At 67.4% G+C, this 57,671-nt stretch carries 46 protein-coding genes, 3 pseudogenes and 1 riboswitch (1 of these 50 running past the window's edge); of the genes and pseudogenes, 26 read left to right on the top strand and 23 right to left on the bottom strand.

All coding sequences use genetic code 11. The features are described 5' to 3' along the window. Positions 1–410, top strand: partial view of a phosphomannomutase gene (locus tag QMZ16_RS12610; protein ID WP_282603542.1) — the end only. Its footprint begins 979 nt before the window's first position; the window shows 410 of its 1,389 coding nt (coding positions 980–1,389); its start codon lies off the left edge, out of view; it ends in the stop codon at positions 408–410. 89 nt (positions 411–499) lie between these two features. On the opposite strand, the gene QMZ16_RS12605 is transcribed toward QMZ16_RS12610, so the two are convergent. From QMZ16_RS12605 to cysQ, 8 genes are all read right to left on the bottom strand, one after another. After that, a complete protein-coding gene (locus tag QMZ16_RS12605; protein WP_282603541.1) occupies positions 500–1,903 on the bottom strand; it encodes a hypothetical protein in 1,404 nt (467 codons plus the stop codon). Then, positions 1,900–3,600, bottom strand: a complete 1,701-nt coding sequence (locus QMZ16_RS12600; protein WP_282603540.1) for a beta-1,6-N-acetylglucosaminyltransferase — start codon at positions 3,598–3,600, stop codon at positions 1,900–1,902. The genes QMZ16_RS12605 and QMZ16_RS12600 overlap by 4 nt, the downstream gene beginning before the upstream one ends. Continuing rightward, positions 3,597–4,625, bottom strand: coding sequence for a glycosyltransferase family 2 protein (locus QMZ16_RS12595; RefSeq protein WP_282603539.1), 1,029 nt, complete (start codon positions 4,623–4,625; stop codon positions 3,597–3,599). Before QMZ16_RS12595 ends, QMZ16_RS12600 begins: the two co-directional genes overlap by 4 nt. An 83-nt stretch (positions 4,626–4,708) precedes the next feature. Beyond that, a complete protein-coding gene (locus QMZ16_RS12590; RefSeq protein WP_282603538.1) occupies positions 4,709–5,746 on the bottom strand; it encodes a glycosyltransferase family 2 protein in 1,038 nt (345 codons plus the stop codon). Then, entirely contained in the window at positions 5,743–6,729 is a 987-nt protein-coding gene (gene galE, locus QMZ16_RS12585) for a UDP-glucose 4-epimerase GalE (protein ID WP_282603537.1), read from the bottom strand. The genes QMZ16_RS12590 and galE overlap by 4 nt, the downstream gene beginning before the upstream one ends. A 4-nt stretch (positions 6,730–6,733) precedes the next feature. Continuing rightward, entirely contained in the window at positions 6,734–7,630 is an 897-nt protein-coding gene (locus tag QMZ16_RS12580) for a UTP--glucose-1-phosphate uridylyltransferase (protein WP_022707948.1), read from the bottom strand. 192 nt (positions 7,631–7,822) lie between these two features. After that, a complete protein-coding gene (locus QMZ16_RS12575) occupies positions 7,823–8,623 on the bottom strand; it encodes a manno-octulosonate cytidylyltransferase (RefSeq protein WP_282603536.1) in 801 nt (266 codons plus the stop codon). A 3-nt stretch (positions 8,624–8,626) separates the two neighbouring features. Beyond that, positions 8,627–9,424: a 3'(2'),5'-bisphosphate nucleotidase CysQ gene (gene cysQ / locus QMZ16_RS12570; protein ID WP_282603535.1), complete on the bottom strand. Its 798-nt coding sequence runs from the start codon at positions 9,422–9,424 to the stop codon at positions 8,627–8,629. A 74-nt stretch (positions 9,425–9,498) separates the two neighbouring features. On the opposite strand from cysQ, the gene QMZ16_RS12565 reads away from it, so the two are divergent. The 9 genes and pseudogenes from QMZ16_RS12565 to QMZ16_RS12525 all read left to right on the top strand — a co-directional run bounded on the left by QMZ16_RS12565 (position 9,499) and on the right by QMZ16_RS12525 (position 20,175). Continuing rightward, positions 9,499–10,407, top strand: a complete 909-nt coding sequence (locus QMZ16_RS12565; RefSeq protein ID WP_282603534.1) for an ABC transporter — start codon at positions 9,499–9,501, stop codon at positions 10,405–10,407. A 60-nt stretch (positions 10,408–10,467) separates the two neighbouring features. Continuing rightward, positions 10,468–11,647 (top strand): annotated as a pseudogene (locus tag QMZ16_RS12560) (IS3 family transposase). Between the two features lie 215 nt (positions 11,648–11,862). Then, positions 11,863–13,785: a molecular chaperone DnaK gene (gene dnaK / locus QMZ16_RS12555; RefSeq protein ID WP_022708458.1), complete on the top strand. Its 1,923-nt coding sequence runs from the start codon at positions 11,863–11,865 to the stop codon at positions 13,783–13,785. An 84-nt stretch (positions 13,786–13,869) separates the two neighbouring features. Beyond that, on the top strand, positions 13,870–15,033 hold the full coding sequence (gene dnaJ, locus QMZ16_RS12550) for a molecular chaperone DnaJ (protein WP_022708457.1): 1,164 nt from the start codon (positions 13,870–13,872) through the stop codon (positions 15,031–15,033). Between the two features lie 44 nt (positions 15,034–15,077). Next, complete coding sequence (gene radC, locus QMZ16_RS12545; RefSeq protein WP_282603533.1) at positions 15,078–15,854, top strand: DNA repair protein RadC; 777 nt, start codon at positions 15,078–15,080, stop codon at positions 15,852–15,854. 156 nt (positions 15,855–16,010) lie between these two features. Then, complete coding sequence (gene petA, locus QMZ16_RS12540; protein ID WP_022708455.1) at positions 16,011–16,574, top strand: ubiquinol-cytochrome c reductase iron-sulfur subunit; 564 nt, start codon at positions 16,011–16,013, stop codon at positions 16,572–16,574. Positions 16,575–16,585: 11 nt separating this feature from the next. After that, positions 16,586–17,908 carry a cytochrome b gene (gene petB / locus QMZ16_RS12535; RefSeq protein ID WP_022708454.1) on the top strand — a complete coding sequence of 441 codons (1,323 nt, stop codon included), beginning with the start codon at positions 16,586–16,588 and terminating at the stop codon, positions 17,906–17,908. A 569-nt stretch (positions 17,909–18,477) separates the two neighbouring features. Continuing rightward, a pseudogene (locus QMZ16_RS16305) lies at positions 18,478–19,191 on the top strand (cytochrome c1); the annotation flags it as partial. Between the two features lie 114 nt (positions 19,192–19,305). After that, complete coding sequence (locus tag QMZ16_RS12525; protein WP_282603531.1) at positions 19,306–20,175, top strand: ribokinase; 870 nt, start codon at positions 19,306–19,308, stop codon at positions 20,173–20,175. On the opposite strand, the gene aroC is transcribed toward QMZ16_RS12525, so the two are convergent. Both aroC and mutS read right to left on the bottom strand, forming a co-directional pair. Then, entirely contained in the window at positions 20,172–21,272 is a 1,101-nt protein-coding gene (gene aroC, locus QMZ16_RS12520; RefSeq protein WP_282603530.1) for a chorismate synthase, read from the bottom strand. The two genes, QMZ16_RS12525 and aroC, sit on opposite strands and share 4 nt — an antisense overlap. Continuing rightward, positions 21,269–23,902 (bottom strand): DNA mismatch repair protein MutS, encoded by a 2,634-nt coding sequence (gene mutS, locus QMZ16_RS12515; RefSeq protein WP_282603529.1) that lies wholly within the window; start codon positions 23,900–23,902, stop codon positions 21,269–21,271. Before mutS ends, aroC begins: the two co-directional genes overlap by 4 nt. Positions 23,903–23,970: 68 nt before the next feature. After that, a riboswitch (TPP riboswitch) is annotated at positions 23,971–24,073 on the top strand. Between the two features lie 30 nt (positions 24,074–24,103). Between mutS and QMZ16_RS12510 the strand changes: the two genes are divergently transcribed. The 3 genes from QMZ16_RS12510 to QMZ16_RS12500 are packed head-to-tail and all read left to right on the top strand — an operon-like array spanning position 24,104 to position 27,295. Next, the gene (locus tag QMZ16_RS12510) at positions 24,104–25,087 is read left to right on the top strand and encodes a thiamine ABC transporter substrate binding subunit (RefSeq protein ID WP_022708449.1); all 984 of its coding nucleotides are present in this window, start codon (positions 24,104–24,106) and stop codon (positions 25,085–25,087) included. Further along, a complete protein-coding gene (locus QMZ16_RS12505) occupies positions 25,063–26,598 on the top strand; it encodes a thiamine/thiamine pyrophosphate ABC transporter permease ThiP (protein ID WP_282603528.1) in 1,536 nt (511 codons plus the stop codon). Before QMZ16_RS12510 ends, QMZ16_RS12505 begins: the two co-directional genes overlap by 25 nt. Positions 26,599–26,608: 10 nt before the next feature. Continuing rightward, positions 26,609–27,295, top strand: a complete 687-nt coding sequence (locus QMZ16_RS12500) for an ATP-binding cassette domain-containing protein (protein ID WP_282603560.1) — start codon at positions 26,609–26,611, stop codon at positions 27,293–27,295. 13 nt (positions 27,296–27,308) lie between these two features. On the opposite strand, the gene QMZ16_RS12495 is transcribed toward QMZ16_RS12500, so the two are convergent. Then, entirely contained in the window at positions 27,309–28,556 is a 1,248-nt protein-coding gene (locus QMZ16_RS12495; protein ID WP_282603527.1) for a CAP domain-containing protein, read from the bottom strand. Positions 28,557–28,688: 132 nt separating this feature from the next. Here QMZ16_RS12495 and QMZ16_RS12490 point away from each other — a divergent pair, with 132 nt between their 5' ends. From QMZ16_RS12490 to QMZ16_RS12480, 3 genes are read left to right on the top strand one after another with little or no spacing between them, the layout of a single operon-like run. Then, positions 28,689–29,642, top strand: a complete 954-nt coding sequence (locus QMZ16_RS12490) for a TAXI family TRAP transporter solute-binding subunit (RefSeq protein WP_022708445.1) — start codon at positions 28,689–28,691, stop codon at positions 29,640–29,642. Positions 29,643–29,695: 53 nt separating this feature from the next. Beyond that, a complete protein-coding gene (locus QMZ16_RS12485; RefSeq protein ID WP_282603526.1) occupies positions 29,696–31,792 on the top strand; it encodes a TRAP transporter permease in 2,097 nt (698 codons plus the stop codon). Further along, positions 31,789–32,157, top strand: coding sequence for a DUF1850 domain-containing protein (locus QMZ16_RS12480; RefSeq protein WP_282603525.1), 369 nt, complete (start codon positions 31,789–31,791; stop codon positions 32,155–32,157). The genes QMZ16_RS12485 and QMZ16_RS12480 overlap by 4 nt, the downstream gene beginning before the upstream one ends. Before the next feature lie 54 nt (positions 32,158–32,211). Here QMZ16_RS12480 and QMZ16_RS12475 read toward each other — a convergent pair whose 3' ends face one another. After that, the gene (locus QMZ16_RS12475) at positions 32,212–34,113 is read right to left on the bottom strand and encodes a PhoX family phosphatase (protein WP_282603524.1); all 1,902 of its coding nucleotides are present in this window, start codon (positions 34,111–34,113) and stop codon (positions 32,212–32,214) included. 274 nt (positions 34,114–34,387) lie between these two features. Here QMZ16_RS12475 and QMZ16_RS12470 point away from each other — a divergent pair, with 274 nt between their 5' ends. Further along, on the top strand, positions 34,388–35,134 hold the full coding sequence (locus QMZ16_RS12470; RefSeq protein WP_282603523.1) for an outer membrane beta-barrel protein: 747 nt from the start codon (positions 34,388–34,390) through the stop codon (positions 35,132–35,134). Between the two features lie 56 nt (positions 35,135–35,190). Here the strand turns inward: QMZ16_RS12470 and pdeM are convergent, their stop codons facing one another. From pdeM to QMZ16_RS12445, 5 genes are read right to left on the bottom strand one after another with little or no spacing between them, the layout of a single operon-like run. Next, entirely contained in the window at positions 35,191–35,853 is a 663-nt protein-coding gene (gene pdeM / locus QMZ16_RS12465) for a ligase-associated DNA damage response endonuclease PdeM (protein WP_282603522.1), read from the bottom strand. Then, positions 35,850–38,225 carry a ligase-associated DNA damage response DEXH box helicase gene (locus QMZ16_RS12460; protein ID WP_282603521.1) on the bottom strand — a complete coding sequence of 792 codons (2,376 nt, stop codon included), beginning with the start codon at positions 38,223–38,225 and terminating at the stop codon, positions 35,850–35,852. The genes pdeM and QMZ16_RS12460 overlap by 4 nt, the downstream gene beginning before the upstream one ends. Then, on the bottom strand, positions 38,222–39,772 hold the full coding sequence (locus QMZ16_RS12455) for a cisplatin damage response ATP-dependent DNA ligase (RefSeq protein WP_282603520.1): 1,551 nt from the start codon (positions 39,770–39,772) through the stop codon (positions 38,222–38,224). The genes QMZ16_RS12460 and QMZ16_RS12455 overlap by 4 nt, the downstream gene beginning before the upstream one ends. After that, positions 39,769–40,761: a ligase-associated DNA damage response exonuclease gene (locus QMZ16_RS12450; RefSeq protein ID WP_282603519.1), complete on the bottom strand. Its 993-nt coding sequence runs from the start codon at positions 40,759–40,761 to the stop codon at positions 39,769–39,771. Before QMZ16_RS12450 ends, QMZ16_RS12455 begins: the two co-directional genes overlap by 4 nt. A 31-nt stretch (positions 40,762–40,792) precedes the next feature. Continuing rightward, positions 40,793–41,269 carry an Lrp/AsnC family transcriptional regulator gene (locus QMZ16_RS12445; RefSeq protein WP_022708436.1) on the bottom strand — a complete coding sequence of 159 codons (477 nt, stop codon included), beginning with the start codon at positions 41,267–41,269 and terminating at the stop codon, positions 40,793–40,795. Between the two features lie 96 nt (positions 41,270–41,365). Here QMZ16_RS12445 and QMZ16_RS12440 point away from each other — a divergent pair, with 96 nt between their 5' ends. Then, the gene (locus QMZ16_RS12440) at positions 41,366–42,736 is read left to right on the top strand and encodes an aminotransferase class V-fold PLP-dependent enzyme (protein ID WP_282603518.1); all 1,371 of its coding nucleotides are present in this window, start codon (positions 41,366–41,368) and stop codon (positions 42,734–42,736) included. Here the strand turns inward: QMZ16_RS12440 and QMZ16_RS12435 are convergent. The 3 genes from QMZ16_RS12435 to QMZ16_RS12425 all read right to left on the bottom strand — a co-directional run bounded on the left by QMZ16_RS12435 (position 42,733) and on the right by QMZ16_RS12425 (position 45,693). Next, positions 42,733–43,629 carry a DMT family transporter gene (locus QMZ16_RS12435; protein WP_282603517.1) on the bottom strand — a complete coding sequence of 299 codons (897 nt, stop codon included), beginning with the start codon at positions 43,627–43,629 and terminating at the stop codon, positions 42,733–42,735. The genes QMZ16_RS12440 and QMZ16_RS12435 overlap by 4 nt on opposite strands. Before the next feature lie 127 nt (positions 43,630–43,756). Beyond that, on the bottom strand, positions 43,757–44,056 hold the full coding sequence (locus QMZ16_RS12430) for an HU family DNA-binding protein (RefSeq protein WP_028726023.1): 300 nt from the start codon (positions 44,054–44,056) through the stop codon (positions 43,757–43,759). Positions 44,057–44,205: 149 nt separating this feature from the next. After that, the gene (locus QMZ16_RS12425; RefSeq protein ID WP_282603516.1) at positions 44,206–45,693 is read right to left on the bottom strand and encodes an AMP nucleosidase; all 1,488 of its coding nucleotides are present in this window, start codon (positions 45,691–45,693) and stop codon (positions 44,206–44,208) included. Positions 45,694–45,786: 93 nt separating this feature from the next. On the opposite strand from QMZ16_RS12425, the gene QMZ16_RS12420 reads away from it, so the two are divergent. The 3 genes from QMZ16_RS12420 to QMZ16_RS12410 all read left to right on the top strand — a co-directional run bounded on the left by QMZ16_RS12420 (position 45,787) and on the right by QMZ16_RS12410 (position 48,896). Continuing rightward, positions 45,787–46,644, top strand: coding sequence for an SDR family oxidoreductase (locus tag QMZ16_RS12420; RefSeq protein ID WP_282603515.1), 858 nt, complete (start codon positions 45,787–45,789; stop codon positions 46,642–46,644). A 50-nt stretch (positions 46,645–46,694) separates the two neighbouring features. Continuing rightward, a complete protein-coding gene (locus QMZ16_RS12415) occupies positions 46,695–47,915 on the top strand; it encodes a UbiH/UbiF/VisC/COQ6 family ubiquinone biosynthesis hydroxylase (RefSeq protein WP_282603514.1) in 1,221 nt (406 codons plus the stop codon). Positions 47,916–47,978: 63 nt separating this feature from the next. After that, positions 47,979–48,896: a glutaminase gene (locus QMZ16_RS12410; protein WP_282603513.1), complete on the top strand. Its 918-nt coding sequence runs from the start codon at positions 47,979–47,981 to the stop codon at positions 48,894–48,896. Between the two features lie 18 nt (positions 48,897–48,914). Here QMZ16_RS12410 and QMZ16_RS12405 read toward each other — a convergent pair whose 3' ends face one another. Then, positions 48,915–50,339, bottom strand: coding sequence for a UdgX family uracil-DNA binding protein (locus QMZ16_RS12405; RefSeq protein WP_282603512.1), 1,425 nt, complete (start codon positions 50,337–50,339; stop codon positions 48,915–48,917). Continuing rightward, on the bottom strand, positions 50,339–51,571 hold the full coding sequence (locus tag QMZ16_RS12400) for a putative DNA modification/repair radical SAM protein (RefSeq protein WP_282603511.1): 1,233 nt from the start codon (positions 51,569–51,571) through the stop codon (positions 50,339–50,341). Before QMZ16_RS12400 ends, QMZ16_RS12405 begins: the two co-directional genes overlap by 1 nt. Before the next feature lie 150 nt (positions 51,572–51,721). Here QMZ16_RS12400 and QMZ16_RS12395 point away from each other — a divergent pair, with 150 nt between their 5' ends. From QMZ16_RS12395 to glf, 5 genes are all read left to right on the top strand, one after another. Next, on the top strand, positions 51,722–52,312 hold the full coding sequence (locus QMZ16_RS12395) for an outer membrane lipoprotein carrier protein LolA (protein ID WP_022708426.1): 591 nt from the start codon (positions 51,722–51,724) through the stop codon (positions 52,310–52,312). Positions 52,313–52,392: 80 nt separating this feature from the next. Then, positions 52,393–53,634: an MFS transporter gene (locus QMZ16_RS12390; protein ID WP_282603510.1), complete on the top strand. Its 1,242-nt coding sequence runs from the start codon at positions 52,393–52,395 to the stop codon at positions 53,632–53,634. Between the two features lie 17 nt (positions 53,635–53,651). Further along, positions 53,652–54,323 carry an HAD family acid phosphatase gene (locus QMZ16_RS12385; protein ID WP_282603509.1) on the top strand — a complete coding sequence of 224 codons (672 nt, stop codon included), beginning with the start codon at positions 53,652–53,654 and terminating at the stop codon, positions 54,321–54,323. Positions 54,324–54,419: 96 nt separating this feature from the next. Then, positions 54,420–55,424, top strand: a complete 1,005-nt coding sequence (locus QMZ16_RS12380; protein ID WP_282603508.1) for a glycosyltransferase — start codon at positions 54,420–54,422, stop codon at positions 55,422–55,424. Continuing rightward, complete coding sequence (gene glf, locus QMZ16_RS12375; RefSeq protein ID WP_282603507.1) at positions 55,421–56,557, top strand: UDP-galactopyranose mutase; 1,137 nt, start codon at positions 55,421–55,423, stop codon at positions 56,555–56,557. Before QMZ16_RS12380 ends, glf begins: the two co-directional genes overlap by 4 nt. 140 nt (positions 56,558–56,697) lie before the next feature. Here the strand turns inward: glf and QMZ16_RS12370 are convergent. Continuing rightward, positions 56,698–57,167 (bottom strand): annotated as a pseudogene (locus QMZ16_RS12370) (integrase core domain-containing protein); the annotation flags it as partial. Positions 57,168–57,671 lie beyond the last annotated feature (504 nt).

Raw genomic sequence — 57,671 nt, 5'->3', positions numbered from 1 at the left:
TGGGCGCGGTCTATGGCGGCGAGATGTCGGCCCACCACTATTTCCGCGACTTCTATTTCTGCGACAGCGGCATGATCCCCTGGCTGCTGATGATCGAGCTTCTGTCGCGCAAGGGCCAGACCCTGGCCGAGCTGCTGGAAGAGCGGATGAGCCTCTATCCGTCCTCGGGCGAGACGAATTATCACATCGAGGACCCGGACGCGGCCATCGCGCGCCTGATCGACGCCTATGAATCCAAGGCCGAAAGCCGCGACGACCTGGACGGCGTGTCGCTGAACTTCGGCAGTTGGCGCTTCAACCTGCGCAAGTCGAATACCGAGCCGGTCGTGCGCCTGAACGTCGAGGCCGATGGCGATGCCGATCTGGTCCGCGCCAAGCAGGCCGAGCTGGCGGCCCTGCTGAAGGGCTGACCCGACCTTCTCGACAAACGAAAGGGCCGCGCATCATCGCGCGGCCCCTTTTGCGTTTTGCGGATTTTTTATCGCTTCACGTGAAACACTTATGACGATTCGGGGTCGTCGAAGCCGAAGGCCGCGTAATCGCGTACATAGGCGCTGCGCGCGGCCTTGATCAGCGCCTTGTCGCGCAGGTGGTCCGGCAGCGGCGCGGGTGCCAGCGCGGCGGCGTCCACGCCCTGCAGCCCGACCGTGCGCGCCAGCAGGTCCATGTCCTCGGGCAGGCGTTCCTCGCGGATCAGCATGTCGGGCGAGGTGAAGCGCGCGAAGCCCGCGATCACCTCGGACTGGCTGGCCCATGTGGGATGGGTCGGCAGCGTGGTCTGGCCGTTCAGGTTGCGCTTGAGGAAGCCCAGGAACTGCCCGAACAGGCGGACCTGCTCATCCGCGTCCAAGACATCGGGGGCGACGGGTTCGGGCAGGTCGACCCTGTGCAGGCGTCGCAGCGTGTCGCGCAGGTCGGCGGGCGCATCCGACAGGACCTGCCCGAAGGCCGTCCAGGCGCGGTGCAGCGGGTGGCGCAGCACCGAGAAGCTGCGATGCCCCGGATGGCCGCGCTTCCACTGGCGCAGGCTGGTCTGGGTGAAATCGCCCGAAACGGCCCCCAGCCCGGCCATCCAGTCGCGCACCGCGACGCCCGCGCCGCCGCGCACGGGCATGAACAGCAGCCCCCTGCCCGCCTCGACCGCGCTGAAGCTGGGGACCGAGGGCCCGCGACGGGGCTCGAAATTCGGGATGCGGCGCAGCATGAACGGATCGAGCGTCTGCAGATCGGCCTGCATCTGGTCGAAATTGCGCACCTTCTCGGACATCTCGCGCGGGTTCTGGGGCACCTGGTCGCTGGCGGGTTCCACGCGCGGAATGTCGGTTCGGCCCAGCCAGTGCAGCAGGCCGGTCATCACGTCGGCATCGCGCAGATCCTCGTAGCCCAGCCAGAAGGCGCTCTGGCCGGTGACCTGCAGCCAGTGCATGACCTTCATCTGGAAACGCTCGATCGCGGTGACGTTCTCGCGGAACTCGGCCCCGTCATAGGTGATGGCGGCGGGGATCGGGGTCTCGCTCTCGTTCAGCTTCCACTGGTTGGTTTCCCAGGCCAGCCGGGTCGAGACATAGCTGTCCAGCGGGTTGCGCGTCAGCACGATCTTGGCGCAGCGGCGGTCCTGCATGATGGCGTCGAAGACGCGCGGATCGTGGTCGTGGAAATAGCGGAAGCCCGGCAGGTGCCCCGGCCTGTCGGTCAGGATGCGCAGCAGCGGCAGGGGGTCGGCCTCGCGCTGGTCGCGCGTGACGCCCGCCAGCTCGTCCTTGTCGGGCCAGCCCATCATGTAGGGGTTGAACGCCTCGCCGTGGCAGGTGACGCCGCGGATGGCGTTCAGCGTCGCCTCCAGCAGGTTCGAGCCGGTGCGCATTTCGGCAAAGATGACGAAGCTGCGGAACGAGGAGGTCATTCGGCGGCGGTCCTTTCGGTCGTGGGGATGTCGTGGACGGGCAGCCCGTCACCCGACATGCGCGGCTGCAGCCCGGAATTGCGCAGGCGACGCAGCAGCTCGGCCATGCCGGCCATGTCGCGCATGGCCGGCAGCCCGGTCGGCACCGGGCCGCGCATCGGCAATGCCTGCAGCGCCTGCATCATCAGGGGCTGGGGCCGGGCCAGGAAATCGGTCAGTTCATGCACCTGCACCCGTGCCTTCACCCAGACCGAGTTCAGCACCTCCAGGTGCTTCAGCTCGGCCCGCTGCAGGATCGCAGTGACGCGGCGGATGTCGTCGAAGGGCATGTCGCTGTCCAGCAGCGGCAGCATCCAGGCCCCGGTGATGACGTTCACATGGGCGTTCGGATCGGTCGCCACGAACCAGTTCAGCGCCTGGTTGTCGCGCGGGCTGAACTGGAAGACCTGCATCCGCTGCGTGACGCGGATCAGCGAGGTCAGGAAGCCCTGCGGATCGCGGTCGCGGATCAGCGTGCTGGACGATATGGCCCCGGGCCCGATCTCGGGGCGGCCCGCGAACTCGGCCATCTCGGGGCCCATCAGGTGGCCGTGGACATCGGCGTCGATCATGCCGGACAGCCAGTCCTCGAACCCCGGGAACACGTCGCTGAAGCCGTGGAAGACCGCATAGGGGGCCGAGGTCTTGCCGTTCTCGGCATCCTTGCGCGGAAAGCGCGACTGCATATACAGGCCCGGACGGCCCAGCAGCCTGCGGCGGACGGTGCGGTTGATCACCCTCTCGAACCGTTCGGGGCGCGGGGCGGTGGCGTCGGGCGATCCGACCGCGGGGCGCGGGAAATGGTCCAGCAGCCCCGTGGACCCCGGCCAGACCTTGCGCGCGACGAAGCAGTGCGATTCCTCCAGCATCCGCGCATGGTCGTCGTACAGCTGATAGGGACGCCCCTCGTGGTCGAACTTGGCCAGCGTCAGCGACCTGCTCTCGATCCGCAGGGCATGGCGGCGGGCCAGCGTCTGGAAATAGCTCTCGTCCGGGATCCAGCTGAGCCGGAAGTACCGGTCGAAGACCTTGCGCTTCGGATCGTCCAGGATCGCGCGCAGGGTCGCGGCGGTCAGGCACCACCATTGCGACCCCAGATGCGGGATGATCCCCTTGGGCACCTTGCGCCGCACGCCCAGACGCCGCTGCAGGTCCACAAGCCGGTCGAACCACTTGCGATGCCTGCGCCAGTCCAGCGGATAGAACAGCGTGAAGCGTTCCTCGTTGAGGCCGCCGATGGTCCAGCCGACATCATGGGCGGTCACGCTCTCGATATGGTCCAGCTCCGGGTCCAGCGCCAGGAATGCCCGAAGGTCGCGGACGGGACGCAGCGGCAGGCACGCCCCGGATGCCAGGTAGACATGGGTCGTGTCCGGGAACCGGTCCAGCAGTAGCTGCGCCGCGTCCTGCGTGGCGGCCACCAGGCTGAAGCGCCCCCAGTCGCAGGGGCGGCGGCGGCTGAACAGCACCTCGGGCAAATCCGACAGCGCGGCCTGCATCCGCGCGAAATCCGCGGCCGGAACCTTGGCATCGACATGGACCGCGACCCGCGCGCCGCCCTCGACCCAGATCCGCGCCATGCGCGCGGCAATGTCCAGATCCGCATGGCACAGCAGCACCACCCCAAGCGCGACGCCCCCCGTCATGGCCCCCGTCATGCCCAGTTCCCCCGAGAGATCAGGCCGATATCCTCGAGCTGCTGCCAATCGACATATTCGCGGGATTCGCTGCACCACAGGTCGGTCCCCCGCGTCAGCCCCGCGTGATAGGCGCGGTATTCCTTGCTGTTGGCGTAATGCTGACGGCGGTCCAGCTCCTCGGCGGATTTCTCGGCGAAGGTGGACAGGAACTTGGCATGCAGCAGCGTGCCCGACGCCATCTCGCCGCCATTCTCGTCATAGACCATGTTCAGGTGACGCGGCAGCGCCATGTGGGTCGAGCTGACATAGGCATAGCGCCAGTTCCACTTCACCAGCGGGATCTTGTTCAGCGCGGGCCCCGACAGCGGATCGGCGCGGAAGAAGTTGCGCGTGCGCGGCCCCCCCTGGATCCACAGGTTGCCATAGAAGGCGTTGCGGCTGATCGAGTAGTTCACCGGATCGAACCAGCGCGCGATCTCGAACGGGTCCTGCCCCTCGGCATAGGGCTGATCCTCGATCGCGCCCTTGGGGTACATGTCCAGCAGCATCGCCGGGAACGACCGCCTGCCCGACGCCTCGAGCCAGCTGGTCAGCGCCGACAACGGCCGCGTGTCGCAATGCGGATAGACGAGGAATTCGTCGGGATCGATTGTCAGGCACCAATGGCCATGCCCGTGCCTGGCCAGCAGGCGGTTCATCCAGTCCATCCCGAAGCGGGATTTCTTGTAGCCGGCATTGGTCCACCACAACGACACGTCGGGCTGTTCGGCAAGATAGTTGCCGCTGCCATCCGTGCTGTCATTGTTCACGAACAGGAAGTGATCGACCCCCAGCCCGCGGTAATAGTCCAGGAAATAGGGCAGCCGCACCCGTTCGTTGCGCAGCGTGACGAAGGCCAGGATGTCGCCCGGCCGGATCTGAGAGGTCCGGTCGACCATGGATTTCAACGCCCTGCGGCGATTGAAGGCGCGGGCGATCAGGTATTGCCTCTCGGCCCGGCGCCGGATGCGGGCGGGCAATGGAAGCCGGGCCACGCGCGTCATGGCCTGCCGCCCCCTTGGTCATGGCTGCGTAAGGACGTCATGGCCCTAGGAATGTGCGCGGAGGTTGAAATAAGCAAGGGGAATCAGCGTTCCAACCAGTCGCCCGTCCCCATCAGCCCAAGGTCCACAAGCTGCCGCCACCCCTCATAGCGGCGGGATTCGGCATTGCGCAGCACAGGTCCGGCCACGATCGCCCGGTGATAGGGCGCATAGAGGTCGGGATCCACGAAATGCTGGCGGCGCGACAGCTCCTCGGTGGATTTGGCGGTGATGTCGGCGGTGAACTTGGCATGCAGCAGCACCCCGGACAGGCGCGCATCCCCCGGCCCGTCATAGAGCATGTTCAGATGCGGCGGCAGCATGCTGTGGGTCGAGTTCACATAGACCTGCCGCCAGCTCCACCGCATCAGCGGCAGCTTGTTCATCGTGGGCGCACGGCGCGGATCATCGGCAAAGAAGGCCCGGTCGCGCACGCCGCCCTGCAGCCACAGGTTCCGGCGCGGCATCATGCGCCTGCTGCGCCACGGCCCCGCATCGAACCAGGGCAGGCGCGCGGTCAGGGGCGCATCGGGGGCCGCGTCCTCGGTGCCCAACGCCCCCGTCGGATAGAGGTCCAGCATCACCGCCCCCATCCCGCGCACGCCCCGCGCATCCAGATGCGCCGTCAGCTGCCGCAGGCCGCGGCGGTCGTGATCTGGAAAGACCAGCAGTTCGTCCGCGTCCAGCGTCAGGGACCACCGCCCGCCGCCATGCCGCATCAGCAGCGCATTGGCCCAGTCCAGCCCGAACCGCGCCGCGCGATAGCTGTCGGAACAGCCCCAGACCGACACGTCGGGCTGCGCGCGCAGGTAATCGACCGTCCCGTCGTCGCTGTCATTGTCGACGACCAGAAAGTGGTCGACCCCCAGGGCGCGATGATGGTCCAGGAATTCGGGCAGATGCGCCATCTCGTTGCGCAGGGTCGATACGGCGATGATCGCATCGGGGGCCAGATCGCCCATCTTGATCGCGATGGGGCGCAGCCTGCGCCGCGCCCTGATCGCCCGCCAGATCAGCTCTCGCCGTTTCCAGCGCAGCCGATAGGCCTGCCAGGCCCCTTGCAAAGGGCCCGGCGTCGTCACGCCTTGTAATCGCCCGCCTGATGCCAGCGCCAGGCGTCGGTGATCATCTGCTTCATGGTCGACCGGTCGGGCGTCCAGCCCAGCTCGGACTTGGCGCGCTGGCTGCCGCAGACCAGCTTGACGGCATCGCCGCCACGGCGCGGACCGTCGACCATCGGCACCTGGCGGTTGGTGACGTGACGCGTCGCATCCACCACCTCGCGGACCGAGAAGCCGTCGCCCGTGCCAAGGCAGAAGTCGCGGCTGCCCTTGTCGGCCCGCAGCCATTCGAGACCCTTCACATGCGCATCGACCAGATCCATCACGTGGACATAGTCGCGGATGCAGGTGCCGTCCGGCGTGGGGTAATCCGTGCCGTGGATGGTCAGCGCCGCACGCTTGCCATCGACCGCATCCAGGATCAGCGGGATCAGATGCGTCTCGGGGCGGTGGAATTCACCGACCTCGGCATCCGGGTCCGCGCCCGCGACGTTGAAATAGCGGAAGATCACGTGCCGCAGCCCGTGGGACGCCTCGAAATCGACCAGCATGTCCTCGATCGCGCGCTTGCTGGCGCCATAGGCGTTGAGCGGCGCCTGGGGCGTGTCCTCGTCAAGGACCTCGCCGTCGCGGTCGCCATAGGTCGCGCAGGTCGAGCTGAAGACGAAATGCTTCACGCCCGCCGCGATGGTCGCCTCGATCAGGTTCAGCGACCCCGCGACATTGTTGCGCCAGTACTTGCCCGGCTCGGCCATGGCCTCGCCCACCTGGCTGAGGGCCGCGAAATGCAGGACCGCGACGGGGCGGTGTTCGGCGAAGGCCGCATCCAGCGCGGCGCGGTCCATCAGGTCGGCCTCGACCAGCGGGCCGAACTTCACGGCATCGCGCCAGCCAGTCGCGAAATTGTCCAGCGTGACGGGGACAAACCCCGCCTGCGCCAGTGCCTTGCAGGCGTGCGAGCCGATATAGCCCGCACCCCCGGTCACCAGAACCTTGTCGGCCATCGGATCACTCGGCCGCGCGACGCATCGCGACGACTTCGGCCAGGTAATCCGCGAATTCGTCCTTCAGGTCGTCGCGCTCCAGGCCGAAGGCCACGGTCGCCTGCAGGAAGCCCGCCTTCGAGCCGCAGTCGAAACGCTGGCCGCGGAAGCGCAGGCCGAACACGTCGCGGCCTTCCGCGATCTCGTCGGCGATGGCGTCGGTCAGCTGGATCTCGCCGCCTGCGCCCTGCTTCAGCTTGTTGAGGTTCTGCATCACGGTCGGCGCCAGGATATAGCGGCCGATCACCGCGAGGTTCGAAGGCTGGGTGCCTGCGGCGGGCTTCTCGACCATGCCCTTGGCGCGGACGATCGCGCCCATGTCCTCGGCCACGTCCAGCACGCCATAGGCGGACACCTTCTCGGTCGGGACCTCCATCGTGGCGACCATGCTGCCGCCGGTTTCCTCGTAGGCCTCGATCATCTGCTGAAGGCAGGGCGGCTCGCCCTGGATCACGTCGTCGGTCAGGACGACGGCGAAGGGCTCGTCCTCCTGCAGCAGGCGGCGTGCGCACCAGACGGCGTGGCCCAGGCCCAGGGCCTTGTGCTGGCGGATATAAGCGATGGCACCCGAATCCATGTTCGTGCCGCGCAGGATGTCCAGCAGCTTGTCCTTGCCGGACTTGCGCAGGCTGGATTCCAGTTCGTGGGCGTGGTCGAAGTAATCCTCCAGCGCGCCCTTGCCGCGCGAGGTGACGAAGATGAACTCCTCGATGCCGGCGGCGCGGGCCTCGTCGATCGCGTACTGGATCAGCGGCTTGTCGACGAGCGACAGGATCTCTTTCGGGATGCTCTTGGTGGCGGGCAGGAAGCGCGTGCCCAAACCTGCAACCGGAAAGATGGCTTTCGTTACCTTGCGACCCATATCGACACTACCTTCTAGAGAAAATGCGGACGAGATGTCCGCAGCATTTGCCATGGGCGAGGAACCACGCCCCGACCGGATTTTCAACGAACAGATTATTGCCTAGGCGCTTAATCGCCAAGAAAATCCCGAGACTTGCACAAGAAATTCACGGAATGCCCCTTTGAAACGGGCATTCCGGTCGGCCCCTTCTCAGGCAATTCCCATTTCGCCCATCATCTCTTCGAGGCGCATAACGTCCTCGGGGTTGTTCAGTTCCCAGAACTGTCGGCCCCGCGCCTCGACGGTCACGCACAGCAGGTTGCGCCCGCGTTCGAGGAAGCGGAGCTGCTCCAGCCCCTCCAGCCGTTCCAGCACGCCCTCGTCCCAGCCGGCATAGGCATGAAGCGCCTCGGGGCGATAGGCATAGACGCCGACATGGTGGAAGACCGGGCTGGCTTCGTCGGGCGCAATTTCGCCCGCCGCGAAGGGCACGACCTCCTTCGAGAAATAGAGCGCACGCCCGTCATGCCCGAAGACGGCAGTGGTGCCGCCCACGCGTCCGGCATGGCGATCCGCGATCAGGTCCGCGCGCATCCGGCCCGTGCAGCGCAGCACCGGGGTCGCCACCTCGGCATCGGGGGCGGCGCGCAGGCCCGCGACCAGATCCTCGACGAACCAGGCGGGGGTCAGCGGCGCGTCGCCCTGCAGGTTCACGACGATCTCGGGGCGGATGCCCATGTTCGCGACGGCCTCGGCGCAGCGCTCGGTCCCGTTGCGGCATTCGGGGCTGGTCATCACGACCTCGGCGCCGAAGCCCTCGGCATGTTCGCGGATGCGGTCGTCATCGGTCGCGACGACCACGCGATCGACGCCCGCGACCTGCATCGCGGCGTCCCAGCTGCGGCGGATCAGGCTGCGCGGCTGGCCGTCGGCCCCGCGCAGTTCGACTAAAGGCTTGCCAGGATAACGGGTCGAGGCGAAGCGCGCGGGTATGATGATTACGACCGGCATGGCTTACGGCTTCACCAGCAGGACGCCCGGCGCATAGGCGATGAAGAACGGGTTCGCGAAACCTTCCTTGCCATAGCCAAGCGGGCTGTGATCGTCGAAGCGCACGACCTCGCCGCCGGCACCGCGCAGGACGGCATCGCCCGCCGCCGTGTCCCATTCCATCGTGCGGCCCAGCCGAGGATAGAGATCGGCCTCGCCCGTCGCCACCAGGCAGAACTTGAGCGAGCTGCCCGCGCTGGTCATGTCCTTCACGCCGTATTTCGCGATATAGGCGTCGGTCGCCTCGTCGCGATGCGATTTCGAGGCGACGACCATCAGCGCGCGGTTGTCCGGGGTGGCATGGACGCCGATCGAGGTGGTCTCGCCGGGCTGGTCGCCGAAGGGGCCGGTCTCCTCGACGGAACGACCGTCGGCGGTGGTGTAGAACAGGCGGCCCTTGGCGGGCGCATAGACGATGCCGCGCACCGGCACGCCGTTCTCGACATAGGCGATGTTGACCGTGAAGTCGCCGCGGCGCTTGATGAATTCCTTGGTGCCGTCCAGCGGATCGACGATCAGGAATGTGTCCAGCGACTGCGAATGGGTGTCCGCCTGTTCCTCGGTGACCAAGGGGATGTCGGGGAAGGCCTCGCGCAGGCCGGCGGCGATCAGCGCATCGGCGGCCTCGTCGGCGGCGGTGACGGGCGAATCGTCGGATTTCGAACGGGTCTCGAAATCGTCGGTCTCGTAGATTTCCATGATCTTCTGGCCCGCCTGAAGCGCCAATTTTCGCATTTCGGACATAAGTCGATCGAATTGCATTTAGTATCCTTTCCCGTCACGCCTTCTGGCCGCATTGTGCGATGCGTCGCGCAATCTTATGATCCCCCGGACGGATGACGGCAAGCATTGCGCTGCCGAAGACCTCCGGACTGTTGCACCTGCCCGACGGCAAACCAGACGGCGAGACCCAGGAGAAGGCCATGTTCCAGCAACGCAGGACCCGGAACATCCTGGAGGCGACGGGCGCCACGCTTGCCCTCATATACCACCAGACCGTCTACAATGTGCGAAGCGGCCATCGGAACCCCGTCGTGGGGTTGCTGATGGAAATCGCTCAGGCCTCCGTGTTCGTAGTGGTTTTCTTGGCCGTTTTCACGCTGATCGGTATCCGGACCTCACCGGTACGAGGCGACTTTCTACTTTATATCATATCCGGGATTTTTGTGTACCTGATACACGTCAAGGCAGTGGGCTCCACATCAGGAAGTCACTCGATTTCATCGGCTCTGACGAAGCATGAACCCCTCAACTCTGCCGTACTAATTTGCAGTGCCGCACTGGCAAGCCTCTATCAGCAAGCTCTTAGCTTGGGCGTCATCCTCACCTGCTACTATCTTTTCTTCCAGCCATACACGATCTACGAACCTTTCTCATTGTCGCTAATGTTCGGGCTGGCTTGGCTCTCGGGGTGCGTCGTAGGCCTTATCCTACTTGGAATTCGTCCATGGGCACCCGGCGCCGCGTCCACACTCAGTCTGTTCTACATGAGGGCGAACATGTTGGCCTCCGGGAAGATGTTTCTTGCCAACTCGATGCCGGGGTTCCTGCTCCCTTGGTTCGAGTGGAACCCGTTGTTCCACATCATCGACCAGACGCGCGGCTTCATGTTCATCAACTACACACCGATGCGCACGAGCCTGATGTATCCCATCTATTTCTGCATTGCGGCCTTCATGGTCGGGCTTCTGATCAACTTCGCGACGCGGAAGTACGAATCGATCAGCTGGGGCGCCACGCGCTGATTGAATAGCCCCATGTTTCGTGGACGCCTTTTTCGCTAACTTTGAGGCAAGGAGGCCATGATGGGCACGGGCAATTTCACTGACGACTTCAAGCGCGATGCTGTCGCGCAGATCACGGAACGGGGTTATCCGGCAAAGGAAGTTTCGGCACGGCTGGGTGTGAGCACGCACTCGCTCTATGCCTTGGAAGCGCAAGTTCGCGAAGGCGGTGTCGGGTGACACGGAGAAGGACGCCGAGATCCGTCGGCTGAAGCGTGAGCTGGTCCGGGTGTCGGAGGAGCGCGACATCCTAAAAAAGGCCACCGCGTATTTCGCCAGGGATGCAAAGTGAGTGGAGCCAGCGAGGCCCACCGGTTCGAGCCCGCTGGCGACGGCGTTCGTAGCCGAGCATCGGGGTCAGTTTTCGGTGCGGGCGATGTGCCGGTGCCTGCGTATCCAGCCGAGCGGATTCTACGCGTGGCTGAAGACACCGCTGAGCCAGCGGGCGCAGGAAGACAGGCGTCAGACCGAACTGCTGCAGAAGGCTTGAGCCGAGAGTGGCAAGGTCTACGGCTACCGCAAGCTGCATGACGATCTGGTCGAACAGGGCGAAAGCATTTGTCCGAACCGCGTTTCCCGACTGGCGCAACTGGCGGGGATCAAGGCACAGATCGGCTATAAGCGCCGCCCTGGCAGCTATGGCGGCAAGCCGTCGGTCGTGGTCGACAACACTCTCGACCGGCAGTTTGATGTCGAGGTTCCGGACAAGGTTTGGGTAACCGACATCACCTACATCCGGACGCAAGAAGGGTTCGCTTACCTCGCGGTGGTCATCGACCTATATTCCCGGCGCGTGGTCGGCTGGTCGATGCAAAGCAGACAGACGACAGATGTCGTCCTGCAGGCCCTGCTCATGGCCGTCTGGCGGCGCAAGCCGAAGAACAAGGTGCTGATCCATTCAGATCAGGGCAGTCAGTTCACCAGCATGGATTGGGCTGCGTTCCTGCGCACCCACAATCTTGAGCATTCGATGAGCCGCCGCGGCAACTGCCATGACAACGCCGTTGCCGAGAGCTTCTTCAACCTGCTCAAGCGCGAGCGGATCAGGCGCAGAACCTGCCGGACCCGCGAAGACGCAAGGCAGGGCGTGTTCGATTACATCGAGATGTTCTACAACCCGAAGCGCAAACATGCGAGGAATGGGATGTTGTCGCCCGCCGAGTTCGAGCGGCAGCAGAAGATCAGACGTGAAGGCGTCTAAGAAACTCGGGGCTATTCAGATAGCGGCACGGGGACACACCGCTTTTTCGGGCGTTTTTGGCGCATTGCGGTGCTTGCGGGGCCGAATTGCATCCCTATATACACCCCCGAAGCCGTCCGGAGGTTCCGGGCGAATTTTCGAGCATGGGATCGGGCTGCGGGGGCCATAACGGACCCGGGGCCCCCGAAATCGCCGCAAGAAAGGTTAGACGAAACATGTCCAAAGTCATCGGCATCGACCTCGGCACCACCAACAGCTGCGTTGCGATCATGGATGGCAGCCAGCCCAAGGTCATCGAGAACAGCGAAGGCGCACGCACCACGCCCTCGATCGTGGGCTTCGCGGAAGGCGAGCGCCTTGTCGGCCAGCCCGCCAAGCGCCAGGCGGTCACCAACCCCACCAACACCGTCTTCGCGGTCAAGCGCCTGATCGGCCGTCGCATCGGCGACGAAGCCGTCGAGAAGGACAAGAAGCTGGTTCCCTATTCCATCGTCGACGGTGGCAATGGCGACGCATGGGTTTCGGTCCGCGACGAGAAATACTCGCCCGCGCAGGTCAGCGCCATGATCCTTCAGAAAATGAAGGAGACCGCCGAATCCTACCTGGGCGAGGAAGTGACGCAGGCCGTCATCACCGTTCCCGCCTATTTCAACGACGCGCAGCGTCAGGCGACCAAGGATGCGGGCAAGATCGCGGGCCTCGAAGTCCTGCGCATCATCAACGAGCCGACCGCGGCAGCCCTAGCCTATGGCCTGGACAAGAAGGACACCAAGACGATCGCGGTCTATGACCTCGGCGGCGGTACCTTCGACATCACGATCCTGGAAATCGACGACGGCCTGTTCGAAGTGAAGTCGACCAACGGGGACACGTTCCTCGGCGGCGAGGACTTCGACATGCGCATCGTCAACTACCTCGCCGAAGAGTTCAAAAAGGAACACGGCGTCGATCTGACCGGTGACAAGATGGCGCTGCAGCGCCTGAAGGAAGCCGCCGAGAAGGCCAAGATCGAGCTGTCCAGCAGCAGCCAGACCGAGATCAACCAGCCCTTCATCAGCATGGGTTCGAACGGTCAGCCGCTGCACATGGTCATGAAGCTGACCCGCGCCAAGCTGGAAAGCATCGTGGCCGACCTGATCAAGCGCACCATGAAGCCCGTCCAGGACGCGCTGAAGGACGCAGGCTGCTCCAAGGGCGACATCGACGAGGTCGTTCTGGTCGGCGGCATGACGCGCATGCCCAAGGTCGTGTCCGAGGTGACCGAGTTCTTCGGCAAGGAGCCGCACAAGGGCGTGAACCCCGACGAGGTCGTCGCACTGGGCGCCGCGATCCAGGCGGGCGTGCTTCAGGGCGACGTCAAGGACGTGGTCCTTCTGGATGTCACGCCGCTGTCGCTTGGCATCGAGACCCTGGGCGGCGTCTTCACCCGCCTGATCGACCGCAACACGACGATCCCGACCAAGAAGTCGCAGATCTTCTCGACCGCGGAAGACAACCAGAACGCCGTCACCATCCGGGTCTTCCAGGGTGAGCGCGAGATGGCCGCGGACAACAAGATGCTGGGCCAGTTCAACCTGGAGAACATCCCGCCCGCACCGCGCGGCATGCCCCAGATCGAGGTGACCTTCGACATCGACGCCAACGGCATCGTGTCGGTTTCCGCCAAGGACAAGGGCACCGGCAAGGAACAGAAGATCACGATCCAGGCGTCGGGCGGTCTGACCGACGAGGAGATCGATCGCATGGTCAAGGACGCCGAGGCGAATGCCGAGGCCGACAAGGGCCGCCGCGACCTGGTCGAGGCCACCAACCAGGCCGAGAGCCTTGTCCACAGCACCCGCAAGTCGCTGGAAGAGCATGGCGACAAGGTCGACAGCTCGACCATCGAGGCGATCGAGCTGGCCGTCGGCGCGCTGGAGGAATCGCTCAAGTCCGAGGACGCGGGCAAGATCCGCTCGGGCATCCAGAACGTCATGGACGCGTCCATGAAGCTGGGCGAGGCGATCTACAAGTCGCAGCAGTCCGAAGGTGGCGACGCCGCCGGTGACGATGTCGACGAGGGTCAGCGTTCGGCCGATGACGATATCGTCGATGCCGATTTCGAGGATCTCGGCGAAGACGACAAGAAGCGCGGCTGATAGCGGCCGCCACCCGAAACGGGCCGGTCCGCGCAGCCAGCCGGGCCGGCCCACTTCTTTGGGTCAACCAGTACAGGACGACACATGGGCAAGCGTTGCTATTACGAGGTGCTCGGGGTCAGCCGCGGGGCCTCGGCCGACGAAATCAAGAAGGCCTATCGTGGCAAGGCCAAGGAACTGCACCCGGATCGCAACAAGGACGATGCGACGGCCGAGGCGAAGTTCAAGGAAGCCAACGAGGCCTATGAATGCCTCAAGGACGAACAGAAGAAGGCGGCCTATGACCGCTTCGGCCATGCCGCGTTCGAAAACGGCGGCGGCGGCTTCGGCGGCGGTCGCGCGGGCGGTCATCCGGGCGATTTCGGCGCGGCCTTCTCGGATGTGTTCGAGGATCTGTTCGGCGACATGATGGGCCGCCGCGGTGGCGGTGGCGGTCGGTCGCGCGCGCAGCGCGGGCAGGATCTGCGCTATAACCTGCGCGTTTCCCTGGAAGAGGCGTTCGAAGGGCTGCAGAAGACCATCACGGTCCGCTCCTCGGTGGCCTGCGACGAATGCGACGGCACCGGTGCCGAAGGCTCGACCGAGCCTGCAAGCTGCCCGACCTGCGCGGGCATGGGCAAGGTCCGCGCCCAGCAGGGCTTCTTCACCATCGAGCGCACCTGCCCCACCTGCGGCGGCCAGGGCCAGATCGTCAAGAACCCCTGCAAGGCCTGCCACGGCGCGGGCCGGGTCGAACGCGACCGCACCCTGTCGGTGAACATCCCCGCCGGCGTCGAGACCGGCACCCGGATCCGCCTTGCGGGCGAGGGCGAGGCCGGGCTGCGCGGCGGCCCGGGCGGCGATCTGTACATCTTCATCGAGGTGGCCGAGCACGAGATCTTCATCCGCGACGGCCGGATGCTGGCCTGCCAGGTTCCCGTCAGCATGGCGACCGCCGCCCTTGGCGGAGAGGTCGAGGTGCCGACCATCGACGGCGGGCGTGCCCGCGTGAAGGTTCCGGCGGGCAGCCAGACCGGTCGCCAGATGCGCCTGCGCGGCAAGGGCATGCCGCCCCTGCGCCACGGCCCCGGCGCCTCGGGCGATTTCGGCGACATGCTGATCGAGCTGTCGGTCGAGACCCCGGTCAACCTGACCCCGCGCCAGCGCGAGCTGCTGCGCGAGTTCGAGGCCGAGAAGGCGGATAACAGCCCGCAATCCGACAGCTTCTTCGACAAGGTGAAGACCTTCTGGGAGGGGATGACCCGCTGAGCGGGTTAACCCTTCCTTAAGCACGACGGGTCCATGTTCGACGCATGGACCCGAATCGTGCCTTTGGCGAAATGCCCATGCCGCTGTTCAGCCCCGCCGCCGACGACGTGGCGGTGGCGGCGACCACTGCGAAACACGCGAAGGGCACGCCCAGCTATCTTGCCGATCACCGCGCGCGGCTGCGTGACCGCTTCATGCAGGGCGGTGCGCAGGCCATGCCCGATTACGAGCTGCTGGAGCTGGTCCTGTTCCGGGCGATTCCCCGACAGGACGTGAAGCCCCTCGCCCGCCGCCTGATCGAGACCTTCGGCGATTTCAACCGCGTCCTCTCGGCCCCGCCCGCACGGCTGGTGGCGATCGACGGCGTGGGCCCCGCGGTCGTGACCGAGCTGAAGATCGTCGAGGCCGCCGCGCAGCGCCTTGCGCGGGCCAAGGTCATCAACCGCCCCGTGCTGTCCAGCTGGGAGACGCTGCTGGATTACTGCCACACCGCCATGGCCCACCGAGAGATCGAGCAGTTCCGCGTCCTCTATCTCGACCGCAAGAACGTCCTGATCGCCGACGAGGAACAGGCCCGCGGCACCGTCGATCACGTCCCCGTCTATCCACGAGAGATCATCCGCCGCGCGCTGGAGCTGAACGCCTCGGCGCTGATCCTGGTGCACAACCACCCCTCGGGCGACCCCACGCCGTCGGACCAGGACATCACGATGACCGCGCGGATCGCACAGGCGGCGGACAGCATGGGCATCACCATCCACGATCACCTGATCATCGGGAAATCGCGCGAACTCAGCTTCCGGTCCGAGGGGCTTCTCTGACGATATGGCACGGCTGCCGCATCTGCCGCGGCAACACGGGCTTATCATCTGGACTGACAAGGATTTGATCGGTAGAAAAGCCTGCGCGAAGGCTGCGCGATCCGCGGCCCGGAACGTCGTATGGCCGGCATTCCGGCCCGAATTGGAGAATAACCCGTGTCCCACGCAGATGATCACGTAGGCACCCGGAGGGACTTCCTCTATTACGCCACTGCCGGTGCAGGCACCGTGGCGGCCGGTGCCGCCGCCTGGACCCTCGTGAACCAGATGAACCCTTCGGCCGACGTGCAGGCGCTGGCCTCGATCCAGGTGGATGTCAGCGGCGTGTCCGCAGGCTCGCAGATCACTGTGCTGTTCCTCGGCAAGCCGGTCTTCATCCGCCGCCGCACCCCCGAGGAAATCGAGGCGGGCCGCGCGGTCGAGCTGAACCAGCTTGTCGACCAGAACTCGCAGAACCCCAACATCCCGTCGGGCGAGGCCGCGACCGACCAGAACCGCACGCTGGACGAAGCCGGCGAATGGCTGGTCCAGATCGGCGTCTGCACCCACCTGGGCTGCGTGCCCATCGGCGACGGCGCGGGCGATTTCGGCGGCTGGTTCTGCCCCTGCCACGGCAGCCACTATGACACGGCGGGCCGCATCCGCCGGGGTCCCGCACCCCAGAACATGCATATTCCCGTGGCGTCGTTCATCAACGACACCACCATCCAGCTGGGCTGAGGAGGGTTCTCATGGCCGGAATTCCGCACGACCATTACGAGCCCAAATCGGGCTTCGAGCGCTGGCTGCACCGCCGTCTTCCGGTGGCGGGCATCCTGTACGACACCCTGATGATCCCCACGCCCAAGAACCTGAACTGGATGTGGATCTGGGGCATCGTCCTGACCTTCTGCCTGGCGCTGCAGATCATCACCGGCATCGTCCTGGTGATGCACTACACCCCGCATGTCGACCTGGCCTTCGCCAGCGTGGAACACATCATGCGCAACGTGAACGGCGGCTACATGCTGCGGTACCTGCACGCGAACGGCGCATCGCTGTTCTTCGTCGCGGTCTATCTGCACATCTTCCGCAACCTCTACTACGGCAGCTACAAGGCCCCGCGCGAGGTGACCTGGATCATCGGCATGCTGATCTACCTGCTGATGATGGCCACGGCCTTCATGGGCTACGTGCTGCCCTGGGGCCAGATGTCCTTCTGGGGCGCCACGGTGATCACCGGCCTCTTCGGCGCGATCCCCGGCGTGGGCGAGACGATCCAGACCTGGCTTCTGGGCGGACCGGCCGTCGGCAACGCGACGCTGAACCGCTTCTTCTCGCTGCACTACCTGCTGCCCTTCATCATCGCGGGCCTGGTGATCGTCCATATCTGGGCCTTCCACCACACCGGCAACAACAACCCGACCGGGATCGAGGTGCGCCGCGGCAGCAAGGCCGAGGCCGAAAAGGACACCCTGCCCTTCTGGCCCTATTTCGTGATCAAGGATCTGTTCGCGCTTGCCGTCGTGCTGCTGATCTTCTTCGCGGTCGTGGGCTTCATGCCGAACTACCTGGGTCACCCGGACAACTATATCGAGGCGAACGCCCTGCAGACGCCTGCGCATATCGTTCCGGAATGGTACTTCCTGCCCTTCTACGCGATCCTGCGCGCCTTCGACGGCGACGTGTGGCTGGTGCAGCTGGTCAGCTTCCTGTCCTTCGGCATCGTCGACGCCAAGTTCTTCGGCGTGCTGGCGATGTTCGGCGCGATCCTGGTGATGGCGCTGGCACCCTGGCTCGACACCTCTCGGGTGCGCTCGGGCCGCTATCGCCCGCAGTTCAAGTGGTGGTTCTGGATGCTGGCCGCCGACTTCATGATCCTGATGTGGGCGGGCGCCATGCCGGCCGAGGGGATCTATCCCTATATCGCGCTGGCGGGTGCCGCCTACTGGTTCGCCTATTTCCTCGTGATCCTGCCGCTTCTGGGCGTGATCGAGAAGCCGGTCCCCATGCCGGACACCATCGAGGAAGACTTCAACGCGCATTACGGCGCCAAGGCGACACCGGCCGAGTGAGGAGAGCCAGAATGACCATGAGAACCAAGACCCTCACGGCCGCTCTGGCCCTGATGATCCATGCCGGTGGCATGGCATGGGCACAGGACGCCGAGGCCACGACCGACGCGCCCGCGAACGAGGCCGTCGAGGCGACCGGGGCAAGCACCTCGGACGCCGCCCCGGCCCCGGCCGAGGAAGCCCCGACGGCCCCCGAGGCCGAGGAGGTCGCCGAGGACGAGGCCCCCGCCGAGGAAGCCGCGCCCGCCGCGGAACCCGAAGCTGAGGCCGAGGCAGGCGCATCCGCGAACGAGGAAGCCGCCGCCGAGGCACCGGAAGGTGCCGAAGCCCCGGCAGCCGAGGGAGAGCCCGCAGCCGAAGCCGCAAGCGACGAGGTCGCGGCGGACCCCGCCCAGACCGAGGCGACCGAGGACACCGCCGAAGCCGCGTCCCATGACGAGGTCGAGGGCGACGAGGCCGCCCATGCGGACGATCATGCCGAGGATCACGGCGATGACCACGGTGACGACCACGCCGAAGGGCATGGCGACGACCACGCTGACGACCACGGCGACAGCCATGGCGCGGCGCATATCGAGGATATCTCGTACAGCTTCGAAGGCCCGTTCGGCAGCTTCGACCAGTTCCAGCTGCAGCGCGGTCTCCAGATCTATACCGAGGTCTGCTCGGCCTGCCACGGCCTGAAGTTCGTCCCGATCCGCACCCTGTCCGACGATGGCGGCCCCGGCCTGCCCGAGGACCAGGTTCGCGCCTATGCGCAGAACCTGCTGCCGATCTTCGACGAGGACACGCAGGAAGAACGCGACCGTCTGCCGACCGACCACTTCCCGGCCGTCACCGGCCAGGGCATGGGGCCGGACCTGTCGCTGATGGCCAAGGCGCGCGCGGGTTTCCACGGCCCCTACGGCACCGGCCTGAACCAGTTCTTCCGCGGCATCGGCGGCCCGGAATACATCCACGCCGTGCTGACCGGCTATACCGGGGAACAGCAGGAACAGGCGGGCACGCTGCTCTATGGCAACGAAGCATTTGCAGGCGGCTGGATCAGCATGGCCCCGCCCCTGTCGGATGACCGCGTCACCTACGAGGACGGCACCCCGGCCACGGTCGACCAGATGGCGACCGACGTGGCGGCCTTCCTGATGTGGACGGCAGAGCCGAAGATGATGGATCGCAAGATGGTGGGCCTGGTCGGCGTGCTGTTCCTGATCGTGCTGGCGGGTCTGCTGTACATGACCAACAAGCGCATCTGGGCACCGCATAAGGACAAGCTGAAGGGCTGATCCCGCCCCTTGCCTGAACGACATGACGCGCCCCGGCCTCCGGGGCGCGTTTTTTCATGGCTGGACAGGCCCGCCCGTCATCCGCAAAACCGATACCGACAAGCGGAGGATCACATGGCCATCTGGAATCTGGGGTCGATCAACATCGACCATGTCTACAGGCTGGACAGCCTGCCCAAACCCGGCGAGACACTGGCCTCGCGCGGCTATTCCGAGGGGTTGGGCGGCAAGGGCGCGAACCAGTCGGTCGCCGCCGCGCGGGCGGGGTCCGCGACGCATCACCTGGGCGCGATGGGCACGGGCGGCGAATGGGCGCTGGACCGGCTGCGCGATGCCGGGGTCGATGTCGCGGGCGTCGCGCATCTGCCGGACCAGGCCACGGGCCATGCGATCATCCTGCTGGATGCCCGGGCCGAGAACGCCATCGTCATCCATCCCGGCGCGAACTGCGCCATCCCCGAAGATGGGGTCGCATCCGCGCTGGACGCAATGGGCCACAGCGACACGCTGCTTCTGCAGAATGAAACGAACGCCCAGGTGGCAGCCGCCCGCAAGGCCCGCGAACGCGGCGCACGCGTGATCTATTCCGCGGCCCCCTTCGATATCGACGCGGTGCGCGCGATCCTGCCCCATGCCGACATACTTGCGATGAACGAACACGAGGCCGCGCAGCTGTTCGCGGCCGAACCCGGCGATCTGCCGGTGGCGGGGCTGCTGATCACCAAGGGCGCGGCGGGTGCGGAATATCGCGACCTGAGGACCGGGCAGACCCATGCGCAGCCCTCGTTCCCCGTCACGCCGGTGGACACGACGGGGGCGGGCGACACCTTCGCGGGCTTCTTCGCGGCGGCGCTGGATCAGGGCGACGACATTCCGGCGGCCCTGCGGCTGGCCGCAGCCGCAGCCGCGCTGCAGGTCACGCGTCAGGGCGCGGGCGATGCGATCCCCACCCGCGCCGAGGTCGATGCCTTCCTGAACCGCTAGCCGATGGTGCCGCGCTGGCCGCCCGTCTGCGCGCGGTCCAGCAGCAGGTGGTCGAGGATGACGCAGGCCGCCATCGCCTCGGCCACTGGCACGGCGCGGATGCCCACGCAGGGGTCGTGACGGCCCTTGGTGATCAGGTCGATCTCTTCGCCGCGCGAATTGATCGAGCGGCGCGGCGTCGTGATCGAGCTGGTCGGCTTGATCGAGAAGCGCACCACGATGTCCTGCCCGGTCGAGATGCCCCCAAGGATGCCCCCCGCGTGATTCGACAGGAATTCGGGGCCGTCATCGGTCATGCGGATCTCGTCGGCATTGTCGGTGCCGCGCAGGGCAGCGGCGGCCATCCCCTCGCCGATCTCGACGCCCTTTACGGCATTGATCGACATCATCGCGGCGGCCAGATCGGTGTCCAGCTTGGCATAGACGGGTGCACCCAGCCCCGGCGGGCAGCCCTGCACCATCACCTCGATCGCGGCGCCGACGCTGTCCTGCGCCTTGCGGATCCCGTCCAGGTAATCCGACCAGGCCAGCGCGCCTTCCGCATCGGGCAGGAAGAACGGGTTGCCGTCGATCGCATCCGCGTCGAAACGCGCGGGATCGAGGCGCATCTCGCCCATCTGGACCATGTAGCCGATGATCTTCAGATCCGGCAGCAGGTGACGCAGGACGGCCTGCGCGACCGCGCCCGCCGCGACCCGCGCCGCCGTTTCCCGCGCGCTGGAGCGCCCCCCGCCGCGATAATCGCGATGCCCGTATTTCAGGTGATAGGTGATGTCCGCGTGACCGGGCCGGAAGCTGGTCGCGATATCGCCGTAATCCTTGGACCGCTGGTCGGTATTCTCGATCATCAGCTGGATCGGCGTGCCGGTGGTCAGCCCCTCGAAGACGCCCGACAGGATGCGGACCTGATCGGCCTCGCGGCGCTGCGTGGTGTGCTTGCTGGTGCCGGGGCGGCGGCGGTCCAGGAAGGTCTGGATGAAGCCCTCGTCCAGGGGGACGCCCGGCGGCACGCCGTCCACGGTCGCGCCCAGTGCGGGCCCGTGGCTTTCGCCCCAGGTGGTGAAGCGGAATTCACGGCCGAAGGTATTGATGCTCACGGGGCGGTCTCCTCGGTCAGGGCCTTGAGTTCGTAGATCAGGTCCAGCGCCTCGCGCGGGGACAGGCTGTCGGGATGCACCTTCTTCAGGCGTCCGTCCAGTGCCGAGACGCGCGGCGCGGGGGGTGGCGGGGGTGCGGCGCGGAACAGCGGCAGCTCGTCGATCAGGGCGGCGGGGCGTGCGCCGCCTTCGCGGGCGCCGGTCTCCAGCGTGTCCAGCACGTGGCGCGCGCGTTCGACGACGCTGGCGGGCAGCCCCGCCAGCCGCGCGACCTGCACGCCATAGCTGCGATCGGCGGCCCCCTTGCGCACCTCGTGCAGGAAGATCACCTCTCCCTCCCATTCGCGGACGGTGACGGTGGCGTTCTCGACCCCGTCCAGCTTGGCGCTGAGGGCCGTCATCTCGTGGTAATGGGTCGCGAACAGCGCGCGGCAGCGATTGGCGGCGTGCAGATGCTCCATCACGGCCCAGGCGATGGACAGCCCGTCCCAGGTCGCGGTGCCGCGACCGATCTCGTCCAGGATCACCAGCGCGCGGTCGTCGGCCTGGTTGAGGATGGCCGCGGTTTCCACCATCTCGACCATGAAGGTGGACCGGCCGCGCGCCAGGTCGTCGGCGGCGCCAACGCGGCTGAAAAGCTGGCTGACCATGCCGATATGGGCGGATCGTGCGGGCACGAAGGCCCCGGCCTGCGCAAGGACCGCGATCAGGGCGTTCTGGCGCAGGAAGGTCGATTTGCCCGCCATGTTCGGGCCGGTCAGCAGCCAGATCGCGGGCGTGCCGCCTGTGGTCAGGTCGCAATCGTTGGCGACGAAGCTTTCGGACTTGCGCTTGAGCGCGCGTTCCACGACCGGGTGGCGGCCCCCTTCGATGACGAAGGCGCGGCTTTCGTCCACGCGCGGGCGGACCCAGCCCTCACCCGTGGCGATGTCGGCAAAGGCGGCCGCCAGGTCGATCTCGGCCAGGGCGCGGGCGGCCTGCCCGATCCGGGGGGCGGCATCCAGAACGGCCCCGCGCAGCATGTCGAAGATACCGCGCTCGATCTCCAGCGCGCGGTCGCGGGCGTTCAGGATGCGGGTCTCCAGCTCCGACAGCTCGACCGTGGTGAAGCGGATCTGGTTCGCGGTCGTCTGGCGGTGGATGAAGGTTTCCGACAGGGGCGGCGTGCGCATCCGGTCGGCATGGGTGGTCGTCGTCTCGATGAAGTAACCCAGCACGTTGTTGTGCTTGATCTTCAGGCTGCCGATGCCCGCCAGTGCGGCGTAATCGGCCTGCATCCCCGCGATGACGCCGCGCCCCTCGTCGCGCAGGCGGCGGGTCTCGTCCAGGTCGGCATCGTGGCCGGTCGCGACAAAGCCGCCGTCGCGGGCCAGAAGCGGCGGCTCGGCCACCAGCGCCTGGTCCAGCAGGTCGATCAGGTCGTCATGGCCGCGCAGGTCGGTGGCGGCCTCCAGCAGCAGCGGCGGCGCATCGTCCGGCAGGCGGTCCGCGATGGCCGCGGCCTGCGTCAGGCCCGCGCGGATCGCGGCCAGGTCGCGCGGCCCGCCGCGTTCCAGCGCCAGCCGCGACAGGGCGCGGTCCATGTCGGGCGCACGCGACAGGGCGCTGCGCAGATCCGCCGTCAGCCGCGCGTCGTCCGCCAGCGATTCGACTGCATCGTGGCGCGCATGGATCACCGCCAGATCGCGCGAGGGCGCGCTGACGCGGCGTTCCAGCAGGCGCGCGCCGCCTGCCGTCACGGTGCGGTCGATGGCCGCCAGCAGCGACCCCTCGCGCCCGCCGGACAGGGCCTGCGTCAGTTCCAGGTTGCGCCGCGTCGATGCGTCGATCTGCACCGCGCCGCCCGCGCGTTCGCGCATGGGCGGGCGCATCAGCGGCAGGCGGCCCTTCTGCGTCAGCTCCAGGTATTCGACGATGGCGCCCATCGCCGCCAGCTCGGACCGCGAGAAGCTGCCGAACCCGTCCAGCGTCTCGACCCCATAGAGCGCGGCCAGCCGGCGCGACCCCGCGGCGCTGTCGAAGCAGGAGGCGGGCAGGTCGGTCAGCGCCGCGCCGGCATCCTCGATCAGCTCGTCCAGCCCCGCGCCTTCGGCGGCCAGCACCTCGCGCGGGGACAGGCGTGCCAGTTCGGGCGCAAGGCGGGGCAGCGGGCATTCCATGACCTGGAACGACCCGGTCGAGATGTCGACCCAGGCCAGCGCGCCTTCGTCGCGGACCTGCGCGAAGGCCGCAAGGAAGTTGTGGCGCCGGGCCTCCAGCAGCGTCTCCTCGGTCAGGGTGCCAGGGGTGACCAGCCGGACGACGTCGCGGGCGACGACGGATTTGCTGCCGCGCTTCTTGGCCTCGGCGGGGTCCTCCATCTGTTCGGCGATGGCCACGCGGAACCCCTTGCGGATCAGCGTCAGAAGATAGCTTTCGGCCGCATGGACCGGCACGCCGCACATCGGGATCGGTTCGCCCAGATGCGTGCCGCGTTTCGTCAGCGCGATGTCCAGCGCGGCGGCGGCGGCGACGGCATCCTCGAAGAACATCTCGTAGAAATCGCCCATGCGATAGAACAGCAGCGCACCCGGATTCGCCTCGCGGATTGCCAGGTACTGGGCCATCATCGGGGTGGGCTGATCGCTCATGTCGGGTCCTTGCGCCGTGTCGCGCCCGTTTCTAGCCGCTTGCGCAACCCTGCGAAACCACTACATTCGGTCCGACCTCGGGGTGCCCTTCGGATGGGCTGAGACGCGCGACGCGGACCCGCAGAACCTGATCCGGTTCAGACCGGCGGAGGGAAGGTGCCGCACCTCTTTCCTTTCGTGACATTGCCAAGGAGGAGAGCGATGAGAACCCCCCTGATCCTGAGCGCGCTACTGGCCGCGGGACCCGCCATGGCGCAGGACAAGCCCGTCCTGACCGTCTATGCCGGCGATTACATCGCCAGCGAATGGGGCCCCGGCCCGAAGATCGAGGAAGGCTTCGAGGCCTTCTGCGACTGCGACCTGCAATTCGTGACCGGCGACATCCTGCCCCGCATCATGCTGGAGGGCGAGGGAACCGAGGCCGACATCGTCTTCGGCCTGAACACCGACGTGACCGCGCGCGCCCGCGCATCGGGCCTGTTCGCGCCGCATGGCCAGGACACGTCCGACCTGTCGCTGCCCGTCGAATGGACCGACGAGGTGTTCCTGCCCTACAACTGGGGCGAAACCGCCTTCGTCTATGACGAGACGCGGCTGGAAAACCCGCCCGCCAGCTTCGAGGAACTGCTGGACGCGCCGGACGATCTGAAGATCGCGATCCAGGATCCGCGCAGCTCGATCTCGGGGCTGGCGCTGCTGTTGTGGGTGAAGTCCGTCTATGGCGAGAACGCCCCCGAGGCATGGGAGAAGCTGGCCCCCAAGGTGCTGACCGTGACGCGCGGCTGGTCCGAGAGCTATGGTCTGTTTACCGAGGGAGAGGTGGACATGGTCCTGTCCTACACCACCTCGCCCGCCTATCACATCGAGGCCGAGGACGACCCGGCCAAGAAGGCCGCGATCTTTCCCGAGGGGCATTACCTGATGGCCGAACTGGCCGCGCAGGTCGCATCGACCGATCAGCCGGAACTGGCGCAGGACTTCATGGACTGGATCCTGACCCCCGACTTCCAGGCGACGATTCCGCTGGCCAACTGGTCCCTGCCCGCCAAGCTGCCGCAGGACGACTGGCCGCAGGTCATGCGCGACCTGCCGCGCCCCGACAAGACCTTCTTCCAGCCCGAGGACAAGGCCGAGGAAATGCGCGAACCCGCGCTGGACGAATGGCTGCGCGCCTTTTCCGGCTGAGTGCGGGCCCCGCCATCGCGGCGGGGCTGGCCCTGCTGATCCTGGGGACCCTGGCCGCCGTCGCATGGCAGGCCGAGGGGCTGTCGGGCCTGTCGTCCTGGGACTGGCGGGCGGTGCGCTTCACCATCTGGCAGGCGGCGCTGTCGGCCACGATTTCCGCGCTGCTGGCGGTGCCGGTGGCGCGCGCGCTGGCGCGACGGCGGTTCTGGGGGCGCGGGCTGCTGGTCACTCTGCTGGGCGCGCCCTTCATCCTGCCGGTGATCGTGGCGATCATGGGCCTTGTCGCGGTCTTCGGGCGTCAGGGCGCGATCAACGACGCCCTGCGCGCGCTGTCTCTGCCCGAGATCAGCGTCTATGGCTGGCAGGGGGTGATCCTCGCGCATGTGTTCTTCAACCTGCCCCTGTCCGTGCGGCTGGTCCTGCAGGGCTGGCAGGCCATCCCGTCCGAGCGTTTCCGCCTGGCCGACAGCCTGGGCTTCGCGCCGCGCGACATTTCGCGCCACCTGGAGCGCCCCATGCTGCGGGCCGTGCTGCCCGGCGCGTGGCTGGCGGTGTTCCTTGTGTGCCTGACCAGCTTCACGGTCGCGCTGGCGCTTGGCGGGGGACCGCGCGCCACCACGGTCGAGCTGGCGATCTACCAGGCGTTCCGCTTCGATTTCGACCTGTCCAAGGCCGCGCTTCTGGGGCTGATCCAGATCGCGATCTGCGTGGCGGCGCTTCTGGCCACGCGCTGGATCGCCGTGCCCGCCAGCTTCGGCGCGGGGCGCGACGACCGCGTCACCTGGCGCGGCCCGGCGGGCTGGCGGCAGGGCACCGATGCGCTGGCCATCGCGCTGGCCGCGGCCTTTCTGCTGTGGCCCATCGGGGCCGTCACCCTGCGCGGCCTGCCCGCCATCCCCGACCTGCCCGCCGAGGTCTGGACCGCCGCGATCCGGTCGGTGGTGATGGCCGTCATCTCGGCCCTGCTGACGCTGTCGGTCGCGCTGATCATGGCGCTGCACCTTGCGCGCCGCCCCTCGGGGTGGGTCGAGGGGGCGGGCATGCTGCCGCTGGTCGCCTCGCCGCTGGTACTGGGTACGGGGCTGTTCATCCTGCTGCGCGACGTGGCAGGCGCGCAGGCGCTGGCCCTGCCGGTCACGGTGGGCGTGAACGCGATGATGGCCCTGCCCTTCGCGCTGCGGGCGCTGATCCCCGCCGCGCGGACCATGCAGCAGGATTACGGGCGGCTGGCCGCATCGCTGGACATGACCGGCATCGCGCGGCTGCGTTTGCTGGTGCTGCCACGACTGGCGCGGCCCGTCGGCTTCGCGGGCGGCCTTGCGGCGGCCTTGGCGATGGGCGACCTGGGGGTGATCGCGCTGTTTTCCACCGATCAGCCGACGCTGCCGCTGAAGCTCTATCAGCTGATGACCAGCTACCGGATGGCGGATGCCAGCGCCGCCGCCGTCCTGCTGATGGCGATCAGCTTCGCGCTGTTCTGGATCTTCGACCGAGGAGGCCGCCTTGCTTGAATGCCGCGACATCGTCCTGCACCGCGAGGGGTGGGAATTCGCAGCCGACCTGGACCTGCAGCCCGGCGGGCGCATCGCCGTGATCGGACCGTCGGGGGCGGGCAAGACCACGCTTCTGTCGCTGATCGCGGGGTTCCTGACGCCGGACCGGGGCCGCATCGCATGGGAGGGGCGGGACCTGACCGCCATTCCCCCGGGCAAGCGCCCGCTGTCGGTGCTGTTCCAGGACCAGAACCTGTTCCCGCATCTGGATGTCGCAAGCAATGTCGGGCTGGGCCTGCGCCCGGATCTGCGCCTGTCGCGCGATCAGCGCGACCGCGTGGCCCGCGCCATCGCGGATGTCGGGCTGGAGGGGTTCGAGAACCGCCTGCCCGCCAGCCTGTCGGGCGGCCAGCAAAGCCGCGTCGCGCTGGCCCGCGTGCTGCTGCGGGCGCGGCCCATCCTGCTGCTGGACGAGCCCTTCGCCGCCCTCGGGCCCGCCCTGAAATCCGAGATGCTGGACCTGCTGGACCGCATCGGGTCCGAGACCGGCGCGCTGATGCTGATGGTCACGCATGATCCGCAGGACGCGCTGGACTTCGCGCATGATACCATCGTCGTTCAGGACGGGCGCTGTCACGCGCCGCAGCCCACGCGGGACCTGCTGCGCGATCCGCCACCCGCGCTGCGGGACTATCTGGGGCGGGCCTTCGGCTGAGCCGACCCGTAGCTCAGACCAGGAAGATGTCGTCCGCGACATCCGCGACGGTCAGGTCCGCACCCTCCAGCACCAGCAGGTCGCCGCCGCCGAAATCGATGCGGACACCGCTGCCGGTGTCGGTGATGCGATCCGCGACGAAGCCCGCCACATCGTCGCCGATCAGGTCGGCGTCGACGAACAGCCGGTCGGCCCCGTTGCCGAAATCGGTGATGCGGTCATGCCCGTCGCCCTGCTTGATGACGAAGACATCGGCACCCGCGCCGCCCGACATCACATCCGCCTCGGAGCCGCCGGCCAGCGTGTCCTGCCCCGCCCCGCCAAAGAGCCGGTCGAAGCCCTGCCCGCCGTTCAGAACGTCGTTGCCGTTCCCGCCATGCAGCGTGTCGGCATTCAGCCCGCCATCCAGCCGGTCGTGCCAGTTGCCGCCGAACAGCTTGTCGTGGCCCGCATTGCCGCGCAGGTGATCCGCCCCGCGATTGCCCGCAAGCCAGTCGGCCCCGTCACCGCCCGCCAGCCGGTCGTGGCCATCGCCCCCCATCATCGAATCGAAGCCCGCACCGCCTGCAAGGCGGTCGTTGCCCGCACCGCCCGACAGGGTGTCATGGCCCGCAAATCCCGCGATCCAGTCGTTGCCGCCCATCCCCGCGACCTGGTTGTCGCCGCCGTTCAGGCGCAGGTCGTCGGCCGCCTGGGACACGCCGCCCGTCGCATCGGGGTTCTGGTCCTCCCAGGAACCGCGATCGACGCCCGCGACGAACATGCCGGGCGCGTCGGCCTCGGCGATAGTGACGCCCTGCCCAAGGTCCAGCACGACCTCGCCATCGGTGCGGGCGAAGTTCTGCGTGGCCATCAGCACCCGATGACCGTCATATTCGCCCACCTGCAGCCCGATGCCGACCAGGGTCAGGTCGGGGTCCAGGATGTTGGCGCGATGGCCGTCGCTGTTCATCAGGTTGCGGTGCAGGGTCGCGATCTCGTCCGCCAGCGAGCCGTCGCCGTCGATGCTGACGAAGGCCAGGTTCTCGGCCGTCATCCACGCGCCCGACAGATCGAACCCCGCATCGCGCATCCGGTCGGTCGCCGAACTGCCCCCCGCCCCCGTATGCGAGAAGACGTCCTGCGCCAGCATCCAGTCGCTATGGGCGTCCGCCGATGCGTTCAGATGCGTCTCGAGCGTCAGCGCGTCCAGCCCCGCATCGGCCCGCGCCCCGTTCACGAGGTCCAGCATCAGTCGTTCGGCATCGGTCGCGACGGTCATGGCGTTCCTTTCAGGGTTGTGCCTTTGGATGTGGCTCAACTGTTCCATGATTTCCAGCGCCCCCGGCCTTCGGGCTTTCCGTTGGGCGAAATATCGCTACCCTGCGCGCAGTATCATTGGGAGGATACCGACATGATCAAACGCATCGCAGCGACCCTTCCGGCCGCGGCCCTGTCGCTGATGGCCAGCGCGCCGCTGGCGCAATCGCAGGAATTCATCAACGTGCTGACCGGCGGCACCTCGGGGGTCTACTATCCGATGGGCGTTGCCCTGTCCGAGATCTATGCGGACACGATCGAGGGCGCGCGCACGCAGGTGCAGTCGACCAAGGCCTCGGTCGAGAACCTGAACCTGCTGGCGCAGGGCCGGGGCGAGCTGGGCTTTGCCCTGGGCGATTCCGTGCAGATGGCATGGGAGGGCAACGAGGAAGCGGGCTTCCCGCGCCCCCTGAAGGAACTGCGCGCGCTTGCCGCCATCTATCCGAACTATATCCAGATCGTCGCGGACGCCTCGACCGGCGCCGAGACGCTCGAGGATCTGAAGGGCAAGACCCTGTCCGTCGGCGCACCCGCATCGGGGACCGAGCTGAACGCGCGCGCGATCTTCGCGGCGGGCGGCATGTCCTATGACGACCTGGGCAAGGTGGAATACCTGCCCTTCGCGGAATCGGCCGAGCTGATCAAGAACCGCCAGCTGGAGGCCACGCTGCAATCCTCGGGGCTGGGCGTCGCCTTCATCAAGGACCTGTCGGCCACCCACGACATCAACCTGGTCGCCATTCCCGAAGAGGTCGTGACCAGCATCGGCGCGCCCTATGCGCCCGCGGTGATCCCCGCCGGCACCTATAACGGGCAGGATGCCGACGTTCCGACCGCCGCCGTGGGCAACATGCTGATCACCCACGAGGGCGTCAGCGAGGAAACCGCCTACCAGATGACCAAGCAGCTGTTCGAGAACCTGGACCGCATGCGTTCGGCCCATGCCGCCGCCGAGGGGATCACCCCCGAGGGCGCCGTCGAGGGCGTCTCGATCCCGCTGCATCCGGGCGCCGAGCGCTACTATCGCGAAATCGGCATCATCGAGTGATGCCCCAGGGCCCCGCGCCGTGACGCGCGGGGCCATCTTTCCTGGAGACCCCCATGTCCGCACCCCTGACCGACGAGGCGACTCGTCTGGATCCCCATGCCGAGGCCGAAGTCTCGGAAGGTCTGCCGCCGGGCTTCGGCGAGGGCCTGATGGGCCGCGTGGCCTTCTGGCTGGCCGTGGCCTTTTCCCTCTTTCAACTCTGGGCGGCGGGTTACGGCACCCTGCCCAGCCAGGTCGTCCGCGCCATGCATGTGGGCTTCCTGCTGCTTCTGGGCTTCGGCCTGATCGGCAACCTTCTGGCCAGGACCCGCACGACGCAGGCGCTGTTCTGGGCCCTGGGGCTGCTGGGCTTCTCGACCGGGGTCTACAACTGGGTCGAATACAACGACCTGATCCGCCGCACCGGGTTCCTGACGCAGATGGACCTGGTGATGGGCACGATCCTGGTCGTGCTGGTCTTCGAGGGCGCGCGCCGCCTGATGGGCTGGCCGCTGGCGGTGATCGCGGCGATCTTCCTGGCCTATTGCTTCTTCGGCCAGCACCTGCCGCCGCCCTTCATCCATCGCGGATACGGCTATGACCAGATCGTGGAGCATTTCGCCTTCGGGACCGAGGGCATCTATGGCAGCCCGATCTATGTCAGCAGCGCCTACATCTTCATCTTCGTGGTCTTCGCGGCCTTCCTCGAACGGGCGGGGATGCTGAACCTGTTCAACGATTTCGCGCTTGGCCTGGTGGGCGGCGTGCGGGGCGGACCCGCGCAGGTCGCCACGCTGTCCTCGGCGCTGATGGGCACCATCTCGGGGTCGGGGGTCGCCAACGTGGTCGCCTCGGGGCAGTTCACCATCCCGATGATGAAGAAATCGGGGTTCAAGGCCGCCTTCGCGGGCGGGGTCGAGGCGACGGCATCCATGGGCGGGCAGATCATGCCGCCGGTCATGGGCGCCGTGGCCTTCATCATGGCCGAGACGCTGAACGTCCCCTATGCCTCGGTCGTCAAGGCGGCCATCGTCCCGGCGGTGCTGTATTTCGGCGTGGTCTTCTGGATGGTCTGGCTGCAGGCCGGGCGCGACAACCTGCGCGGCCTGCCCAAGGACAGCCTGCCGAACCCCTGGCACGCCGTCCGGTCGCAATGGCCGCTGGTGCTGCCGCTGGCGGCGCTGGTCTACCTGCTGTTCGCGGGCTACACGCCGATCTTCGCGGGCACGATGGGCCTGGCGCTGGTGACCGTGCTGATCCTGGGCACGCCGCTGGCCGCCATGATCGGGCCGCAGGCCTTCCGCATGGTCTTCTGGGTGGCACTGGGCCTTGCCTGCGCGGCGTTCCTGAAGTTCGGGATCAACCTGCTGGTCATCGTCATCGCGACGCTGATCCTGGCCTGCGCGCTGTTCCAGGGCACGCGCCCGACCATCGGCATCGTGCGCGACGCGCTGGCGCAGGGCGCGCGCAACGCCCTGCCCGTGGGCATGGCCTGCGCCATCGTCGGCGTCGTCATCGGCACGCTGACCCTGACGGGCATCGCGTCCACCTTCATCGGCGCGATCATCGCCATTGGCGAGAACAACCTGTTCCTGTCGCTGTTCCTGACCATGCTGACCTGCCTGGTGCTGGGGATGGGGATCCCGACGATCCCCAACTACATCATCACCTCGTCGCTGGCGGGGCCGGCGCTGCTGGAACTGGGCGTGCCGCTGCTGGTCAGCCACATGTTCGTCTTCTATTTCGGGATCATGGCCGACCTGACGCCGCCGGTGGCGCTGGCCTGCTTCGCGGCGGGACCGATCGCCAAGGCGCCGGGGCTGAAGATCTCGTTGCAGGCGATCCGGCTGGCGGCTGCGGGCTTCATCATCCCGTTCATGGCCGTCTACACGCCCTCGCTGATGCTGCAGGACGGGGGCGCCATCGCCGAGGCCTGGGGCTATCCGGTCGAGGTGGCTTATGTGCTGCTCAAGACCGTTCTGGGGATCGGGCTGTGGGGGATCGCCGTCGTGGGCTTCTTCCTGAACCGCACGACCATTCCCGAACGGCTGCTGGCGATGGCGGGTGGCGTGTCGCTGATCCTGGCGATGCCCCTGTCCGACCAGATCGGCTTCGGGCTGGCCGCGGCCTTCCTCGCGGCGCATGTCCTGCGCACGCGCAAGGCGCGGTGATCTGCGTTGCCGCGGGGGCGGCGGTCCTGACGCTGGCCGCCCCCGGTTTCACGCTGGAATGGACCCATTCGGTGGAACGGACCCGCTGGTGGGAGCGCTGGCAGGCGACCGAGGCCGGGCTTGCCCCGGTCGAGGCCCGCATCACCGGATCGGGTGCCGGGATGGAGCCTGCCCCCGACGCCGTGCTGCGCGACGGCGCGTGGTGGTGGGAACCCGATACCCCGCCCGTGGCGCAGGTGCTGCTGGGCGCGTCGGGGGCCACGGGCGGCGGCTGGCGCCTGTGCGCGGCGGGCGAATGCCACGACCTGCCGGAAGGCGACCGACCGATCCGGCTGTGGCAGGCGCAGGACTGCGCGGCACCCTGACCAAAAGGGGGCGCGGTCACCCGCGCCCCCTTCGCATTCCGGCAAGATCCGGCCTCAGCCGACCAGTGCGTTGTCGTCGCGCTTGACCACCACGATCGCCGAACGCGGCAGGCTGCCTTCGCCGTCCGGGAAGGGCGCGGCGGGGTGCTGGATGCCCACGAACATCGTGCGCTTGTCCGCCGACCAGGTCAGGCCGGTGACCTCGGACCCGTTCGGCCCGGTCAGGAAGCGGCGGATCTCACCGGTCTCGGGGTCGCCCGCCAGCATCTGGTTGTTGCCCATGCCCGCGAACTCGCCCTCGTTCGAATCGTCGCCATCGGTCTGGATCCAGATGAGGCCGGTCGAGTCGATCTGCATCCCGTCGGGCGAGTTAAACAGGTTGCCCGCGTTGATGTTGTCGGTGCCCGCATAGGGGCCGTCCTTGTGAACGGTCGGGTTGCCCGCCATCACGTACAGATCCCATTCGAACCCGTCCGCGGCGTGGTCCTGATCCACCGGGCGCCAGCGCACGATCTGGCCGTATTCGTTCGTCTCGCGCGGGTTGGGGGCGTTGGTGCTCATGTCGTCGCCGCCGGCATTGGTCGCATCCGCGCCACGCTTGCTGTTGTTCGTCAGGCAGCAATAGGCCTCGGGGGCGGTCGGGTTCACGGCGATCCACTCGGGGCGGTCCATCGTGGTGGCACCGGCGGCCGATGCGGCCATGCGGGTGAAGATCGCGATCTCGGCGGCCTCCATGCCGGTGGTCTCGGGCGTCAGGGCCAGCCATTCGCCGGTCATGTCGTCGTTGAACTTCGCGGCGAACAGCGTGCCCTCGGACAGCAGCGAGGACGTGTCGCCACCTTCCTCGTAGGTGTCGCGGCTGACCCACTTGTACATGAATTCGCCACGTTCGTCGTCGCCCATGTAGACGACGACCTTGCCGTCCTTGGCCACGACCGCGGCAGCGTTCTCGTGCTTGAAGCGGCCAAGCGCGGTGTGCTTGACGGGGGTCGATTCCGGGTCTGCCGGGTCGATCTCGACGATATAGCCCGCGCGATGCGGCTCGTTGGGGTTCGCCGTCACGTCGAAGCGGGCGTCGTACTTGTGGTACTCGTAGCCCGAACCCTCGGCGCTGATGCCATAGCGGCCATAGCCCGCAGCCGTCTTCTCGTCCGTGGGCATCTCGCCCGAGGCGCCGAAATAGCCGTTGAAGTTCTCTTCGCAGGTCAGGTACGTGCCCCAGGGCGTGCGACCCGAACCGCAATTGTTGAACGTGCCCAGAGGCGCCATGCCGGTCTGGTCGGCCTCGGTGCGCAGCAGCTCGTGACCAGCGGCGGGGCCGTCCATCGTCATCTGCGTCAGATGCGTGATGCGGCGGTTGTAGGGGCTGTCGACCACGACGGCCCAGCCATCCTCGCCCTCGGCCACTTCCATGACGGTGACGCCCTGGAAGTTCTGCAGGCGCAGCACGTCATCGGCGGATGCGGCCAGCCCGTCGGCATTCTCGGGCAGGTTGATGTCGGTGTTCACGTATTCGCTGTTCACCGCCAGAAGCTGACGACCCTCGACCTCGAAGGCTTCCATGCCGTCGGTATTCTCGCCGAAGACGCGGTCCGAACCTTCGGTCGGGATGCCCTTGGCCGCGTCGAATTCCGGCGCGTCCGAGAACAGCGGATCGCCCCAACGCACCAGGGTTTTCCAGCTGTAGCCCTCGGGGACGTGGATGGTCGCGTCGGTCTGCGCGGCGATCTGTTCGAAGGGGAAGCGCGCGGCCTGCTGCGCCAGCGCGGGGCTGGCCTTCAGGAACGCGCTGCCCATGACGGCCGCACCCGAGCCGAAGGCCAGCGCACCGCCCAGGAAGCCGCGACGCGAGATCGCGCGCTCGACCACGCGGTCGAATTCCTGCACCTCGGGACGGGGGAAGTTCAGCTCGTCCCAGTCATCTGCCGAAAGGCGTGTCTGCTGGCGGTCGGTCATGGCTCGCTCCATTCTCTGAGTCGCCCGTCGCGCGGGCTTCCGGGCAGGCTTTAGCGCCGCCATGTGACGCTTGGGTGAAGGCGCTCGTTGCAGAAATGTCGCAGGCCCTGCCCGAGGGCGCTGAATTCGCCTGAAGAATCGGGCCATGTCCTTTAATACAACCCTGAGGCGCGCGACATTCCGCTTGTCCTCGGCTAGGATCGGGCCATACCTGCGATCACACCTACAATTCCGTCTGGCGGCCATCAGGCGCAGCGTTCCAGGAGAGATGACGATGACCTCGAAGTTCAAGCCGGGCGCCGCAGCCCTTGCCATCACCCTTGCAGCAGCCGCCACGGCCCAGGCAGGCGGCGCCGTCGCCCCGGTGCTGGAGACCGCGCCCGTGATCGCAGCCCCCGAGCCCGTCGCATCCGCCTGGACCGGCGCCTATGTCGGCGGCTCGCTCGGCTATGTCGGCGGCACCGATGACGAGATCGGCCTGCGCGCTTACCGAGATGATACGCTGCTGCGCGAGGAAAGTGGGCTGGGCGATGTCGGCGTCAACGGCGTGACTGGCGGCATCCATGCAGGTTATCGCTGGCAGCGCGGCAACTGGATCTTTGGCCCCGAGCTGAGCGCTCAATTCGGCTCTGTCGATAAGAGCCGCGACATCCTGTTGTTCGATGCCGAGGTCGAGGCCGAGAACGATATGAAAAACGTCATCGCCCTTGTCGCGAAGACCGGCTATCTTCTGGATCCCCAAACGTTGATCTATGGTACTTTTGGAATTGCGCGCGGCGATTTCGAGTATAGCTTCTCTTCGGATGAAGGCTCGATCTCGGAGGATTACAGCTCAACCGGCATTGCGGCCGGTCTGGGTGTGGAACGCCTAATGAACGATCGTCTATCGGTCTTTGCCGAATATCAGTATCGAGATTTTGGCAACGAAACTGTCGATTTCGCTCTGGATGATTTTACCTTCGACACCCGCGCCAGCGTCTCGCACAGCACCGTCAAGGTCGGGGCCAACTGGCGCTTCTGATCGGTCCTGACGGGATCATGGCGGGGCCGGTGCGCGTGATGCGCCCGGCCCCTTTCTCATGCGCGGCGACGGGTCCGGTGCCCCACCGGAACGGGCAGCGCGCGCGATCCGCAGGCGATGGCGATGCCCTTGGGGACCAGCGCGCGCAGGGCCGGATCCTCGACCGGCAGGCCCCCGGTATAGGCCCCGAAGGCCGGCAGGATCAGGTGCGACTCTCCCATCAGGAAGCAGCGCCTGCGCGTGCCGCCCAGCCGGATGCAGGGGTGGTAATGCCCGCTGATGTCCGGACCGTTCGCGGCCTCGTGGCGCAGGGCGGGGACGGCGTCGATCTGCGCGACCGCGGCGCCCGGAAGGCGCGGGCAGATCGGGCCGGGATCGTGGTTGCCCTGTACCCAGATCCAGTCGCGCCCCTGTGCCATGGCCTGCAACCGCGCGCAGATGTCGTCGGGCAGCGCCCGCCCCGCCGCGTCGTCGTCGAACCCGTCGCCAAGGCTGACGATGGCCGCGGGATCGGTCGCCTCGATTTCCGACGCGGCGCGGTCCAGCGTCTCCTGCGTCTCGTAGGGGGGCAGCAGCGCGCCGCCGCGACGGGCCATGCGCTCGGACTTGCCCAGATGCAGGTCCGACAGGATCAGCCAGCGCCGGGCGGGCCAGAACAGCGCCCCCGATGCCCGCGCCTGGAACCGCTGGCCCGCGAAGTGCAGATCGTGATGGATCACGCCAGCCCCGCCTCGGCCATGAGGGCGGCGGCCTCTTCCTCGGCCAGGCGTTCCCGGCCCTTGCCGGCGATGGGAACCCGGCCCTTTTCCAGCAGCAAGGGCGCTGCCAGCGGCGACACGCGGTCCAGCATGCGGTGGTCGATCTGTCGGTTGCGGTCCAGCATGTCCTCGATCCGGTCGAAATCGACCAGCCCGTGACGGGCCTCCTGCGCGGTGATGCGCAGAAGCAGATGATCCGGGTCGTAGCGTCGCAGCGTATCATAGAGGATGTCGCTGGAAAACGTGGCCTGACGCCCCGTCTTGCGCGTGCCGGGCAGGTTGCGTTGGATCAGCCCCGCGATGACGGCCACGTTGCGGAAGGTCCGCTTCATCACCGCGTTCCCCGCCAGCCAGTCGCCCAGGCCCTCGCGCAGGCCGTCGCGGTCCAGCAGGGGCGCGGGATCGCGCACGGGGTCGATGGACCAGACCAGCAGCGCGTAATCGGTGGACAGGAACCCCAGGGGCCCGAGGCCCGCATCCTCCATCATGCGCGTCATCAGCAGGCCCAGGGTCTGCAGCGCGTTCCGCCCCGCAAAACCATACAGCGCAAAGTGCCAGCGGCCCTGGTGGGCAAAGCTCTCGCTGGTCAGGACTCCATCGCGCGGCAGGCCGCCGACCTGCGATTGCAGCGCCAGCCAGTCGCGCGTGTCGCGCGGCAGGGATGCGTGATGGGCCGGATCCCCGATCAGCGCCTGCACCCGGTGCGACAGCTGGGTCGAGGTCGCAAGCTTGACCCCCGAGAAGACGGCGATGCGCGGCTCCTTGGTGGGTTGCTTGACGACCTCGACCACCATGTCGCGCAGCCCCTCGTAGCGCACCGTCTGGCCGCCGATCAGGAAGGTGTCGCCCGGCAGCAGGGTCGCGGCGAAGGATTCCTCGACCTCGCCCAAGGGGGCGCCGCCCCTGCCCCGCATGCGGACGCGCAGCATCTCGGATTCGACGATGGTGCCGATATTCATGCGGATGTCGCGCGCGGCGCGCGGATCGCGCAGCCGCCACGACCCGTCGCGCTGCATCAGCCGCTGCCAGCGGTCATAGGCGCGCAGGGCATAGCCGCCCGTCGCCGCGAAGTTCAGGCAATCGTCGAAATCGGCGCGGGTCAGGTCGCGATAGGGGCCGGCGCGGCGGATCTCGGCAAACAGCGCGTCGGCATCGAATGGCCCCGCGCAGGCGGTCAGCAGCATATGCTGGCACAACACGTCCAGCGGCCCCGGCCCGCGCGGGTCGCCATCCAGATCGCGTTCGCGGACGGCCTGCAACGCGGCGACGCATTCGATCACCTCGAAGCGGTTGGCGGGCACGATCCGCGCCCGCGACGGCGCGTTGTAGCGGTGGTTCGCCCGCCCGATCCGCTGGACCAGCCGCTTGACGTTCTTGGGCGCACCGACCTGCAGCACCAGGTCGACCGCACCCCAGTCGATGCCCAGATCCAGGCTGCCCGTCGCTACGACCGCGCGCAATTCGCCCGCGGCCATCGCGGCCTCGACCTTCTGGCGGGATTCACGCGACAGGCTGCCGTGATGCAGCCCGATGGGCAGGTTCTCGTCGTTGACGGCCCAGAGCGCCTGGAAGAACAGCTCGGCCTGGGCGCGGGTGTTGATGAAGATGATCGTCGTCTGCGCCTGCCGGACCTGATCCAGCACGTCGCGGACGGCGTAATGCCCCCCGCCACCGGCCCAGGGCGGGGGCTTGGCCGTGGGCAGCATCGCGATGTCGGGTTCCGGGCCGGGATCGGCATGGATCACCTGCCCGCCGCCCATGAAGGCCAGCAGGCCCTGCGGATCCTCGACCGTGGCGGACAGGCCGGTCACCTGCAGATCGGGCGCAAGGCTGCGCAGCCGCGCCAGGGCCAGCATCAGCTGATCGCCGCGCTTGTTCTCGGCCAGGGCGTGCAACTCGTCCAGCACCACGCGGCGCAGCCCGCCGAAGATGCGCGGCGCCTGTTCATAGGACAGCATCAGCGCCAGCGATTCCGGCGTGGTCAGCAGCACATGCGGCGGATCGACCCGCTGGCGGGCACGCTGACCCGCGCGGGTGTCGCCGGTCCGGTCCTCGATCCGGATGTCCAGCCCCAGATCGGCCACGGGCCGCGACAGGTTGCGCGCGATATCCGCCGTCAGCGCCTTGAGCGGCGAGACATAGAGCGTGTGCATCCCCCGATGCGGCTCGGTCAGTTCCACCAGGGATGGCAGGAAGCCCGCCAGCGTCTTGCCCCCGCCCGTGGGCGCGATCAGCAGGCTGTCCTGCGTCGCCTCCAGCAGTTGCAGCTGGTGGGGATGGGGTTCCCAGCCCTGCGCGGCGAACCAGTCGCGGAAACGGTCGGGCAGCGTCATGGCAGCATGGCCCTCAGGGTTTCCAGCTGGTCGGCCTCGGATGCGGGCTTGTCCCAACGGATGCGGCTGATGCGCGGAAAGCGCATGGCGAGGCCCGACTTGTGGCGCGCGGATTCGTTCAGCCCCTCGAACGCGACCTCCAGCACCAGTTTGGGGGCGACGGACCGGACCGGGCCGAAACGCTCGGTCGTGTTGTTGCGCACGAAGCGGTCCAGCTCTCGCAGCTCCTCGTCGGTGAAGCCGAAATAGGCCTTGCCCACCGGCACCAGCTGATCGCCGTCCCACAACCCGAAGGTGAAATCGCTGTAGAAGCCCGACCGCTTGCCATGCCCCCGTTGGGCATAGAGCATGACCGCATCGACGATCATCGGATCGCGCTTCCACTTGAACCACGGCCCGCGCGGACGCCCGCCGACATAGGCGCTGTCGCTGCGCTTCAGCATCACGCCCTCGATCACGGGGCTGGGCGGGTCGGCGCGCAGGGCGGCCAGGTCGTCCCATGTCGCATAGGGCAGCAGCGGCGAGACGTCGATCCGGTCGCTGCCGAAATCGACCGCCTGCAGCGCGGCGCGGCGTTCGGAATGGGGCAGCGGGCGCATGTCGTGGCCCTGCCAGACCAGCAGGTCGTAGACGCGCAGGCCGGCGGGGTGGCTCTCCAGCATCGCCCTGGTCACCGTCTTGCGGTTCAGCCGCTGCTGCAAATCGCCGAAGGGCGCGATGTCGTCGCCCCGGCGCACCAACAGTTCGCCATCGACCGCGCCGTCGAAATTCAGCGCCTCGATCACGTCGGGAAAGGCGCCCGACACATCCTCGCCCGTGCGGGAATAGAGCTTGCGGACACCGCCATCGTTCACCGCCTGCACGCGGATGCCGTCCCATTTCCATTCGGCCACGTAATCGGCGGGATCGAAGCCCTGCAGCTGGTCCAGATCGACCGGCGTGGACAGCATGACGGGCCGGAAGGGCGCAAGGGCTGCCTGCGCGGGGCGGTCGCCGCCCTCGATCCAGTCGAACAGCGGGGCATAGGGCGGGGTCAGGCCGTGCCAGATCTCCTCGATATCGGCGACCTCGGGGGTGCCCATCTCGGCCAGGGCGATACGGGCCATGCGGGCGGACAGGCCCACGCGCATGTTGCCGGTCGCAAGCTTGAGGAAGGCCAGGCGTTCGGACGGGCCAAGCCGGTCCAGCATCGCGGCGATGGCGGCGGGCAGCCCCGCGCGGCCCGTATCCTGCAACAGCGCCACGGCATCCGACAGGGGCACGTCGTCGTCGCCGTCGCCTTGCCACAGCAGGGCGATGGTCTCGGCCAGATCGCCCACGAAATCGTAGGACAGCGCGAAAAGCTGCTCGTCGATCCGTTCGGCCATCAGCCCGCGCAGCAGGCGTGGCGTCACGGCCCGCAGCTTCAGATCGCCCGTCAGTGCCGCCAGCGCCCAGCCGCGATCGGGGTCCGGCGTCGACTGCAGGTAGTGCCGCAGCAGCCGCAGTTTGGCATTGCGCGCGCCCGTGAAGGCCAGCCGTTCCAGAAGATGCGCGAATGCCTTCATTCGGGTTCATCCTCGTATCCGACAAGGCGCAGCGGGCGGGCGGGGATGCCTTCCAGTTCGCACCAGCGCATCAGGCCGTCCTCGTTTCCGTGGGTGATCCACAGCTCGGACGGGGCGAGTTCGCGGACGGTCCGCGTGACCTGCGGCCAGTCGACATGGTCGCTGACGATCAGCGGCAGCTCCACACCGCGCTGGCGGGCGCGGGCGCGGACCGACATCCAGCCCGAGGCAAAGCCGATCACCGGGTCGCGGAACCGCTGGACCCAGGGGCTGGCAAAGGCCGAGGGCGGCGCGATGACCAGCTGCGCGGGCACGTCGGCGGCGGTGGCGGGGATCAGCTCGCCCAGCTCGACCCCCTGTTCGACATGGTAATCGCACAGCCGCTGAAGCGCGCCGTGGATCGCGATGGGGCCGTCGATGCCCGCCTGTCGGGCCAGCGATATGACCCGCTGCGCCTTGCCCAGGGCATAGGCGCCGATCAGGTGCGGACGCTCGGGGAACTCGGCCATGCTGGCGGTCAGGCGGGCCATCTCGGACAGGGGGTCGGGATGGCGGAAGACCGGCAGCCCGAAGGTGGCCTCGGTCACGAAGACGTCGCAGGGCACGGGCTCGTAGGGCGCGCAGACGGGATTGGGCGCACGGCAGTAATCGCCCGACACCACGATGGTCGGCCCCTTGTCGGGGCGCACGCGGATCTGGGCCGATCCGAGGATATGCCCTGCCGGGTGAAAGCTGACGGTGACATCGCCCACGCGGATCTGCCCCTCGGCCACCTGTCGGGTGCGGGTGAAATCCTCGCCATAGCGGATGGCCATGATCTCGAGCGTCTGGCGGGTCGCAAGGACGGATCCGTGGCCCGACCGCGCGTGATCGCCATGCCCATGCGTGATCAGCGCACGCGGAACCGGGCGGACGGGGTCGATAAAGAAATCGCCGGGCGGACAATAGAGCCCGGCCTCGGTCGGGTGCAGGATCTGGTCGGCGCGCATGGGCCCCGTGCTGGCAGGTGTTGCGTGGAATTCAACGCGGCAACCGCAGCGGCCGCGCCTCGAAGATGGTCTCCATCGAGAAAACGCCCGTGACGCGTTCAAGATCCATGTCGCGTGTCAGCGCCTTGTAGCACTGGTCGTAGCCCGCCATCGAGGTCGTCACCAGCTTGGCCATGTAATCCCATTCGCCGCCGATGCGGTGCAGCTCGGTGATCTCGGGGATGGATTCGACGCGGGCGCGGAACCGCCGCGACCAGGCGTCGTCGTGGTGGCGGGTGCGGATCATCACGAAGACCGTCAGGTGCAGCCCCGCGGCGCCCGCGTCGATCACCGCGCGGCTGCCCTTCAGCACCCCGGCCTGCTGAAGGCGCTGCAACCTGCGCCAGCAGGCGTTCTGCGACATCCCGACCCTTTCGGCCAGGTCGCGCTGCGACACGCTGCCATCCTGCTGCAGGACGGACAGGATGCGGTGGTCGATTTCGTCGAATCCGGGCGTCTTGTCGTTCATGCGACCCGATATACCCGCATCCTGCGTCGAAAACGAAATCAATTCTGCGGCCAGACCGGGTCATGCTTCGGGACGAGACATGGAAGGAAGGCCCCGATGGACATCTTCGACAGGCTGCACGCGATCGCCGGACCCGCCGACAGGCTGCATGAACAGGTCATCGGCCACGACCTGACGATCGAGGGGCCGTTCGGGCCGAAGCGCATGATCTATGCCGATCACGTCGCCTCGGGCCGCGCGCTGATGCCGATCGAGCAGCTGGTCATGACCGAGATCCTGCCCCGTTATGCCAACAGCCATACCGAGGCCAGCCATTGCGGCGCCGCCATGACCGCCATGCGCCGCGCCGCCCGCGCGCAGATCCTGCGCTGCACGGGCGGCACGGCGGATCACGCGGCGATCTTCTGCGGATCGGGGGCCACGGCGGGCATCAACCGGCTGGTGCAGCTGCTGGGCGCGGGACCGGGCAGCCGCGTGATCATCGGCCCCTATGAACACCACTCGAACATCCTGCCCTGGCGCGAAAGCGGCGCCGAGGTGATCGAGCTGCCCGAGGGTGCCGCGGGCGGCCCCGACAGGGTCGCGCTGGCACAGGCGCTGGACACGGGGATGCGCTGCATCGTCTCGATGTCGGCGGCGTCGAACGTGACCGGCGTGATCGCCGGCGTGGCGGGCATCACGCGCATGGTCAAGGCGGCGGGCGCGGCGATGGTCTGGGACTATGCCGGGGGTGCGCCCTATCTGCCCATAGACATGGGGCTGGGGATGGATGCGGTCGTGACCTCGCCGCACAAGTTCCTGGGCGGGCCGGGCGCATCGGGGGTGATGATCCTGCGCCGCGACGCGGTGCGGATCGCGCGGCCCAGCCTGCCGGGCGGCGGCACCGTGCGCTTCGTGAACGCCGCGAGCCACGACTATGCCGCCAATGTCGAGGCGCGCGAGGAAGGCGGCACGCCCAACGTGCTGGGCGACATCCGCGCGGGGCTGGTCTTCGCGCTGAAGGATCGCGTGGGCCAGCGCTTCATCGACAACCGGAACGCGCGATGGCTGGAAAAGGCGCGCGATCTGGACGCCGTGCCGGGGCTGGCGATGCTGGGCCGCCGGGATGTTCCGCGCCTGCCGATCCTGGCCTTCCGCGTGGCGGGCGCACATCAGCAATTCGTCACGCGGCTGCTGTCGGACCTGCGCGGCATCCAGGCGCGGGGCGGCTGCGCCTGCGCGGGCCCCTATGTCCACCGGCTGCTGGGGATCGACGATGCGCAGTCGGAACGGCTGCGGCAGGCGATCCTGTCGGGCGCCGAGATCGAGAAGCCGGGCTTCACGCGCCTGAACCTGTGCTGGGCCGCCCCCGAGCCCGAGATCGACGCCATCCTTGACGCACTTCGGCAGCTGCCGCAGGACGCGCTGCGGCACCGCGATGCCTATCGCCCCGATCCGGCGACGGCGATCTTCCGTCCCGCGGCCTAGGCCGGGGGCGGGCGCTTGCGCACGGGGGCGGGCTGGCGCGACAGCTGGACCGCAAGGATGCCCACCATGATGATCGCGACGCCCAGAAGGTCGCCCGCGCCAAGGGATTCGCCCAGCAGCAGCGCGGCGATGGTCACGCCGAAGAACGGGCTGAGGAAGTGGAACGTCGCGGCCCTGACCGCGCCGATCCGCCCCACCAGCAGGAACCAGATCCACGTGGCCAGCAGCCCCGGCACGATCACGGTATAGGCGAAGGCCCCGACAAGGCGCGGCGTGATCGCCACGTCCCAGGTCTCGGCAAAGGGCGCGATCATGGCCAGTGCCGCCGCGCCCACCAGCATCTGCAGGCCCACCACCATCATGACGTTGCCCCCGCCGCTGGCGCCGCGCACCGTCAGCGTCGCGACCGCCAGGGCCAGCGCCGCGACGAAGCCCATCGCGATCCCCATCGGGTCGCTGCCGCCCGTCAGGCGCGCCCCCATGATGATGCCGACCCCCAGAAGGCCCAGCACCAGCCCCCCGATGCCCAGGGGGCGCAGGCGCTCGCCCAGCCAGACCCAGCCCAGCAGCGCCACCATCAGCGGCATGCTGGCCGCGATGATCGAGGCCAGCCCGGCCTCGATCCACTGCATCGCCATCCAGTTCAGCCCCAGGTACAGCGCGTTCTGGCACAGCCCCAGCACCACGACCGCGCGCCATTGCGCCGGGCTGAGCGCGCGCCAGCTTTCGCCCATCGCGCGCGCGATCGCCACGCCCACCGCGCCCGACAGCGCGAAGCGCAGCGCCAATGCGGTCAGGGGCGGGGCCTCGGTCACGATCATGCGCGTCGAACTGAAGGCCGAGGCCCACATGATCGCGAAAGCGACACCCATCAGGATTGCGCGGAAATCCATGCCCTGCCCCGTATCTTGCACATGCTGCACGAACGGCTAACAGAGCGTCCCCTGCAAACAAAGCGCAAAAAAGGGGCCGTGCCAGCGGCACGACCCCCGAAAGACAAGGCCGGACGGCCCCGCGGGATCAGCTGTTGACGCTGTCCTTCAGCGCCTTGGCGATGGTCACCTTGACCGACTTGTCGGCCGGCTTGGTGATCATTTCCTGGGTCTGCGGGTTGCGGACCTGGCGCTCGGGGCGTGCGCGGCAAGCGATCTTGCCGATGCCCGGCAGGGTCACGGCACCACCGGCAGCGACTTCGCGGGTCACGATGGTGACCAGCGCGTCCAGCGCGGCACCTGCCGATTTCTTGTCCGAACCCATTTCTTCGGCCAGCGTAGCGACGAGCTGCGTCTTGGTCATCGGTTTGGCAGAAGCCGTAGCCATGTTCTGTCTCCTCTTGCCCTGTTGCTCCGGGCCACAAAATTACCGCCTTTTTAAGGCATATCGCCTGCTACACACGGTTTTCACGGGTAGATCAAGCCTTTTTCGCCGGACGCGCGAATTCCCGCGTTTGCTGGCGAATTGACGCCCGCCTACAGGAACGCCGTCTCGCTGAAGGAACGAAGCTTGCGCGAATGGATGCGTTCCAGTGGCATGACGCGCAGCTTCTCCATCGCGCGGATGCCGATCAGCAGGTGGTTGGCGACCTGCGTGCGATAGAAGTCCGTGGCCATGCCCGGCAGCTTCAGTTCGCCGTGCAGAGGCTTGTCGGACACGCACAGAAGCGTCCCGTAGGGCACGCGGAACCGGAAGCCGTTGGCGGCGATCGTCGCGCTTTCCATGTCCAGCGCGACGGCGCGCGACAGCGACAGGCGGTGGACCGGCCCCGACTGGTCGCGCAGTTCCCAGTTGCGGTTGTCGATGGTGGCCACGGTGCCCGTGCGCATGATGCGCTTCAGCTCGTAGCCTTCCAGGCGCGTGACCTCGGCCACGGCCTCCTGCAGGGCGACCTGCACCTCGGCCAGGGCGGGGATCGGCACCCAGACGGGCAGATCGTCGTCCAGGACGTGATCCTCGCGCAGATAGGCGTGGGCCAGGACGAAATCGCCCAGGGACTGGCTGTTGCGCAGCCCCGCGCAATGGCCGACCATCAGCCAGGCATGGGGGCGCAGCACGGCGATATGGTCGGTCGCGGTCTTGGCGTTGGACGGCCCCACGCCGATATTGACCAGCGTGATCCCCTGCCCGTCCGCGCGTTTCAGGTGATAGGTGGGCATCTGCGGCATCTTGGGCAGCGCGCTCAGCGCGTCGTCGGGGCCGGTGATCTCCTGGTTGCCGGGGGCCACGAAGGCGGTATAGCCGCTGTCGGGATCGGCCAGCACCTTGCGGGCATAGGCCTCGAACTCGTCGACATAGAACTGGTAGTTCGTGAACAGGACGAAGTTCTGGAAATGCTCGGCCGCGGTCGCGGTGTAATGCGACAGGCGCGCCAGCGAATAATCGATGCGCTGCGCCGTGAAGGGCGCCAGATACTGGCTGCCATCGGGCATCGGGCCGGCCATGCCGTTCACGATGTCGTCGTTCATCGTGTTCAGGTCGGGCACGTCGAACACGTCGCGAAGCGAGAATGCCAGCACCCCTTCCTGCGGCACGGCAAGGTCGCTCTGGGCGGCGGCGACGGCGAAATGCACGGGCATCGGCGTGTCCGAGGGCTGCACCGTGATCACCACGCCGTGGTTCTTCATCAGCAGCCCGATCTGTTCGGTCAGATAGTTCTGGAACAGGTCGGGGCGGGTGATCGTGGTCGCAAAGCTGCCGGGCGCGACGACATGGCCGAAGGACAGGCGGCTGTCGATCTTGCCATGGGTCGGCACGACCATCCGCAGCTCGGGATAGAAGGCGCGATACCGCGCCTCGGGGGTCTCGCCGCCCAGAATGCGCGTGAAATGCCCCAGCAGGAACTCGGTCGCCTGGTCATAGAGCGCGCGCAGATGCGCCACGGCCTGCACCGGGTCGCTGAAATCGCGGGGGGCTTCGGTCGGGGGCGTCTCGATGGGCAGGAAGCGGGAATCCGTGGTCATTTCATCGTCCTTCTGATTGGCACGACCCTGCCGGAAGCGCCTGCGGCAGGCAAGCGTCTGGCGCCGCTTCGCGCGGCCCGTTACGTTGGCGTCATGGAAATGCTCGTCTTCGGTCACGGCTATTCTGCCGGCTATCTGACGCCCCTGCTGACGGCACGGGGCTGGAACGTCACAGGCACCACGCGCGAACACCCCGAAAGGGTGGCGGCGGCGGGCGCGCGCCCGCTGGTCTGGCCGGGGGACGAGGATGCCGTCCGGCAGGCCATCGCGCGGGCCGACGCGATCCTGGTGTCGGCGGGGCCGGGGCCGGACGGCGATCCGGTGCTGGCGCGGTTCCGGGACGACCTGGCGCAGGCGCGGCCGCGCTGGCTGGGATACCTGTCCACCACCGGCGTCTATGGCGACCGGCAGGGCGGCTGGGTCGACGAGGACAGCGTGCTGGACGGGTCCGGCCCGCGCGGACAGGCCCGCATCCGCGCCGAGGCCGACTGGCGGGACCTTGCGCGCGAAAACGACCTGCCGCTGCACATCTTCCGGCTGGCGGGGATCTACGGCCCCGGTCGCGGGCCCTTTGCCAAGCTGCGTCGCGGCAGCGCCAAGCGCACGGTCAAGCCGGGGCAGGTCTTCTCGCGCATCCATGTCGAGGATATCGCCCAGGTCCTGCTGGCCTCGATCGACGCGCCCGATCCGGTCGGCATCTACAACCTGTGCGACGACCAGCCCGCCCCGCCGCAGGACGTGATCGCCCATGCCGCGATGCTGCTGGGCATGGACCCGCCGCCCGAAATCCCCTTCGAGGAGGCCGCCCGCGACATGTCGCCCATGGCGCGGTCCTTCTATGCCGACAGCAAGCGGGTCTCGAACGCGCGGATCAAGGAACGGCTGGGCGTCGCGCTGAAATATCCGGGCTATGACAGCGGGCTTCGCGCGATCCTGCGCGCCGAGGGCTGAGCCGTTGCGCCGCATTGCCTTTGCCCCCCGCCCGTGACTAGATCGCGGCCATGAAACGCTTTGACGTCCTGATCGCCGGGGGCGGGCTGAACGGCCCCACGCTGGCCATTGCCCTGGCGGGTGCCGGGCTGTCCGTGGCCGTGGTCGATCCGCGCCCCGCGACGGCGCGGGCCGATGCCGCGTTCGACGGTCGGGCCTATGCGCTGTCCATCGCCTCGACCCGGCTGCTGGGGGCCTTGGGGCTGTGGACGGATCTTGCGCCCAAGGCGCAGCCCATGCGCCAGATCAAGGCGTCCCAGGGCCAGCCCGGATCGGGCGCGGCCCCCTGCTTCCTGCATTTCGACAGCGCCGAGATCGAGGAAGGCCCCGTCGGCCACATGCTGGAGGATCGCTTCCTCTATGCCGCGCTGCTGGCGGGGATGGATGGGCGCGTGACGCATCTGGACGGGCTGGCCGTCACGGAACAGGCGGCGGATGCGACCGGGATCACCGCGACCCTGTCGGACGGGCAGCAGATCCGCGCAGGCCTGCTGATCGGCGCGGACGGGCGCGGATCGGGCGTGGCCGCGCGTGCGGGCATCGCGCGCCGCGGCTGGGGATACGGGCAGACCGCGCTGGTTGCGGCCATCGACCACGACCTGCCCCATGAGGGCATCGCGCATCAGTATTTCATGGCGACCGGCCCGCTGGCGATCCTGCCCCTGCCGGGCAATCGCAGCAGCGTCGTCTGGTCGGAAACCGACGCCAATGCCCGCGCCATTGCCGCCCTGCCCGATGACGAATTCATGGCCGTGCTGCGTCCGCGCTTCGGCGACTTCCTCGGGCCGATCGCCCTTGCGGGGGCGCGTTTCAGCTATCCCCTCAGCCTGTCGCTGGCCGAAAGCTATGTCGCGGAACGGGTCGCGCTGGTCGGGGATGCGGCGCATGGCGTCCATCCCATCGCGGGCCAGGGCCTGAATCTGGGGCTGCGCGATGTCGCGGCCCTGGCCGAGGTTCTGGTCGAGGCCCTGCGCCGGGGCGAGGATATCGGCAGCATCCTCGTCCTCGAACGATACCAGGGGTGGCGGCGCTTCGATGCGACCGCGCTGGCGCTTGGCATGGACGGGGTGAACCGGCTGTTCGCGACCGACAACCCGCTGATCGCGGGGCTGCGCGGGGCGGGCATGGGCATCGTCGGCGGCATTCCGGGGCTGCGCCGCCGCTTCATGCGGCAGGCGGCCGGGCTGGCGGTCGATCCGATGCCCCGCCTTCTGACGGGCAGACCGCTTTAGACGGTTCACAGGCCCGACCCTTTCGGGCAGAAGCACGCCTGAACGCGACGCGAAGGGGGCGGCATGGCCGAGGATCTGCAGGAATTCCTGACCGGACTGGACGCGGAGATCCGCGCGATGGGCGATTGGGGCGCGGTCGCAGACTATATCCCCGAGCTGGGACGCGTGGCCCCCGACCAGTTCGGCATCGCCGTGGCCCTGCCCGACGGGCGCGTGCTGACGGCGGGACAGGCCGCGCAACCCTTCTCGATCCAGTCGGTCAGCAAGGTCTTCGCGCTGGCCTGCGTGCTGGGCCGCATCGGCGAACAGCTGTGGCTGCGCGTCGGACGAGAGCCATCCGGCGACCGGTTCGACAGCATCCTGCTGCTGGAACAGGAAAAGGGCCGCCCCCGGAACCCCTTCATCAACGCCGGTGCGCTGGTCGTCACCGACGAGCTGCTGACCGGGCGCACGCCCCGCCAGGCCCTGTCCGAGGTGCTGAGCTTCGTCCGCGCCGCCGCCGAGGATGACGACATCCACATCGACAAGGCCGTCGCCCGATCCGAGGCCGAGACCGGCCACCGCAACACCGCGCTTGCGCATTACCTGCGCAGCTTCGGCAACCTGAACAACCCGCCCGAGCACACGACCGGCACCTATTTCCACCAATGCGCCATCGAGATGAGCTGCATCCAGCTGGCCCGCGCGGGCCGGTCCATCGCGGGGCTGCCGAACGCGCCGCAGATGCTGTCCCCGCGCAAGGCCCGCCGGATCAACGCGCTGATGCTGACCTGCGGCCAGTATGACGGGTCGGGGAACTTCGCCTTCCGCGTGGGCCTGCCCGCGAAATCGGGCGTGGGCGGCGGGCTGCTGATCATCGCGCCGGGACGGGCCAGCATCGCGATCTGGTCGCCGGGGCTGGACGGCTGGGGCAATTCCAAGATGGGCACGCTTGCTGCCGAGAAGCTGGCCGAGTTCACCGGCTGGTCCGTCTTCGGCTGAGAGGTCCTCGGCTGGGGATCAGGCCGCCAGCATCCGCCGCGCGGTCTGCAGATCCGCCAGCAGTTCGGCGCGCGCGGCAGGCGCGCGGTCGGGCGGCAGGCGCAGGATCAGGCTGGGATGCCAGCTGATCAGCACCGGCCCGCCATCCAATGCGCGTTCCACCCCGCCCCGTCGCGGCGTCAGCGCCGAGCTGTCGCCCGTCAGCGCCCGCGCGGCCGTCGCGCCCAGCGCAAGGGTCAGGCGCGGCTGCACGAAGCGGCGTTCCAGGTCCAGCCACCAGCGGCAATGCTCGATATGGCCTCCGTCGGGGCTCTGGTGCAGTCGCCGCTTGCCCCGCGGCTGGAAGCGGAAATGCTTGACCGCGTTGGTCAGCCAGGCGCGGTCGGGATCGATCCCCGCCTGCCCCATCGTGTCGCGCAGCAGCTGGCCCGCGGGGCCGACGAAGGGCTTGCCCTGCAGATCCTCGTGATCGCCCGGTGCCTCGCCCACGATCATCAGCCCCGCTTGCGGATCGCCCTGCCCCCAGACGGTCTGGGTCGCGGCATGGCACAATTCGCAGCGCGTGCAGCGTGCGGCCTGTTCGCCCGCCTGCCCCAGCGACTGCGGCACCGCGTCGTCGGGCGCCTGCCTGATCCGCGCTGTCACCCGCGCGGCCCGCGCGGGCGCGATGGATGCCCCCGCATCGGCCATGGCCTGCACCCGGCGCGGCGCGTCGTTCAGCATCTCGGGGATCAGCCGCGTCTCGGGCAGGTTCTTCCAGTATTTCACCGGCATCTCGGACCGCATGGCATTGGTCTTGATGCGGGCCGGGTTGAAGATGTTGGCGAAATAGGTCTGCCACAGCCCGTGGCTGGCATCGTCGGGCAGGTCGGGCCGCGCGGCGGGCGGATCGAAAGAAACCGGCCCGCCCATGAAGCGCGCGATTCCTTCGGGGGTGGCGATCAGCCAGTCCATGTCGGCAAAGCGCTTGGCGAAGAAGGGCGTCCCGGCCTCGAGTATGGGGTGTTCGGGTTCGAACCATGCGCCGAAGCTGCGGCGCGGGCCGTCCGAGGGCAGTTCGTGGAACCGCACGAAGGCATGCATCTTGTGGATGTCGCGGCGCACGGATTTGGCCATGCGGGACAGACGGTCCTGAAGCGGGTCGGCGGGGTTCGACAAAAACCCGCGATCGTTCTGCAACCGCATCAGCGCGGAATAAAGCAGGGCGAAGCGTTCGGGGTCGGAATGGCTGGCCACCTGCCGCGCAAGATCCAGGAAATCGCGCGACGCGGTGACGGGGGCATCGCCGGGTGCGGGCATCGGATCGGCGCCGAACAGGTCCGCCGGCGCATCGGGATCGCCCCAGGTCACGTCGCCGGGCGCAATGCGCGCGCTGGCGAGGATGCGCGCGGCGTCGCGCCATGCCTCGAACCGACCGAAGCGCGGCAGGCTGGCGCGGATCATCAGAACAGGCTCAGCTGTTCGGGGGCGGGGGCGAAGCGTGCGCGCAGCCCGTCGCTGTCGGTCAGCGCGCCGGGATGCCAGTCGGGCAGCGTCACGAAGGGCTGCGCCTTGGACATGATCGCCCCCATGCGCAGCAGGTCGCCATAGCGCACCGCACCGTTCCGGCGCGCGGCAAGGATGCGTTGCACCGTCTTGGTCCCGAAGCCCGGAACGCGCAGCAGCAACTCGCGCGGGGCGCGGGTCACGTCCACGGGGAAATGCGCGCGATTGGCCAGCGCCCAGGCCAGCTTGGGGTCGATGGCCAGGTCCAGGTTGCCCGAGGGATGCGCGGCACCGATCTCCTCGGCATCGAACCCGTAGAAGCGCATCAGCCAGTCGGCCTGGTACAGGCGGTGTTCCCGCATCAGGGGCGGCTTGATCAGCGGCAGCACCTTGGACGCGTCCGGAATGGGCGAAAAGGCCGAGTAGTAGACCCGCTTCAGCCGATACCCCGTATAGAGATTGGCCGAGGTGCGCAGGATGTCGCGGTCCGAGGCCTGATCGGCCCCCACGATCATCTGCGTGGACTGACCGGCGGGCGCGAAGCGCGGGGGGCGCCTGCCGGTGAACGACTTCTCCTTAGCGGCCTCTCGCGACAGGCGCAGGTCGGCCATCGTGGCGCGGATCGTCTCGGGGCGCTTCTCGGGAGCCAGCCTGCGGATCGAATCGTCCTGCGGCAGCTCGATATTGACCGACAGCCGGTCGGCATAGAGCCCCGCCTCGGCCACCAGTTCGGGCGAGGCGTCGGGGATCGTCTTGAGGTGGATATATCCCTTGAAGCCGTGATCGACGCGCAGCATCTTCGCGATCCGCACGATGTCGCCCATCGTCTGGTCGGGGCTGCGGATGATCCCCGAGGACAGGAACAGCCCCTCGATCATGTTGCGGCGATAGAATTCCAGCGTCAGGGTCACCACCTCTTCGGGCGAGAAGCGCGCGCGTTCCACGTTGCTGCTGACCCGGTTGATGCAATAGGCGCAGTCGTAGATGCAGAAATTCGTCATCAGGATCTTCAGCAGGCTGATGCAGCGCCCGTCGGGCGTATAGGCATGACAGATCCCGCTGCCGCCCGCCGACCCGATCCCGCCCGACCGCGAATCGCGCCGCGTCGTGCCGCTGCTGGCGCAGGAGGCATCGTATTTCGCGGCATCCGACAGGATCGCCAGCTTGTCCTGAAGCGTTTTCGTGACCATGCCCGCAAGATACGTTCCCTTTACGTTCCGTTCAACTGCGACGAAAGGCTGCATCCGGCGGGAACCCTCACATCCGCGCGAGTGTTGCGGGCTGCGGCCTTCCTGCAGACGTGATGTGCAGACCGCACAGGAAAGGATAAGATCAGCGTCATGAACATTCGCTCACTCGCTCTTGCGCCCGCCCTTCTTGTCGGTCTTGCCGTGCAGGCAATGGCCGCGCCGATCTCCTTGTCCGAGATTTCCCGCTATCTCAACGGGCTGACGACCGTGACCTCGGACTTCACCCAGGTGAATCCCGACGGGACCGTGTCCACCGGCACCGTCTATATCCAGCGGCCGGGCCGCGTGCGGTTCGAATACGACAACGACAACACGCTGGTGCTGGCATCGGGCGGGAACGTGGCGGTGTTCGATTCGAAATCGAATGGCGGGCCGCAGCAGTATCCGCTGTCGCAGACGCCGCTGTCGATCATCCTGGACAGCAACGTCAACCTGGGCCGTCCGGGCGTCGTGACCGGCCATACCGAACAGAACAACGGCACCATCGTCGTGGCACAGGATCCCCAGCATCCCGACCACGGCAACATCCAGATGGTCTTCACCCAGCCGACCGAACTGCGCCAGTGGGTCGTCACCGACGACAGCGGCCAGAAGACCACCGTCATCCTGGGCGAGATGCGCAAGGGCGGGTCCATCCCCTCGTCGCGCTTCTCGATCCAGAACGAGATGGGCCGCCGCTGATATTGCAGCCATACAATCGCGCGATTGACCGCGCCTGACGCAACAGCAAACCTGTGGCCCTGATCCTGGGGGCCACAGCCATGACGACCAAATCCTCCCTGCTTACGCCGGTGCTGATCGGCGGTTCGCTGATTCTGCTGATCAACTTCGCCATGCGCGCCAGCTTCGGCGTGTTTCAGATCCCCATCGCCGCCGATTTCGGCTGGCCGCGCGCCGAGTTCAGCCTGGCCATCGCCATCCAGAACCTTGCCTGGGGGATCGGTCAGCCGATCTTCGGGGCGCTGGCCGAACGATGGGGCGACCGGTGGGCGATCATCCTGGGCGCGATCCTCTACAGTGCGGGGCTGGTGCTGACGGCCTTCGCGACCACCCCCCTGGGCATCCAGGCGCTGGAGGTGATGGTGGGCTTCGGCATCGCGGGCACGGGCTTCGGCGTCATCCTGGCCGTTGTAGGCCGCGCCGCCAGTGACGAGAACCGCAGCCTTGCGCTTGGGATCGCGACGGCTGCGGGGTCTGCGGGCCAGGTCTTCGGCGCCCCCGTGGCCGAGGTGCTGCTGGGCTTCTATGCATGGCAGACGGTGTTCATCATCTTCGGCGTGGCGGTGCTGTCCACGATGGCCTTCCTGCCGATGCTGGGCGGGGGCCGCCCTGCAAGCCCCTCGGCGCTGGAGGAGAGCATGGGCAGCGTGCTGCGCCGCGCCTTCCGCGATCCGTCCTATCTGATGATCTTCGTGGGGTTCTTTTCCTGCGGGTACCAGCTGGGCTTCATCACCGCGCATTTCCCCGCGATGATCACCGAGATGTGCGGCCCGATCTCTCCCTCGGGGATGCTGGCGGGCCTGGGGATCACGACGACCTCGGCGCTTGGGGCGATCGCGATCTCGTTGATCGGGCTGGCCAATATCGGCGGCTCGATCATGGCGGGGTGGCTGGGCAAGCGGTACACCAAGAAATACCTGCTGGCGGGCATCTACGCGATGCGGACCATCGCCGCGGCGGCCTTCATCCTGTCGCCCATCACGCCGGGCAGCGTCATCGTCTTCTCGTTGGTGATGGGGGGGCTGTGGCTGGCCACGGTGCCGCTGACCTCGGGGCTGGTGGCCTATATCTACGGGCTGCGCTACATGGGCACGCTCTATGGGTTCGTGTTCCTGTCGCACCAGATCGGGTCCTTCCTGGGCGTCTGGCTGGGCGGCACGCTGTATGACGCGACGGGCGATTACCAGCTGGTCTGGTGGATCGGCGTGGGCGTCGGCGCGTTCAGTGCACTGATCCACCTTCCCGTGCGCGAGGCGCCCATGCGCATGGCCGCCCCCGCATAAGACCCGAAAGGCCCCAGATGACCGTCCACACGCCCCACGACCACCGCATCGCCGTCCGCTACCAGCAATCCTCGGCCGAGGTGCGCGCCCTGCAGCGGCAATGCTATGCGCTGGCCACGCTGCGCCTGCGCGAGGCCGTGGACCGGGCCGGCGGCGGCAAGGGGCTGGCCATCGTCAGCGACATCGACGAGACGATCCTGGACAACAGCGCCGTCATGGCGCTGTCGATGGAACATCACGACCGCATGGACCACGTGGACATGTGGAAATCCTGGGAACGCGACGGCGATCCCCACCTGATCCCGGGCGCCGCCGATTTCCTGCACCTGGCCGACAGCCTGGGGGTCGCGATCTTCTACCTCTCGGACCGGTTCGAGGAGAACAAGCTGGCGACCATCGCCACGCTGTCGCGGCTGGGCCTGCCGCAGGTCTCGGATGCGCAGGTGCTGCTGTTCGGCCCGCCCAAGGCCGACCGCCGCGCAAGGATCGAGCGGGATCACCGCATCGTCCTGCAGCTGGGCGACACGCTGCACGATTTCGACGGCATGTTCGCGGGGGCCACGCTGGACGACCAGCACCGGCTGGCGCACGATCACGCGGATCGCTTCGGGCAGGACTGGATTGTCTTTCCGAACGCCGCCCACGGCACTTGGGTCGAGGCCGAGCTGCGCCCCTGGCGCCGTCCCTAGGTGTCGCCCCTAAGCGCCGTTGCCCGCGGCATGGCCGCCCTGCTATAGGGGCGGCACGCAGCCGGTATCGGCTTCACCGCCCCAACCGACCGACGCATGACCCAGCACCCCCCTTCCCGCGACCGCATCGCAGCCCTTGTCGTCACCCATCAGCGGCTGGCCAAGCTGCAGCCCACGGTGACGCGCCTTCTGGCCGAGGATCTGGACGCCATCGTCGTCTTCGACAACGCGTCCGACGACGGCACGGTCGAATGGCTGCGCGGGCTGGACGACCCGCGCCTGCATGTCATCGCGCATGACCGCAATACCGGCGGTGCGGGCGGCTTCGACATGGGCCTGCGCGACATCGTGGAACGGCTGGATCCCGACTGGGTGCTGATCTCGGACGATGACGGGCGACCGATGCCCGGCGCCGTGGCGGCCTTCCGCGACATGGATCGCGACGGCTGGGACGCGGTGGGCGCCGCGGTGCTGACCCCCGAGGGCCAAGTCTGCGAGATGAACCGCCCCTATCGCAACCCGTTCTGGCGCCTGCCGGAATTCCTGCGCACGCTGCGCGCGGGTCGGCGCGGGTTCCACCTGGACGACGCGGCCTATGACAGCGACGCGGGCACCATCGCGGTGGACATGGCCTCGTTCGTGGGGCTGTTCCTGTCGCGCCGGGCGATCCGGCAGGGCGGCTATCCCGACCGGCGGCTGTTCATCTATGGCGACGATCAGCTCTATACGCTGCGGCTGCGCAGGCGCGGGCTGCGGATCGGGTTCGCGCCGGCGATCCGCTACGAACACGACACGACCTCGATCGCGGCGGGCACGCTGCGCCTGACGCCGATCTGGAAGGTCTATTACATGTATCGCAACGCGCTGCTGGCCTATCGCGTGGCGGCGGGGCCGTGGTTCTGGCCCCTGCTGCCGCTGCTGGCGGTCAAGTGGCGCAGGATCGCGCCGCGATACGGCGACGAATCCGCAACATTCCGCCGCCTGCTGGGCATCGCCATGCGCGACGGGCTGCGCGGACGGTTGGACAGGACCCACCCCGAGGTTATAGCGATCGCATCGGGCACAAGCCCACGCGAAGCGGAGGCAGGACGAAGCGGATGAAGATACTTCTTGTAGGGGCGGGCCTTTCGGGTGCCGTGATCGGGCGCGAGCTGGCCGAGGCCGGGCACGAATGCCGCATCATCGACGCCCGCGACCATATCGCCGGCAACTGCTACAGCGAGCGTGACGAAGATACCGGCGTCATGGTCCATACCTACGGGCCGCACATCTTCCACACCGACGACGAGGGCGTGTGGGATTACGTCAACCGCTTCGCCAGCTTCATGCCCTATCAGAACCGGGTCAAGTCGACGACGCAGGGCGCGGTTTATTCGCTGCCGGTGAACCTGCTGACGATCAACCAGTTCTTCGGCCGCACCATGCGCCCCGAAGAGGCCCGCGCCTTCATCGAATCCAAGGCCGATACCAGCATCGACGACCCCCAGACCTTCGAGGAGCAGGCCCTGCGCTTCGTCGGCCCCGAACTGTATCAGGCCTTCTTCAAGGGCTATACCGAGAAGCAGTGGGGCTGTTCGCCGACGGAACTGCCCGCCTCGATCCTGAAGCGCCTTCCGGTGCGCTTCAACTATGACGACAACTATTTCTTCCACCGTTTCCAGGGGATGCCGGAACACGGCTATACCGCGATGGTGGAGGCGATCCTGGATCACCCGAACATCAAGGTCGAGCTGGGCACCACCTACGACCCCGCCATGGCCGAGGATGCCGACCACGTCTTCTGGTCCGGCCCGCTGGACGGGTATTTCGACTACAAGCTGGGGCGCCTGGGCTATCGCACGCTGGACTTCGAACGGTTCACCCACCAGGGCGACTACCAGGGCTGCGCGGTGATGAACTATGGCGATGCGGACGTGCCCTATACCCGCATCACCGAGCACAAGCATTTCAGCCTCTGGGAAAGCCACGAGGGCAGCGTCTGCTATCGCGAATATTCCCGCGCGGCCGAACCGGGCGACACGCCCTACTATCCAATCCGCCTGGTCGACGAGAAGGCGATGCTGGCGCAATATGTGGCACTGGCCGAGGAAACCCCGAAGGTCACCTTCGTCGGGCGTCTGGGCACCTACCGCTATCTGGACATGGACGTCACCATCCGCGAAGCGCTGGACACCGCGACCGCCTTCCGCAACGCCGAAGGCGCGCTATCGTCCTTCCTCGTATCGCCGATTTAAGTGTTCAGTCCGGGCATTGGGTGGGTCGGATCGATGATGAGTCCTTCGGGCTCTGATTTCCAGGTTTTTGTAGGTGCATGCGTAGCTGATCATGGCTGTCGTAGTGGAAGCGTTTGACAGTCTGACCTGCCACTGAACTTTCATCCAGCCGCGACCGAAGCCCGTTGGTCATTTACGCCCTTCGGCGTGTGTTGAGCGTTCACCCGGCGCGCGGAGCTTTCATGTTGCGCAGCGGGGCGGGTGATTGCGGTTGCTAGGTGCAGAGCGAAATCTGCTGGGGTCTGGTATCCGAGCGCCGAGTGCGGCCGTTCGGTGTTGTAGTCGATGACCCATTCCGCGATCAGAATGCGCGCATGGGCGATGTTGCGAAACAGCGTCTCTTTCAGGAACTCGTCCCGCATTCGACTGTTGAATCTTTCCACGCAGCCGTTCTGTATTGGCTTTCCCGGCGCAATGTAATGCCATTCGTCTTCTGCGCGGCGCACCATCTCAGGATCGCGTTCGAGGTCAGTTCGGCCCCGTTGTCCGAGACAATCATGCCGGGCCTACCGCGGCGCTCGATCAGGGCTGTCAGTTGGTGCGCCACGCGGCCGCCCGAGATCGAGGTGTCAGTCCTCTCGCTGGGCCGGACTCTAGTTGCAGTTGGAGAAGAAATCCCGTGGCAGGTCAGTTCGTCTCCTTGATGGTGCGGTTCATCCGCTCGACCTGGCGGTCCTTCGGGGAAGCGATCCCATGGATCGTTTCCTCATCCTCGGAACTTCAGGGATGCCGGGACTGAACAAGCCGGTGCTCAATCCCGCTCGGCCACTGTCATCGGACCATGTATGGATGGCCCCTTGGCAAGAGCTTTGTTTGATCTGGCATCTGGTCGGTCGCGGCCATGTATACGGCGTCTAAGATGCAGCGAGTTTACAGCTGCGCGCCCTGATGAAGTCAGCCGGCGGTCGGGTCCCGATCAATGGCGCGCGCTCGGAGGCGCTCCGGTCCGAACTGGGTGTCCAATTCCGCTGTGTTACCGTCGCTTTGCCATCACCTCGCGACTCGCGCCTCACCATCTCAAAGCCTTGCCGGTCCGATACCGACGCGGCTGGTCTCTTACATTTTCAGGCTGGGG

The sequence above is a fragment of the Paracoccus sp. PARArs4 genome (assembly GCF_947311865.1).
In the GTDB taxonomy this organism is placed as follows: domain Bacteria; phylum Pseudomonadota; class Alphaproteobacteria; order Rhodobacterales; family Rhodobacteraceae; genus Paracoccus; species Paracoccus zeaxanthinifaciens.
This window is presented reverse-complemented; position numbering and strand designations above follow the sequence as displayed.

Coding starts and splice junctions, on each gene's coding strand:
- QMZ16_RS12605 (WP_282603541.1), bottom strand. CDS start 1,903: ATGACCTCCTCGTTCCGCAGCTTCGTCATCTTTGCCGAAATGCGCACC.
- QMZ16_RS12600 (WP_282603540.1), bottom strand. CDS start 3,600: ATGACGGGGGCCATGACGGGGGGCGTCGCGCTTGGGGTGGTGCTGCTG.
- QMZ16_RS12595 (WP_282603539.1), bottom strand. CDS start 4,625: ATGACGCGCGTGGCCCGGCTTCCATTGCCCGCCCGCATCCGGCGCCGG.
- galE (WP_282603537.1), bottom strand. CDS start 6,729: ATGGCCGACAAGGTTCTGGTGACCGGGGGTGCGGGCTATATCGGCTCG.
- QMZ16_RS12580 (WP_022707948.1), bottom strand. CDS start 7,630: ATGGGTCGCAAGGTAACGAAAGCCATCTTTCCGGTTGCAGGTTTGGGC.
- QMZ16_RS12575 (WP_282603536.1), bottom strand. CDS start 8,623: ATGCCGGTCGTAATCATCATACCCGCGCGCTTCGCCTCGACCCGTTAT.
- cysQ (WP_282603535.1), bottom strand. CDS start 9,424: ATGCAATTCGATCGACTTATGTCCGAAATGCGAAAATTGGCGCTTCAG.
- QMZ16_RS12565 (WP_282603534.1), top strand. CDS start 9,499: ATGACGGCAAGCATTGCGCTGCCGAAGACCTCCGGACTGTTGCACCTG.
- dnaK (WP_022708458.1), top strand. CDS start 11,863: ATGTCCAAAGTCATCGGCATCGACCTCGGCACCACCAACAGCTGCGTT.
- dnaJ (WP_022708457.1), top strand. CDS start 13,870: ATGGGCAAGCGTTGCTATTACGAGGTGCTCGGGGTCAGCCGCGGGGCC.
- radC (WP_282603533.1), top strand. CDS start 15,078: ATGGACCCGAATCGTGCCTTTGGCGAAATGCCCATGCCGCTGTTCAGC.
- petB (WP_022708454.1), top strand. CDS start 16,586: ATGGCCGGAATTCCGCACGACCATTACGAGCCCAAATCGGGCTTCGAG.
- QMZ16_RS12525 (WP_282603531.1), top strand. CDS start 19,306: ATGGCCATCTGGAATCTGGGGTCGATCAACATCGACCATGTCTACAGG.
- mutS (WP_282603529.1), bottom strand. CDS start 23,902: ATGAGCGATCAGCCCACCCCGATGATGGCCCAGTACCTGGCAATCCGC.
- QMZ16_RS12510 (WP_022708449.1), top strand. CDS start 24,104: ATGAGAACCCCCCTGATCCTGAGCGCGCTACTGGCCGCGGGACCCGCC.
- QMZ16_RS12505 (WP_282603528.1), top strand. CDS start 25,063: ATGGCTGCGCGCCTTTTCCGGCTGAGTGCGGGCCCCGCCATCGCGGCG.
- QMZ16_RS12495 (WP_282603527.1), bottom strand. CDS start 28,556: ATGACCGTCGCGACCGATGCCGAACGACTGATGCTGGACCTCGTGAAC.
- QMZ16_RS12490 (WP_022708445.1), top strand. CDS start 28,689: ATGATCAAACGCATCGCAGCGACCCTTCCGGCCGCGGCCCTGTCGCTG.
- QMZ16_RS12485 (WP_282603526.1), top strand. CDS start 29,696: ATGTCCGCACCCCTGACCGACGAGGCGACTCGTCTGGATCCCCATGCC.
- QMZ16_RS12475 (WP_282603524.1), bottom strand. CDS start 34,113: ATGACCGACCGCCAGCAGACACGCCTTTCGGCAGATGACTGGGACGAG.
- QMZ16_RS12470 (WP_282603523.1), top strand. CDS start 34,388: ATGACCTCGAAGTTCAAGCCGGGCGCCGCAGCCCTTGCCATCACCCTT.
- QMZ16_RS12460 (WP_282603521.1), bottom strand. CDS start 38,225: ATGACGCTGCCCGACCGTTTCCGCGACTGGTTCGCCGCGCAGGGCTGG.
- QMZ16_RS12455 (WP_282603520.1), bottom strand. CDS start 39,772: ATGAAGGCATTCGCGCATCTTCTGGAACGGCTGGCCTTCACGGGCGCG.
- QMZ16_RS12450 (WP_282603519.1), bottom strand. CDS start 40,761: ATGCGCGCCGACCAGATCCTGCACCCGACCGAGGCCGGGCTCTATTGT.
- QMZ16_RS12445 (WP_022708436.1), bottom strand. CDS start 41,269: ATGAACGACAAGACGCCCGGATTCGACGAAATCGACCACCGCATCCTG.
- QMZ16_RS12440 (WP_282603518.1), top strand. CDS start 41,366: ATGGACATCTTCGACAGGCTGCACGCGATCGCCGGACCCGCCGACAGG.
- QMZ16_RS12435 (WP_282603517.1), bottom strand. CDS start 43,629: ATGGATTTCCGCGCAATCCTGATGGGTGTCGCTTTCGCGATCATGTGG.
- QMZ16_RS12430 (WP_028726023.1), bottom strand. CDS start 44,056: ATGGCTACGGCTTCTGCCAAACCGATGACCAAGACGCAGCTCGTCGCT.
- QMZ16_RS12425 (WP_282603516.1), bottom strand. CDS start 45,693: ATGACCACGGATTCCCGCTTCCTGCCCATCGAGACGCCCCCGACCGAA.
- QMZ16_RS12420 (WP_282603515.1), top strand. CDS start 45,787: ATGGAAATGCTCGTCTTCGGTCACGGCTATTCTGCCGGCTATCTGACG.
- QMZ16_RS12415 (WP_282603514.1), top strand. CDS start 46,695: ATGAAACGCTTTGACGTCCTGATCGCCGGGGGCGGGCTGAACGGCCCC.
- QMZ16_RS12410 (WP_282603513.1), top strand. CDS start 47,979: ATGGCCGAGGATCTGCAGGAATTCCTGACCGGACTGGACGCGGAGATC.
- QMZ16_RS12405 (WP_282603512.1), bottom strand. CDS start 50,339: ATGATCCGCGCCAGCCTGCCGCGCTTCGGTCGGTTCGAGGCATGGCGC.
- QMZ16_RS12400 (WP_282603511.1), bottom strand. CDS start 51,571: ATGGTCACGAAAACGCTTCAGGACAAGCTGGCGATCCTGTCGGATGCC.
- QMZ16_RS12395 (WP_022708426.1), top strand. CDS start 51,722: ATGAACATTCGCTCACTCGCTCTTGCGCCCGCCCTTCTTGTCGGTCTT.
- QMZ16_RS12390 (WP_282603510.1), top strand. CDS start 52,393: ATGACGACCAAATCCTCCCTGCTTACGCCGGTGCTGATCGGCGGTTCG.
- QMZ16_RS12385 (WP_282603509.1), top strand. CDS start 53,652: ATGACCGTCCACACGCCCCACGACCACCGCATCGCCGTCCGCTACCAG.
- QMZ16_RS12380 (WP_282603508.1), top strand. CDS start 54,420: ATGACCCAGCACCCCCCTTCCCGCGACCGCATCGCAGCCCTTGTCGTC.
- glf (WP_282603507.1), top strand. CDS start 55,421: ATGAAGATACTTCTTGTAGGGGCGGGCCTTTCGGGTGCCGTGATCGGG.